The 53,225-nt window shown below is 72.3% G+C and carries 60 protein-coding genes, 2 tRNA genes, 1 other RNA gene and 1 pseudogene (2 of these 64 cut by a window edge); 44 read left to right on the top strand and 20 right to left on the bottom strand.

The window, feature by feature from the left end:
* Nucleotides 1-1,339, bottom strand: the start of a protein-coding gene (gene eccCa, locus ACVW2K_RS02045; protein WP_457201342.1) for a type VII secretion protein EccCa. Its footprint begins 2,636 nt before the window's first position; 1,339 of the gene's 3,975 nt are visible here — the first part of the coding sequence; its start codon is at nucleotides 1,337-1,339; its stop codon lies off the left edge, out of view.
* A gap of 61 nt (nucleotides 1,340-1,400) precedes the next feature.
* On the opposite strand from eccCa, the gene ACVW2K_RS02040 reads away from it, so the two are divergent.
* The 6 genes from ACVW2K_RS02040 to ACVW2K_RS02015 all read left to right on the top strand — a co-directional run bounded on the left by ACVW2K_RS02040 (nucleotide 1,401) and on the right by ACVW2K_RS02015 (nucleotide 7,627).
* Entirely contained in the window at nucleotides 1,401-2,777 is a 1,377-nt protein-coding gene (locus ACVW2K_RS02040; protein WP_457201341.1) for a hypothetical protein, read from the top strand.
* Between the two features lie 235 nt (nucleotides 2,778-3,012).
* Entirely contained in the window at nucleotides 3,013-3,225 is a 213-nt protein-coding gene (locus ACVW2K_RS02035; protein WP_457201340.1) for a hypothetical protein, read from the top strand.
* 42 nt (nucleotides 3,226-3,267) lie between these two features.
* On the top strand, nucleotides 3,268-3,564 hold the full coding sequence (locus ACVW2K_RS02030) for a WXG100 family type VII secretion target (RefSeq protein WP_028638665.1): 297 nt from the start codon (nucleotides 3,268-3,270) through the stop codon (nucleotides 3,562-3,564).
* Between the two features lie 81 nt (nucleotides 3,565-3,645).
* Nucleotides 3,646-4,995 carry a type VII secretion integral membrane protein EccD gene (gene eccD / locus ACVW2K_RS02025; protein WP_457201339.1) on the top strand — a complete coding sequence of 450 codons (1,350 nt, stop codon included), beginning with the start codon at nucleotides 3,646-3,648 and terminating at the stop codon, nucleotides 4,993-4,995.
* Nucleotides 4,996-5,000: 5 nt separating this feature from the next.
* Nucleotides 5,001-6,416 carry a type VII secretion protein EccB gene (locus ACVW2K_RS02020; protein ID WP_457201338.1) on the top strand — a complete coding sequence of 472 codons (1,416 nt, stop codon included), beginning with the start codon at nucleotides 5,001-5,003 and terminating at the stop codon, nucleotides 6,414-6,416.
* A complete protein-coding gene (locus ACVW2K_RS02015; protein WP_457201337.1) occupies nucleotides 6,407-7,627 on the top strand; it encodes a S8 family serine peptidase in 1,221 nt (406 codons plus the stop codon). Before ACVW2K_RS02020 ends, ACVW2K_RS02015 begins: the two co-directional genes overlap by 10 nt.
* Nucleotides 7,628-7,705: 78 nt before the next feature.
* On the opposite strand, the gene ACVW2K_RS02010 is transcribed toward ACVW2K_RS02015, so the two are convergent.
* Nucleotides 7,706-7,793: transfer RNA gene (locus tag ACVW2K_RS02010), tRNA-Ser, on the bottom strand.
* Between the two features lie 90 nt (nucleotides 7,794-7,883).
* Between ACVW2K_RS02010 and ffs the strand changes: the two genes are divergently transcribed.
* The 7 genes and pseudogenes from ffs (at nucleotide 7,884) to ACVW2K_RS01975 (ending at nucleotide 13,919) form a co-directional block, all read left to right on the top strand.
* An RNA gene (gene ffs, locus ACVW2K_RS02005) (signal recognition particle sRNA small type) lies at nucleotides 7,884-7,974 on the top strand.
* A gap of 68 nt (nucleotides 7,975-8,042) precedes the next feature.
* Nucleotides 8,043-9,983, top strand: coding sequence for a DNA polymerase III subunit gamma and tau (locus ACVW2K_RS02000; RefSeq protein ID WP_457201336.1), 1,941 nt, complete (start codon nucleotides 8,043-8,045; stop codon nucleotides 9,981-9,983).
* 16 nt (nucleotides 9,984-9,999) lie between these two features.
* Complete coding sequence (locus ACVW2K_RS01995) at nucleotides 10,000-10,374, top strand: YbaB/EbfC family nucleoid-associated protein (RefSeq protein ID WP_028638670.1); 375 nt, start codon at nucleotides 10,000-10,002, stop codon at nucleotides 10,372-10,374.
* Between the two features lie 7 nt (nucleotides 10,375-10,381).
* Nucleotides 10,382-10,981, top strand: a complete 600-nt coding sequence (gene recR / locus ACVW2K_RS01990; protein WP_028638671.1) for a recombination mediator RecR — start codon at nucleotides 10,382-10,384, stop codon at nucleotides 10,979-10,981.
* Entirely contained in the window at nucleotides 10,974-11,567 is a 594-nt protein-coding gene (locus tag ACVW2K_RS01985; RefSeq protein WP_457201335.1) for a DUF5063 domain-containing protein, read from the top strand. The genes recR and ACVW2K_RS01985 overlap by 8 nt, the downstream gene beginning before the upstream one ends.
* Before the next feature lie 42 nt (nucleotides 11,568-11,609).
* Nucleotides 11,610-12,884, top strand: a complete 1,275-nt coding sequence (locus ACVW2K_RS01980) for an aspartate kinase (protein WP_028638673.1) — start codon at nucleotides 11,610-11,612, stop codon at nucleotides 12,882-12,884.
* Nucleotides 12,881-13,919, top strand: a pseudogene (locus ACVW2K_RS01975) (aspartate-semialdehyde dehydrogenase). The gene ACVW2K_RS01980 and the pseudogene ACVW2K_RS01975 overlap by 4 nt, the downstream one beginning before the upstream one ends.
* Before the next feature lie 7 nt (nucleotides 13,920-13,926).
* Here ACVW2K_RS01975 and ACVW2K_RS01970 read toward each other — a convergent pair.
* From ACVW2K_RS01970 to ACVW2K_RS01960, 3 genes are all read right to left on the bottom strand, one after another.
* On the bottom strand, nucleotides 13,927-14,532 hold the full coding sequence (locus ACVW2K_RS01970) for a hypothetical protein (RefSeq protein ID WP_457201334.1): 606 nt from the start codon (nucleotides 14,530-14,532) through the stop codon (nucleotides 13,927-13,929).
* A 79-nt stretch (nucleotides 14,533-14,611) separates the two neighbouring features.
* A tRNA-Pro gene (locus ACVW2K_RS01965) sits at nucleotides 14,612-14,688 on the bottom strand.
* A gap of 64 nt (nucleotides 14,689-14,752) precedes the next feature.
* Nucleotides 14,753-15,679 (bottom strand): metallophosphoesterase, encoded by a 927-nt coding sequence (locus ACVW2K_RS01960; RefSeq protein ID WP_457201333.1) that lies wholly within the window; start codon nucleotides 15,677-15,679, stop codon nucleotides 14,753-14,755.
* Nucleotides 15,680-15,795: 116 nt separating this feature from the next.
* Between ACVW2K_RS01960 and ACVW2K_RS01955 the strand changes: the two genes are divergently transcribed.
* Nucleotides 15,796-16,254: a GatB/YqeY domain-containing protein gene (locus ACVW2K_RS01955; protein ID WP_028638677.1), complete on the top strand. Its 459-nt coding sequence runs from the start codon at nucleotides 15,796-15,798 to the stop codon at nucleotides 16,252-16,254.
* Here ACVW2K_RS01955 and ACVW2K_RS01950 read toward each other — a convergent pair whose 3' ends face one another.
* On the bottom strand, nucleotides 16,255-18,696 hold the full coding sequence (locus ACVW2K_RS01950) for a penicillin-binding protein (RefSeq protein WP_457201332.1): 2,442 nt from the start codon (nucleotides 18,694-18,696) through the stop codon (nucleotides 16,255-16,257).
* Nucleotides 18,697-18,892: 196 nt separating this feature from the next.
* Here ACVW2K_RS01950 and ACVW2K_RS01945 point away from each other — a divergent pair, with 196 nt between their 5' ends.
* Nucleotides 18,893-19,186: a WhiB family transcriptional regulator gene (locus tag ACVW2K_RS01945; protein ID WP_028638679.1), complete on the top strand. Its 294-nt coding sequence runs from the start codon at nucleotides 18,893-18,895 to the stop codon at nucleotides 19,184-19,186.
* Between the two features lie 6 nt (nucleotides 19,187-19,192).
* On the opposite strand, the gene ACVW2K_RS01940 is transcribed toward ACVW2K_RS01945, so the two are convergent.
* Both ACVW2K_RS01940 and ACVW2K_RS01935 read right to left on the bottom strand, forming a co-directional pair.
* Complete coding sequence (locus tag ACVW2K_RS01940; protein WP_028638680.1) at nucleotides 19,193-20,395, bottom strand: ArsA family ATPase; 1,203 nt, start codon at nucleotides 20,393-20,395, stop codon at nucleotides 19,193-19,195.
* The gene (locus ACVW2K_RS01935) at nucleotides 20,392-21,408 is read right to left on the bottom strand and encodes an ArsA family ATPase (RefSeq protein WP_051549453.1); all 1,017 of its coding nucleotides are present in this window, start codon (nucleotides 21,406-21,408) and stop codon (nucleotides 20,392-20,394) included. The genes ACVW2K_RS01940 and ACVW2K_RS01935 overlap by 4 nt, the downstream gene beginning before the upstream one ends.
* A 43-nt stretch (nucleotides 21,409-21,451) precedes the next feature.
* Here ACVW2K_RS01935 and ACVW2K_RS01930 point away from each other — a divergent pair, with 43 nt between their 5' ends.
* From ACVW2K_RS01930 to ACVW2K_RS01915, 4 genes are read left to right on the top strand one after another with little or no spacing between them, the layout of a single operon-like run.
* Entirely contained in the window at nucleotides 21,452-22,225 is a 774-nt protein-coding gene (locus tag ACVW2K_RS01930) for a CoA transferase subunit A (RefSeq protein WP_457201331.1), read from the top strand.
* Nucleotides 22,222-22,848, top strand: a complete 627-nt coding sequence (locus ACVW2K_RS01925) for a CoA transferase subunit B (protein WP_457201330.1) — start codon at nucleotides 22,222-22,224, stop codon at nucleotides 22,846-22,848. The genes ACVW2K_RS01930 and ACVW2K_RS01925 overlap by 4 nt, the downstream gene beginning before the upstream one ends.
* Nucleotides 22,848-23,582 carry an SDR family oxidoreductase gene (locus ACVW2K_RS01920; protein ID WP_457201329.1) on the top strand — a complete coding sequence of 245 codons (735 nt, stop codon included), beginning with the start codon at nucleotides 22,848-22,850 and terminating at the stop codon, nucleotides 23,580-23,582. The genes ACVW2K_RS01925 and ACVW2K_RS01920 overlap by 1 nt, the downstream gene beginning before the upstream one ends.
* Before the next feature lie 37 nt (nucleotides 23,583-23,619).
* Nucleotides 23,620-24,228, top strand: coding sequence for a dihydrofolate reductase family protein (locus tag ACVW2K_RS01915; RefSeq protein ID WP_457201328.1), 609 nt, complete (start codon nucleotides 23,620-23,622; stop codon nucleotides 24,226-24,228).
* Here the strand turns inward: ACVW2K_RS01915 and ACVW2K_RS01910 are convergent.
* Nucleotides 24,198-25,538 (bottom strand): MFS transporter, encoded by a 1,341-nt coding sequence (locus ACVW2K_RS01910; protein WP_457201327.1) that lies wholly within the window; start codon nucleotides 25,536-25,538, stop codon nucleotides 24,198-24,200. The two genes, ACVW2K_RS01915 and ACVW2K_RS01910, sit on opposite strands and share 31 nt — an antisense overlap.
* A gap of 100 nt (nucleotides 25,539-25,638) precedes the next feature.
* On the opposite strand from ACVW2K_RS01910, the gene ACVW2K_RS01905 reads away from it, so the two are divergent.
* The 4 genes from ACVW2K_RS01905 to ACVW2K_RS01890 are packed head-to-tail and all read left to right on the top strand — an operon-like array spanning nucleotide 25,639 to nucleotide 27,930.
* Nucleotides 25,639-25,797, top strand: coding sequence for a DUF4177 domain-containing protein (locus tag ACVW2K_RS01905; RefSeq protein WP_155992272.1), 159 nt, complete (start codon nucleotides 25,639-25,641; stop codon nucleotides 25,795-25,797).
* A complete protein-coding gene (locus tag ACVW2K_RS01900) occupies nucleotides 25,794-26,258 on the top strand; it encodes a RidA family protein (RefSeq protein WP_457201326.1) in 465 nt (154 codons plus the stop codon). The genes ACVW2K_RS01905 and ACVW2K_RS01900 overlap by 4 nt, the downstream gene beginning before the upstream one ends.
* Entirely contained in the window at nucleotides 26,255-27,124 is an 870-nt protein-coding gene (locus ACVW2K_RS01895) for an NUDIX hydrolase (RefSeq protein ID WP_051549454.1), read from the top strand. The genes ACVW2K_RS01900 and ACVW2K_RS01895 overlap by 4 nt, the downstream gene beginning before the upstream one ends.
* On the top strand, nucleotides 27,121-27,930 hold the full coding sequence (locus tag ACVW2K_RS01890) for an MBL fold metallo-hydrolase (protein ID WP_457201325.1): 810 nt from the start codon (nucleotides 27,121-27,123) through the stop codon (nucleotides 27,928-27,930). The genes ACVW2K_RS01895 and ACVW2K_RS01890 overlap by 4 nt, the downstream gene beginning before the upstream one ends.
* Before the next feature lie 43 nt (nucleotides 27,931-27,973).
* Here ACVW2K_RS01890 and ACVW2K_RS01885 read toward each other — a convergent pair whose 3' ends face one another.
* A complete protein-coding gene (locus tag ACVW2K_RS01885; protein WP_028638688.1) occupies nucleotides 27,974-28,651 on the bottom strand; it encodes a Crp/Fnr family transcriptional regulator in 678 nt (225 codons plus the stop codon).
* Nucleotides 28,652-28,796: 145 nt separating this feature from the next.
* On the opposite strand from ACVW2K_RS01885, the gene nth reads away from it, so the two are divergent.
* From nth to ACVW2K_RS01865, 4 genes are read left to right on the top strand one after another with little or no spacing between them, the layout of a single operon-like run.
* The gene (nth, locus tag ACVW2K_RS01880; protein WP_028638689.1) at nucleotides 28,797-29,510 is read left to right on the top strand and encodes an endonuclease III; all 714 of its coding nucleotides are present in this window, start codon (nucleotides 28,797-28,799) and stop codon (nucleotides 29,508-29,510) included.
* Nucleotides 29,507-30,112, top strand: coding sequence for a TlpA disulfide reductase family protein (locus tag ACVW2K_RS01875; protein WP_051549456.1), 606 nt, complete (start codon nucleotides 29,507-29,509; stop codon nucleotides 30,110-30,112). The genes nth and ACVW2K_RS01875 overlap by 4 nt, the downstream gene beginning before the upstream one ends.
* Nucleotides 30,109-30,831: an NUDIX hydrolase gene (locus ACVW2K_RS01870; RefSeq protein ID WP_036571336.1), complete on the top strand. Its 723-nt coding sequence runs from the start codon at nucleotides 30,109-30,111 to the stop codon at nucleotides 30,829-30,831. Before ACVW2K_RS01875 ends, ACVW2K_RS01870 begins: the two co-directional genes overlap by 4 nt.
* Nucleotides 30,828-32,003: a MarP family serine protease gene (locus ACVW2K_RS01865; RefSeq protein ID WP_457201324.1), complete on the top strand. Its 1,176-nt coding sequence runs from the start codon at nucleotides 30,828-30,830 to the stop codon at nucleotides 32,001-32,003. Before ACVW2K_RS01870 ends, ACVW2K_RS01865 begins: the two co-directional genes overlap by 4 nt.
* A gap of 33 nt (nucleotides 32,004-32,036) precedes the next feature.
* Here the strand turns inward: ACVW2K_RS01865 and ACVW2K_RS01860 are convergent, their stop codons facing one another.
* The 5 genes from ACVW2K_RS01860 to ACVW2K_RS01840 form a co-directional block, all read right to left on the bottom strand.
* Nucleotides 32,037-32,441: a phage holin family protein gene (locus ACVW2K_RS01860; protein ID WP_028638691.1), complete on the bottom strand. Its 405-nt coding sequence runs from the start codon at nucleotides 32,439-32,441 to the stop codon at nucleotides 32,037-32,039.
* Between the two features lie 21 nt (nucleotides 32,442-32,462).
* Nucleotides 32,463-33,731 carry a Na+/H+ antiporter NhaA gene (gene nhaA / locus ACVW2K_RS01855; RefSeq protein ID WP_028638692.1) on the bottom strand — a complete coding sequence of 423 codons (1,269 nt, stop codon included), beginning with the start codon at nucleotides 33,729-33,731 and terminating at the stop codon, nucleotides 32,463-32,465.
* A 72-nt stretch (nucleotides 33,732-33,803) separates the two neighbouring features.
* Nucleotides 33,804-35,783, bottom strand: a complete 1,980-nt coding sequence (acs, locus tag ACVW2K_RS01850; RefSeq protein WP_457201323.1) for an acetate--CoA ligase — start codon at nucleotides 35,781-35,783, stop codon at nucleotides 33,804-33,806.
* A gap of 47 nt (nucleotides 35,784-35,830) precedes the next feature.
* The gene (locus ACVW2K_RS01845) at nucleotides 35,831-36,442 is read right to left on the bottom strand and encodes an acetate uptake transporter (RefSeq protein WP_036571337.1); all 612 of its coding nucleotides are present in this window, start codon (nucleotides 36,440-36,442) and stop codon (nucleotides 35,831-35,833) included.
* Nucleotides 36,443-36,634: 192 nt separating this feature from the next.
* The gene (locus tag ACVW2K_RS01840) at nucleotides 36,635-37,441 is read right to left on the bottom strand and encodes a class I SAM-dependent methyltransferase (protein WP_028638694.1); all 807 of its coding nucleotides are present in this window, start codon (nucleotides 37,439-37,441) and stop codon (nucleotides 36,635-36,637) included.
* Nucleotides 37,442-37,476: 35 nt separating this feature from the next.
* Here ACVW2K_RS01840 and ACVW2K_RS01835 point away from each other — a divergent pair, with 35 nt between their 5' ends.
* Entirely contained in the window at nucleotides 37,477-38,202 is a 726-nt protein-coding gene (locus ACVW2K_RS01835; RefSeq protein ID WP_457201322.1) for an oxidoreductase, read from the top strand.
* A gap of 434 nt (nucleotides 38,203-38,636) precedes the next feature.
* Here the strand turns inward: ACVW2K_RS01835 and ACVW2K_RS01830 are convergent, their stop codons facing one another.
* On the bottom strand, nucleotides 38,637-39,437 hold the full coding sequence (locus tag ACVW2K_RS01830) for an HAD family hydrolase (protein WP_457201321.1): 801 nt from the start codon (nucleotides 39,435-39,437) through the stop codon (nucleotides 38,637-38,639).
* 120 nt (nucleotides 39,438-39,557) lie between these two features.
* Between ACVW2K_RS01830 and ssd the strand changes: the two genes are divergently transcribed.
* From ssd to ACVW2K_RS01815, 3 genes are read left to right on the top strand one after another with little or no spacing between them, the layout of a single operon-like run.
* Nucleotides 39,558-40,517 (top strand): septum site-determining protein Ssd, encoded by a 960-nt coding sequence (ssd, locus tag ACVW2K_RS01825; RefSeq protein WP_457201320.1) that lies wholly within the window; start codon nucleotides 39,558-39,560, stop codon nucleotides 40,515-40,517.
* 9 nt (nucleotides 40,518-40,526) lie between these two features.
* On the top strand, nucleotides 40,527-40,943 hold the full coding sequence (locus ACVW2K_RS01820; RefSeq protein WP_457201319.1) for a hypothetical protein: 417 nt from the start codon (nucleotides 40,527-40,529) through the stop codon (nucleotides 40,941-40,943).
* Complete coding sequence (locus ACVW2K_RS01815; protein WP_457201318.1) at nucleotides 40,936-42,360, top strand: recombinase family protein; 1,425 nt, start codon at nucleotides 40,936-40,938, stop codon at nucleotides 42,358-42,360. Before ACVW2K_RS01820 ends, ACVW2K_RS01815 begins: the two co-directional genes overlap by 8 nt.
* 61 nt (nucleotides 42,361-42,421) lie before the next feature.
* Here ACVW2K_RS01815 and ACVW2K_RS01810 read toward each other — a convergent pair whose 3' ends face one another.
* The 3 genes from ACVW2K_RS01810 to ACVW2K_RS01800 form a co-directional block, all read right to left on the bottom strand.
* Nucleotides 42,422-42,826: a hypothetical protein gene (locus tag ACVW2K_RS01810; protein WP_457201317.1), complete on the bottom strand. Its 405-nt coding sequence runs from the start codon at nucleotides 42,824-42,826 to the stop codon at nucleotides 42,422-42,424.
* Between the two features lie 28 nt (nucleotides 42,827-42,854).
* Nucleotides 42,855-43,577, bottom strand: coding sequence for a DUF4145 domain-containing protein (locus ACVW2K_RS01805; RefSeq protein ID WP_457201316.1), 723 nt, complete (start codon nucleotides 43,575-43,577; stop codon nucleotides 42,855-42,857).
* Nucleotides 43,578-43,712: 135 nt separating this feature from the next.
* The gene (locus tag ACVW2K_RS01800; RefSeq protein WP_457201315.1) at nucleotides 43,713-44,534 is read right to left on the bottom strand and encodes a hypothetical protein; all 822 of its coding nucleotides are present in this window, start codon (nucleotides 44,532-44,534) and stop codon (nucleotides 43,713-43,715) included.
* Nucleotides 44,535-45,076: 542 nt separating this feature from the next.
* On the opposite strand from ACVW2K_RS01800, the gene ACVW2K_RS01795 reads away from it, so the two are divergent.
* The 3 genes from ACVW2K_RS01795 (at nucleotide 45,077) to ACVW2K_RS01785 (ending at nucleotide 47,124) form a co-directional block, all read left to right on the top strand.
* Complete coding sequence (locus ACVW2K_RS01795; RefSeq protein ID WP_457201314.1) at nucleotides 45,077-45,328, top strand: hypothetical protein; 252 nt, start codon at nucleotides 45,077-45,079, stop codon at nucleotides 45,326-45,328.
* Between the two features lie 333 nt (nucleotides 45,329-45,661).
* A complete protein-coding gene (locus tag ACVW2K_RS01790) occupies nucleotides 45,662-45,868 on the top strand; it encodes a hypothetical protein (protein WP_457201313.1) in 207 nt (68 codons plus the stop codon).
* Nucleotides 45,865-47,124 (top strand): hypothetical protein, encoded by a 1,260-nt coding sequence (locus tag ACVW2K_RS01785; RefSeq protein WP_457201312.1) that lies wholly within the window; start codon nucleotides 45,865-45,867, stop codon nucleotides 47,122-47,124. Before ACVW2K_RS01790 ends, ACVW2K_RS01785 begins: the two co-directional genes overlap by 4 nt.
* 100 nt (nucleotides 47,125-47,224) lie before the next feature.
* Here the strand turns inward: ACVW2K_RS01785 and ACVW2K_RS01780 are convergent, their stop codons facing one another.
* Nucleotides 47,225-47,407 carry a hypothetical protein gene (locus ACVW2K_RS01780; protein WP_457201311.1) on the bottom strand — a complete coding sequence of 61 codons (183 nt, stop codon included), beginning with the start codon at nucleotides 47,405-47,407 and terminating at the stop codon, nucleotides 47,225-47,227.
* 579 nt (nucleotides 47,408-47,986) lie between these two features.
* Here ACVW2K_RS01780 and ACVW2K_RS01775 point away from each other — a divergent pair.
* From ACVW2K_RS01775 to ACVW2K_RS01730, 10 genes are all read left to right on the top strand, one after another.
* The gene (locus tag ACVW2K_RS01775) at nucleotides 47,987-48,151 is read left to right on the top strand and encodes a hypothetical protein (RefSeq protein WP_457201310.1); all 165 of its coding nucleotides are present in this window, start codon (nucleotides 47,987-47,989) and stop codon (nucleotides 48,149-48,151) included.
* Nucleotides 48,148-48,465: a hypothetical protein gene (locus ACVW2K_RS01770; RefSeq protein ID WP_457201309.1), complete on the top strand. Its 318-nt coding sequence runs from the start codon at nucleotides 48,148-48,150 to the stop codon at nucleotides 48,463-48,465. The genes ACVW2K_RS01775 and ACVW2K_RS01770 overlap by 4 nt, the downstream gene beginning before the upstream one ends.
* 109 nt (nucleotides 48,466-48,574) lie before the next feature.
* Entirely contained in the window at nucleotides 48,575-49,534 is a 960-nt protein-coding gene (locus tag ACVW2K_RS01765) for a hypothetical protein (RefSeq protein WP_457201308.1), read from the top strand.
* 160 nt (nucleotides 49,535-49,694) lie between these two features.
* The gene (locus ACVW2K_RS01760) at nucleotides 49,695-49,817 is read left to right on the top strand and encodes a hypothetical protein (RefSeq protein WP_457201307.1); all 123 of its coding nucleotides are present in this window, start codon (nucleotides 49,695-49,697) and stop codon (nucleotides 49,815-49,817) included.
* Entirely contained in the window at nucleotides 49,814-50,968 is a 1,155-nt protein-coding gene (locus tag ACVW2K_RS01755; RefSeq protein WP_457201306.1) for a TadA family conjugal transfer-associated ATPase, read from the top strand. Before ACVW2K_RS01760 ends, ACVW2K_RS01755 begins: the two co-directional genes overlap by 4 nt.
* Entirely contained in the window at nucleotides 50,965-51,726 is a 762-nt protein-coding gene (locus ACVW2K_RS01750; protein WP_457201305.1) for a type II secretion system F family protein, read from the top strand. Before ACVW2K_RS01755 ends, ACVW2K_RS01750 begins: the two co-directional genes overlap by 4 nt.
* Entirely contained in the window at nucleotides 51,723-52,439 is a 717-nt protein-coding gene (locus tag ACVW2K_RS01745; protein ID WP_457201304.1) for a type II secretion system F family protein, read from the top strand. The genes ACVW2K_RS01750 and ACVW2K_RS01745 overlap by 4 nt, the downstream gene beginning before the upstream one ends.
* A 135-nt stretch (nucleotides 52,440-52,574) precedes the next feature.
* A complete protein-coding gene (locus ACVW2K_RS01740; protein WP_457201303.1) occupies nucleotides 52,575-52,778 on the top strand; it encodes a DUF4244 domain-containing protein in 204 nt (67 codons plus the stop codon).
* Nucleotides 52,775-53,146 carry a TadE family type IV pilus minor pilin gene (locus tag ACVW2K_RS01735; RefSeq protein WP_457201302.1) on the top strand — a complete coding sequence of 124 codons (372 nt, stop codon included), beginning with the start codon at nucleotides 52,775-52,777 and terminating at the stop codon, nucleotides 53,144-53,146. The genes ACVW2K_RS01740 and ACVW2K_RS01735 overlap by 4 nt, the downstream gene beginning before the upstream one ends.
* Nucleotides 53,143-53,225, top strand: partial view of an Rv3654c family TadE-like protein gene (locus ACVW2K_RS01730; protein ID WP_457201301.1) — the 5' end (the start) only. 256 nt of this gene lie beyond the right edge of the window; only the first 83 of its 339 coding nucleotides appear in the window; it begins with the start codon at nucleotides 53,143-53,145; its stop codon lies off the right edge, out of view. Before ACVW2K_RS01735 ends, ACVW2K_RS01730 begins: the two co-directional genes overlap by 4 nt.

The following is a 53,225-nucleotide window of genomic DNA, read 5'->3' as shown; positions in this document are numbered from 1 at the left end:
CGGGGCGCGGGCGCCACGCCGTGCCCGGGTCGAAGGAGTGCACGTCGCCGAGCGCCAGCAGCTCCATGAAGTCGGCCGGGCCGGCGATCTCGCCGGTGCCCTGGTCGACGACGCCGGTCGACCTCGTGTGCAACGGCGTGAGCCGGCGGGCGAACGCCTCCGCGGTCGGCAGCGAGCACTGGTCGGCGGTGGCCCGGATCGGGTCCTCGCGCAGCCGGAGCGCGAGCACCGGGCAGCGGCCGTGCTCGTCCGGCTCGCCCTCGATCTGGATGCGCAGCCGGCTCGCGTCGTCGAGCTCGTCCCAGCGCGACGGGAGGTCGAGCAAGGTGACGCCGTGCAGTCCGTCGGGGGGTACGACGTGGTTGCCGGGCGGCAGCTCGCCGCCGTCGATCACCAGCAGCACGTGCGGGGTCGCGGGCCGCTCGTCGGCGCCGAACCGGGGCCGCTCGCCGAGGTCGGCGGGCAGCAGGTTGGCGAGGTCGGCCAGCGACGTCGAGACCATCCGCATCGGCCCGACCGCGTCGGACTGGCGGGTCGACTGGGCGTGCGGCAGCCACTTCACCCAGTCCCAGTGGGCCAGGTGGCGCTCCGAGGTGAGCACGGCGACCACGAGGTGGTCAGGGGAGTGGAACGCGGTCGCCGAGCAGATGAGCGAGCGGGCGAGCGACCGGGCGGGCTCCTCGGGACCGCACACCTCGACCCGGTCGAACGCGCGCAGGTCCACCGACGCGGGCAGGTCCGGCTGGAGGCGGTGCACGACGAGCAGCCGGTGCAGCGCCGAGGCGGACGCCGGGTCGACCTGGTCGATCGGCGTGCTCTCCGGCGGGACCAGCTCCAGCGACAGCGGCTGCGCACACAGGCCGTAGCGGACGTGGAGGAAGTGCGGGTCGGACGTCCCGTGCTCCCACACCCGCGACCGCTCGTCGGCGAGCGCGGGCAGCGAGGACGGGTCGGGGTGGTGCCAGGTGAGCGCCTGGCGCTGCTGGTCGGCGGCGTCCCGGGCGACCTTCCGCACGTTGGCCAGGTAGCGCAGGTACTCCGTGCGCGACCCGGTCACCTGCTGGGTGCGCTGCTTCCGCTGCCGGTCGAGCTGCACGACGATGAAGCCGAGGGTGGCGAACAGGAACATGCCGGCCGCGATGAAGCCCCGGCCACCTGTCGACCGCCCCATGGTCGCCACGAGCACGATCGAGCCGAGGCTGCCGAGCATCGGGATCGCGTTCATGAGCACGCCGCTCGCGCCCTCGTTGGGCTCGAGCTGGGGCGGCGGCTGCAGCACGATCTGCCCGGTCGGCACCTCGGGTGCCTCCAGGCGGGTGCCGCGGAGCGTCGTACTCACGTGCTGTGCCTACCCCTCGGAAGCGGGGTTGACGCCTCTGAAATGGGGGGAGGGTGACGGCGTGGCCGACACCGTCGCGAACTCCGCCCTGCTCGCGGTGACGGTGCACGGCCCGGCGGGCGTCGTGGACCTCGTGGTGCCGGCGGGCGCCGTCGCGGCCGACGTGGCGGCGGAGTACGCCCAGCAGACCCACGCCGGCGTCGTCCCCGACCTGCACACGCGCATCGGTACGCCGCTGGCAGGCGACGTGCCGCTGTCCCGAGCGGGTGTCACGACCGGGGACCTGCTGGTGGCGACGACGGGAGCGCCGCGGCCGGCGAGCCGGCGCGCGGCGACACACCGCTCCGCGGCCGGCACCGATCCGGCCGTGGGCCTGGCCGGCCTCTGGTTCCTGGTCGCCGCGCTGGCCGCCGGCCTCGCCGGCTGGTGTGCGACGGTGTCCGACGGCGGGCTGCGTACAGCGGCGCTGCTGACCCTGGTCGCGGGGGCGGTGATCGGCGTGCTGCCGGTGGGCCGGCTCGTGGAGCTCCGCGCGGTCGCGGCCCCTGCCTTCGGCGCGGCCGCGGCGTTCGCGCTGCTGTGGGACCCGCAGCCCGTGCGGCTGCCGATGCTGCTCGGCGTCGCCGGCCTCGCGGCCGCCCTGGTGGCGGCCGTCGGCCGCGCCCTGGACGAGCGGTCGGAGGAGGCGCTCCGCGTCTGGATCGTCGGCGGCGCCGGGCTGTTCCTCCTCGCCGGCCTCTGCACACTGGCCGGTGCCCCGCCCCGACTCGCCTGGGCCCTGGTGCTGATGGCCGCGGTGCTGGCCGCCCGGTTCGTGCCCGGGCTGGCGGTCGACGTCCCGGACCAGTACCTCATCGACCTCGAGCGGCTCGCGGTCACCGCGTGGTCCGCACGCGCGCAGCCGCCGGGCAAGCGGGGACGCTCGGTCGTCCCGCTCGGGGCCGTCGCGGTCGTCGCGGGCCGGGCCACGCGGGTCGTCACCGCGGCGGCCGCCGCCGTGCTGGTGCTGGCCCTGGGCGCCGCGCCGCTGCTGCTGACGACCGCGACGTTGCCCGTGGACCGGGTCGGCGCGCGGCTGATGGTCTTCTTCGCCGGTGCCGCGCTGCTGCTCGCGGGACGGAGCTATCGCCACCGCGCGGCCCGCGCCGAGCTGCGGGCCGCGGGCATCGGCTGCTGGGTCGCGCTGGCCGTCCTGCTGGTGCGGCTGCTGGAGCCGAACGCCCTGCTGTGGATGGCGATCGGGTCGATCGCGCTGGCGATCCTGATGGTGGTCGTGGCGGTCGCGGTGGGTCGCGGCTGGCGGTCGGCGTGGTGGTCGCGGAGGGCCGAGGTGGCCGAAGGGCTGGCGGGTGCGTTCGCCCTCGCGTCGCTGGTCGTCGCGACCGGATGGTTCCGCCAGCTGTGGGAGATCGCGAGCCTGTGGGAACTGAGCTCTTGAGGTTTAGGTCACAGGGCCCCGGGTAATCGCAGGTGGTCCGGCTCGGAGGACACCTTGCCGGATCGCCATACAGCACACGAGATTCTCGAGCGGCGACAGGCCGCCACGGGGGAAGGAGTTGGCGACATGTCGCAAGGCGCACCGGAGATGGGACAGGGCGAACGCACACTCACCCGAGCCGCAGGGCTCGTGGCGGATGCCAAGTCCGACTTCGACTCGATGAGCCGCACCCTCGATGGCCAGATCCAGGGCCTCCAGGGCAAGTGGGCCGGAGCCGGCGGGAGCGCGGTTCTTCGCGCTGCACCAGGCCTGGACCGAGAAGCAGACCGTGATCACGAACGCGCTCAACGAGTTCGAGGCGTCGCTGACGTCCACCGAGCGGGACAACATGAGCACCGACGAGACCCAGTCCTCGTCCTACAACCGCTTCGCCGGCCGGCTCGGCTGACGCGAAGCGTCACGACCTACTCGGGAATAAGGAGTGACAGAGATGAGCCTCGACGGACTTCGCGTCAACCACGCGGGCCTGGACACGGCGGCCGAGGACCTCGGCCGCACCGTCAAGCAGATCGACGACCGCCTCAACCGTCTGGAGTCCGAGCTGGCGCCGCTGCGCAGCGACTGGACCGGTAACGCCCAGCAGGCGTACCAGACCGCGAAGGCGAAGTGGGACGCCGCGATGCAGGAGATGAAGACGCTCCTCGCGGAGACGGGCACCACGGTCTCGCAGTCGAACCAGGAGTACATGGCCGCCGACCAGCGCGGCGCCGCGTCGTTCGACATCTGACGCAGCCAGGCATCCGGGGGGTCGGCGCGCGGGCGCCGGCCCCTTTCGTGATCGGTGGAGCGCGACCTGAAGGGGGACGGCATGACCCAGGCGCCGGTGCAGTCGGGGCTGATCCGGGTGACCGTGGCATCCGGCACCCGCCGGGTCGACCTGGTCCTGCCCGGAGCCGTGCCCGTCGCCGAGCTCGTGCCCGAGCTGGCTCGCAGCGTCGGGCTCCTGGACCCGGGCACGGTGTACGGCGGCTACCGGCTCGTCACCGCCGAGGGCCGCCAGCTCGCGACCGATGCCGGCCTGATCCTCCAGGGAGTCGAGGACGGCAGCCTGATCACCGTCGCCGCCCGCGTCGACGACCGGCCGCCGCGCGTGTACGACGACGTCGTCGAGGCGATGACCGACGTGGTCGAGCACGACCTCACGCCGTGGCAGCCGGCCAGCGGTCGCCGTACCGCCCTCACCGCCGCGGGCCTGCTGATGGCGCTCGGCGCCGTCGCCCTGCTCATCCAGCGCGGCTCGCTGCTCGCCGGGGTGGCCGCCGCGGTGGTCGCCGCGGCCCTCGTCACCGGCGCGATCGTGCTGTCCCGCGCGCAGCGCGACGCCGAGGCGGCGGTCGCCGTCGCGTGGATGGCGTCGTTGTACGCCGCGGTCGCCGGGCTGATGCTGGTGACCGACGAGCCGTTCTTCGGGGCGCCGGTCGCCGTCGCGGGCGGCGGTGCCATGGTGGCCGGGTTCGCGTGCCTCCTCGGGCTCGGCGAGGGTCGCGCCCTGGTCATCCCGCCGGTCGTCGTGGGCGCTATCTTCCTCGCCACCGGACTCGTCATGCAGGCCGCGGAGTTCGACCCGGCCGTGGTCCTCACCATCGTGCTGGTGCTCGTGGTGATCGCGGGGAGCCTGCTGCCGTGGCTGGCACTCGGCGCGACCAGCACGTCGGTCGACCAGCTCTACAGCACCGCCGACATCACCGCCGAGCCCCGGCCGGTCGACCCGGACCGGGTGAGTGCCGACGCGAAGGTGGCCCACGAGATCCTGGTCTCGGTCTCGGGGACCGTCGGCCTCCTGCTCGCGCTGATCGCCCCGCTCGCCGTCTCGCTCGGCCTCGCCGGCGCCGTCCTGGGCGTCCTCTGCTGCCTGGTGGTGATGCTGCGGACCCGCCAGTACCGCACCCGCTCCGAGGTCCTCGTCGGCCTGGTCTCCGGCATCGTCGGGCTGCTCTCGGTCGGCGTCTCGACCCTCTGGCTGCACCCGGACTGGCGACCGACCGTGGCGGTCGTGCTCGCCGCGAGCGGCGCCGTGCTGCTCGCCGTGACCATGCTCCCGAGCGCACCGTCCGTGCGTCGCGGCCGGCTCGGCGACGTCGCCGAGTCCCTGGCACTGCTGCTCCTGCTGCCGACCCTGGTCATCGCGGTCGGCGTGTTCGCCGCCATCCGGGGCTGAGGTCCGTGGCCACGAAGAAGGACCTGGTCGAGGCGTACTCGTTCAGCCGGCGCCGGCTGGTCACCGCCTTCGTCTCCGGCGCTCCCGGCGGCCGGGAGGTCGAGCCCGCGCGACCCGGCCGGACCATCGTCGGCGGCATCGCGCTCGCCGTCCTGCTCGCCGCCGGCGCCGCCATCGCCGGCGTCTTCGCGCCCCGCACCCCCGACGACTGGAACCAGCCGGGGCTGGTCATCTCCAAGGAGACCGGCGCGGCGTACGTCATCCTCGAGTCCGACCCGGACGAGCTGCGGCCCGTCATCAACACCACCTCCGCGAAGCTGATCCTCGGCGAGGACTCGGAGCCGACGCTGATCTCCCAGGACACCATCGACGACCAGCGGATCGGCGACGACATCGGCATCTTCGGGGCGCCGGCGAGCGTGCCGACCGCCTCGCTCCTCATCAACAGCGGCTGGACCGCCTGCACCGGTGACGACCGCGGCATCGCCGTACGCGTCGCCGACCAGCCCGACGTCACCGCGGCCACCGGGCAGGGGGTCACGGTCACCAGCCACGGACAGCTGTTCGTCGTCGCGACCGGGGCGGACGGCAGCGGCCACCTCTTCCCGGTCCCGCGGCAGAGGGCGCCGGGCATCGACCAGACCGACGTGCTGCTGTCGCAGGTGCAGATGCCCGACCACACGAACGCCGTGCACGTGCCGCGCCAGTGGCTGACCCTCTTCCCGGTCGCTGCGCCGCTGGACTGGAGCTCGTTCGACCTCGACCGCTTCGGCGAGGCCCCGGAGGAGCGGCTGCCCGGTGACGCGGCGGCCGCGAACGTCGGCGACCTGCTGGAGACCGGCGACGGCGACCGCCTCCTCGTCGCCTACGACGGGCCGGTCCCGCTCACCGACTTCGCGGCCTACGTCTACGCCAACATCGTGCTCCCCGACCAGCGGCTCGCGAAGGTGGTCGACGTCGACCGGGCGCCCAGCGTCGGGTTCGGCGACGACGGGTTCCTGCGCGACACGGGCTGGCCCGCCGAGCCCCCCGAGCCGCTCAGCACCGACCCCTGCGTGCAGCTGACCGCGGCCCACGGCCAGGCACCGGTCGCGCAGCTGGTCGACCCCGGCGAGGACTCGGCCGTGTCCGCCGACGTCCCCGAGGGAGTGCCCGACCCGCTCGTCGACCCGGGCCGCGGCGCCTACGTGCTCTCGGGTGGCTGGTCCGGCCAGGCCGCCGGCGCGACGCCGTACCTCATCGACGCGAAGGGCCGCGCCGACCCGCTGGTCGGGACCGGTGCCGCCACGCAGCTGGGGTACGCCGGCGTCGAGGCCCCGGTCGTGCCGGACAGCTGGGTCGAGCTGTTCCGGTGCGGCGTGCAGCTCTCGCAGGAGCGGGCGCTCCAGGAGCCGAGCGACAAGGACTCGACGTGCGCCTGACCGTCGTCGTACTCGGCGCGGCCACCGGCCTCAGCCTGCTGGTGGCGGCACCCGCGGTCGCCGACGACAACCCGCTCTGCTCCTCGGTGCAGGCCACCAGCCCGCCCGGCACCGTCACCCTGGAGAACGCGCCGTTCGGGCAGCTGGAGATCCACCGGACGCAGGTGCTCGTGGCCCACGACGCGCCGAAGGACCGGCCGGTCCGGGTCGCGGTGCTCGACTCGGGCGTCGACGACGCGAGGATCCCGGTGGCGGAGCGCCACACGGTCACCGGGCGGACCGCGGTCACCTACTACCACGGCACCGCCGTGGCCGGGCTGATCGCGGGGCCGCTGGGCATCGCGCCGGACGCGGACGTCGTGGACGTGCGGGTCTACGACGACGAGGACGGGGACCGGGGCGCGCAGGTCGAGCCCGATGCGCTCGCGGACGGCCTGGACTGGGTCGCGGCGAACGCCGGCCGCCTGAACATCAAGGTCGCGAACGTCTCGCTCGCGGTCGACCCCTCGGACCGACTGGAGCGCGCGGTCCGCAGGGTCCGCGCCGCCGGGGTGGTGCTGGTCGCGGCCTCGGGCAACCGGCCGCAGCAGGGCGACGCCTTCGACGACCGGTTCTCCGACGACCAGGCCTCGCCGGACGAGGACGCGGCCGGCGTCCTGTACCCGACCAGCTACCCGGGCGTCGTCAGCGCCTCCTCGACGGCCGACGGCGCGGACGGGACCGACGTGACGCAGTACGTCCTGCAGAACAGCCACACGACGGTCGCCGTACCGACGTACGACGCGGTGTCCGTGGGCCTCGACCACCGGCCGTGCGTCCTCGAGCCGCCGGCGACGTCCTGGGCCGCCGCCGAGGTGAGCGGCGTGCTGGCGCTGGTGGCGCAGCTCTACCCGGACGACACCGCCCAGCAGCTCGTCGCCCGGCTGGTCGAGACCGCGAACGGCACCCCCGACGACCCCACGCCGCTGATCGGCGCCGGCGTGGTGCAGCCCTACGAGGCGCTCACGCGTCCGCTCGACCCGTCGCGGTCGGGGAAGGTCGAGCGGCCGCTCGCCGAGGAGCCGGAGTCCGCCCCGGCCGCGGCGCCCCAGCCGGCGACGGACCTGCTCGCGGACACCCGCGACGACGCGGTCTGGTGGGGGCTGATCGGCGGCGGCGTGCTGGTGGTGGCGCTGCTGCTGCGCCCGGTCATCGCGCGTAGGCGCCCGTAGCCCAGGTCCGCCGGCAGCGTGGCCGAGCTCCGCCCGGCGGTCGCCGGGCGCCGCACGACACGTGCGGCGCCGGGTGAGTGGCGGAGGTAGGGGGATTCGAACCCCCGAGGGCGTTAACCCAACCCGCTTTCCAAGCGAGCGCCATAGGCCACTAGGCGATACCTCCGCGGAGGAGGCTACCGGTCCGGCTTCGGGGCCGCGAAATCGGCCGGCGCCGCTTTGGAGCGTGGAACGCGCCTCACCTACACTCGTCCGCAACCCCCCGTGTGGCGGCACCTCGCCCAACTCCCCCAGGGCCGGAAGGCAGCAAGGGCAAGCGAGCTCTGTCGGGTGCGCGGGGGGCCTTTTCATGTCCGGCCCACGCCCACCCGCTGCCGCGCTACCGGCTGTCGGAGCAGGTGGTTAGGGTTCATGCGTGGAGTCACCCCTCGCGCTGTACCGCCGCTACCGGCCGGAGACGTTCGCCGAGGTCATCGGCCAGGACCACGTCACCTCGCCGCTGCGCGCCGCGCTCGCGAACAACCGGGTCAACCACGCCTACCTCTTCTCGGGGCCGCGCGGCTGCGGCAAGACCACCAGTGCCCGGATCCTGGCCCGCGCGCTGAACTGCGAGCAGGCGCCGATCGCGGACCCCTGCGGCGAGTGCGACAGCTGCCACGACCTGGCCCGCGGCGGGCCGGGCTCGATCGACGTGATCGAGATCGACGCGGCCTCGCACGGTGGCGTCGACGACGCGCGGGACCTGCGCGAGAAGGCGTTCTTCGCGCCGGTGCGCAGCAAGTACAAGGTCTACATCATCGACGAGGCCCACATGGTCACCACGCAGGGCTTCAACGCCCTGCTCAAGCTCGTCGAGGAGCCGCCCCCGCACCTGCGGTTCATCTTCGCCACCACCGAGCCCGACAAGGTGCTGCCGACCATCCGGTCCCGCACGCACCACTACCCGTTCCGGCTGATCCCGCCGCGGCTGCTGTCGTCGTACCTCTCCGAGCTGTGCGAGAAGGAGGGCGTCGCGATCGAGCCGGCCGCGGTGCCGCTGGTCGTGCGCGCCGGCGCCGGCTCGGCCCGCGACACCCTCTCCGTGCTCGACCAGCTGCTCGGCGGCGCCGGTCCCGACGGGGTGACGCACGAGCTGGCGACGGGCCTGCTCGGCTACACGCCGGACACCCTCCTGGACGAGGTCGTGGACGCGTTCGCGGCCGGTGACGGCGCGGCCGTCTTCGGGGTCGTCGACAAGGTGATCGAGACCGGCCAGGACCCGCGGCGCTTCACCGAGGACCTGCTGCGCCGGCTGCGCGACCTGGTCATCGTCGCCGCCGTCCCCGACGCGCCCGCCACCGGGCTGATCGACGTGTCCGAGGACCAGGGCGAGCGGCTCGTCGCCCAGGCCGCCCGGTTCGGTGCCGCCGAGCTCAGCCGCGCCGCCGACATCGCCGCCACCGGCCTGACCGAGATGCGCGGTGCCACCGCACCCCGCATGCTGCTCGAGCTGCTGTGCGCACGGATCCTGCTGCCGGGAGCGGACCACGCCACCGACGGCGTGCTCGCTCGGCTGGACCGGCTCGAGAAGCGGCTGACGATCACTGGTACGCCGACCCCCGCAGCCGCCACGCCGCCGGCGCCGCCCGCGCAGGACCGACCGGCCCCGCCGCCGGCCCGGCCGCCCGCACCGGAGCCGGAGCCCGAGCCCGTGGTGCCGGCGCAGGCAGCCGTCCCGGCGCCCGACCCCGAGCCTGAGCCCGCCCCGGAGCCCACACCCGCCCCCGAACCGGAGCCCGCCGCGCCGGCGGGCAGCCTCAGTCTGGTCGACGTACGCCGGCTCTGGCCCGACATCGTCGACGCGACCAAGATGCGCCGCCGGCTGGCCTGGATGCACCTCACCCAGAACTGCCAGGTCGTCGCGGTCGACGCCACCACGCTCACGCTCGGCTTCGCGAACGCCGGCGCCCGCGACTCGTTCGTGAGCGGCGGCTGCGACGAGGTGCTGCACCAGGCCGCGATCGACGTGGTCGGCGCCGCCTGGAAGATCGAGACGATCGTCGACCCGGGCGCCCAGCCCGAGGGCACGCCGACGGTCACCCGGTCCGCCGTGCCCGAGCCGGAGGCGGAGTCCGCCGCGCAGCCCGCACCCGTGAAGGAGCAGCCGTCGCCCGACGCGAGCGCGGCCGCCCGCGACGCGATCCAGCAGACCCGGACGGCCGACGAGCAGAAGGCCGAGGCCGGCCCCGACTGGGCGGCGGCGGACGCCGACGCCCACCCCGACGACCTCGACGCCGAGCACCAGGGCATGAGCACGGCGGAGCTCCTCCAACGCGAGCTCGGCGCCCAGGTGATCGAGGAGATCCGCAACCCGTGAAAGGTGTGACCACCCCATGAGCCAGAACCCCTTCGAGGCCCTCGGCGGCGGAGGCTTCGACATGAACGCCCTGCTCCAGCAGGCCCAGCAGATGCAGGAGCAGCTCCAGGCCGCGCAGGAGCGGCTGGCGGACACGGTCGTCGACGGCACCGTCGCGGGTGGCGCGGTCACCGTGAAGGTCAGCGGCGTCGGCGAGCTGGTCGGCGTCGAGATCAGGGCGGGCGGCTTCGACGGCAGCGACCCCGACGACCTCGCGGACCTCGGCGACATGATCGTGGCGGCGTACCGCGACGCGAAGGCCCAGGCCGACGCACTCGCCGGTGAGGCGCTCGGCCCGCTGGCCGGTGGCGCAGAGGGGCTGCCCGGCATGCCCGGCCAGCTGGGCTTCTAGGACCGCCTTGTACGAAGGAATCGTCCAGGACCTCATCGACGAGCTCGGCAGGCTGCCGGGCGTCGGTCCCAAGAGCGCGCAGCGGATCGCGTTCCACCTGCTGCAGTCCGACCCGGTCGACGTACGCCGGCTCGCGGACGTGCTGCTCGAGGTCAAGGCCAAGGTCAAGTTCTGCAGCATCTGCTTCAACGTCTCCGAGGACGAGCAGTGCCGCATCTGCCGCGACCCGCGACGCGACCCGTCGGTGCTGTGCGTCGTCGAGGAGTACAAGGACGTCGTCGCGATCGAGCGGACCCGGGAGTTCCGGGGTCGCTACCACGTGCTCGGCGGCGCGATCTCGCCGATCGACGGCATCGGGCCGGACCAGCTGCGGATCCGCGAGCTGATGGTCCGGCTGTCCGACGGCACCATCACCGAGACCATCCTGGCCACCGACCCGAACCTCGAGGGCGAGGCCACCGCGACGTACCTCACGCGGATGTTGAAGCCACTCGGGTTGCGCGTGACGCGTCTGGCGAGTGGACTGCCGGTAGGTGGCGACCTGGAGTACGCCGACGAGGTGACGCTGGGCCGCGCGTTCGCAGGGAGGCGATCCGCAGATGACTGAGACCACGATCGACAACGAGACCGAGGACTTCGCGCAGCAGATCGCCGACCAGGTCGCGAGCTTCCTGGTCGCGCTGCGGGAGATCGCGCGCGAGAACGACGGCGGGCGGGCCATCTCGCTGCTGCTGCTCGAGATCAGCCAGGTGCTGCTCGCGGGCGCCCGGCTGGGGGCGCAGCGCGACTTCACGCCGATCGGTGACTACCAGCCGGACGTCGGCCCGGAGGCCGACCTGGACGCGATGCGGCTCCGGCTGGCCGACATGCTCGGCGCGGTCGACCCCTACGCCTACGTGTTCGACCCCTACGTCCCGGAGCTCGTCGTCGGCCGGCTCTCCGACGACCTCACCAGCATCGCCACGGACCTCGAGAACGGCCTGCGCCACTACCGGCTCGGCAACGTCGAGGAGGCGCTGTGGTGGTGGCAGTTCTCCTACGTCTCCTCGTGGGGCAACCTGGCCGGCGTCGCGCTCAACGCGCTGCTGTCCGTCGTCGCCCACGACCGCCTCGACACCGAGGTCGCGGACGAGGACGAGCTCCTCGAGGTCGTCGATGAGATGCTCGACGGAGACGCCGCGCCCCCTCGGTAGACTCGACGACTGGCAGGAGCGTCGATCCAGTAGGGACCAACCGTGGGCATTGTCGTCCAGAAGTACGGCGGATCGTCGGTCGCCGACCCCAGCGCGATCAAGCGGGTCGCCCGCCGGATCGTGGACGCCAAGAAGGCCGGCCACGACGTGGTCGTCGCGGTATCGGCGATGGGCGACACGACCGATGAGCTCATCGACAAGGCGCAGGCGGTCAGCCCGGCGCCGCCCGCCCGCGAGCTCGACATGCTGCTCACCGCGGGCGAGCGGATCTCGATGGCGCTGGTCGCGATGGCGATCTCCGACCTGGGCTACAGCGCCCGATCGTTCACCGGCTCCCAGGCCGGCGTGATCACCGACTCGGTGCACGGCAGGGCCAAGATCATCGACGTGACGCCCGGCCGGATCGAGTCGGCGATCGCCGAGGGACACATCGTGATCGTCGCCGGCTTCCAGGGCGTCTCCCAGGACACCAAGGAGATCACCACGCTCGGCCGCGGCGGCACGGACACGACCGCGGTCGCGCTGGCCGCGGCCCTCGGCGCCGAGGTCTGCGAGATCTACACCGACGTCGACGGCGTCTTCACCGCCGACCCGCGGATCGTGCCGGCGGCGCGCAAGCTCGACCGCGTGGCGACCGAGGAGATGCTGGAGATGGCGGCCTCCGGCGCGAAGATCCTGCACCTGCGGTGCGTCGAGTACGCCCGCCGTTACGACATCCCGATCCACGTGCGGTCCTCGTTCTCCCACAAGGAGGGGACCTGGGTCATCCCGGACAGCCAGGCAGGAGAGGTCCAGATGGAGCAGGCGATCATCGCCGGCGTCGCCCACGACCGGAGCGAGGCCAAGATCACCGTCGTCGGGGTGCCCGACAAGGTGGGTGAGGCGGCCCGCATCTTCGAGGCGCTCGCCGCGACCGAGGTCAACATCGACATGGTCGTCCAGAACGTGTCGGCCGCTGCCACCGGGCTGACCGACATCTCGTTCACGCTGCCGCGTGCCGACGGTCAGGCAGCCATGGGCGCACTGGCGCGGATCCAGGACGAGGTCGGCTACGACAAGCTCCTGTACGACGACCAGATCGGGAAGGTGTCGCTGATCGGCGCCGGCATGAGGTCGCACCCGGGCATCACCGCGAAGTTCTTCGCCTCCCTGGCGTCCGCGGGCGTGAACATCGAGATGATCTCTACCTCCGAGATCCGGATCTCGGTCATCGTCGACGAGGCGCAGGTCGACGACGCGGTCCGCGCGACGCACACGGCCTTCGACCTGGATGCCGCCGAGGTCGAGGCGGTCGTGTACGGCGGGACCGGGCGATGAGCGGCCGGACCCTCGACGTCGGCGTCGTCGGCGCCACCGGCCAGGTCGGCGTCGCGATGCGCCAGATCCTCGAGGAGCGTGGATTCCCGGTCGGCCAGGTGCGCTTCTTCGCCTCCGCCAGGTCTGCCGGCACCGTCCTGCCGTTCGCGGGCCGGGAGATCACCGTCGAGGACGCGTCGACCGCCGACCCGAGCGGGCTGGACGTCGCGCTGTTCTCCGCCGGCGCCAGCACCTCCAGGGCCCTGGTGCCGAGGTTCGTCGACGCCGGCGTGGTCGTGGTGGACAACTCCAGCGCGTTCCGCAAGGACCCCGCGATCCCGCTGGTGGTCGCCGAGGTCAACCCGGAGGCCGCGCGGGCCGTGCTCGATGCCGGCCGGGGCATCATCGCCAACCCGAACTGCACCACGATGGCCGCGATGCCGGTGCTCAAGCCGCTGCACGACGAGGCGGGCCTGGTCCGCCTGATCGCCTCGACCTACCAGGCCGTGTCGGGCTCCGGGGTCGCCGGCGTCGAGGAGCTGGCCACCCAGGTCGCTGCGGCCGGCGACAAGGCGCGGGAGCTCGCCTACGACGGCGAGGCGGTCGCCTTCCCCGAGCCGGTCATCTACGCGCGGAACATCGCCTACAACGTGCTCCCGTTCGCGGGCTCGATCGTCGACGACGGCCAGTTCGAGACCGACGAAGGAGCAGAAGCTCCGCAACGAGTCCCGCAAGATCCTCGGCATCCCCGACCTGCGGGTCTCCGGCACCTGTGTCCGGGTCCCCGTGTTCACCGGCCACTCGCTGTCGCTGAACGTCGAGTTCGCGCGCCCGCTCTCGGTGGCGCGCGCGCTCGAGCTGCTCGGAGACGCCCCGGGGGTGGAGGTCACCGACATCCCGAACCCGCTGCTCGCCGCGGGCAAGGACCCGTCGTACGTCGGTCGGGTCCGCCAGGACGGCGATCGCGGGCTCGCGCTGTTCGTCTCGAACGACAACCTGCGCAAGGGCGCCGCTCTCAACACCGTGCAGATCGCGGAGCTGCTGGCCGGGCGGTAGGCGCCCGTCAGTCCCGGGGTGGCTCGACGAAGGTGCGCGTCACCCAGTGCGCGACGCCGAAGGTGAGCGCGCAGATCAGCGGCACGACCACGACCATGGAGCGGTCCAGCAGGTGGTCGACGAGCACGAGCAGGGCGATCACGACCGCGAGGCCGAGGCCGAGGAAGCTGGTGCTCGCCGGATCGGGCACGCGCAGCAGCCTCAGCAGCAGCCAGCCCACCAGCACCAGGACGACGAGGATCAGGCCGAGCATGGGGTAGCCGACGTCCCCGCACGACGAGGTGCCCTGGACGCGCTCGCAGGAGCGCAGCGAGGCCCAGGTCAGGCCGACGATGCCCAGGCCGACCACGAGGCCGGTGAGCACGGCGGCGGCCATACCACCGGGCTTGCGCTCCCGTCGTGCCTTGCGGCGGGGCTCGGGCTCCGGGGCGGGCTCGATCCCCGGGTACGGCTCCGGCCTCGGATCGTCGACGACGACCGGCCGGGTCTCCTCGACGGGCGGCACCGGGACCGGCTCCGGCGCGGGTGCTGGTTCCGCGGGTGGACGCTTGCGCCGCCGCAGGCTGAGCTTCGGCAGCTCCAGCGACGGCTGGTCCTTATCGGGGTCCGCCATGTCCGGCAGTCTCCCACGGAGGACGCCTCCGGAAACGGGACAGGGCCCGGGTCCGCGATGCGGATCCGGGCCCTGCACATGGTCGGGCTGACAGGATTTGAACCTGCGGCCTCCTCGTCCCGAACGAGGCGCGCTACCAAGCTGCGCCACAGCCCGATCGGCTCACCGGAGCGAGCCGGGGGCAACCATACCCGAGCACGTCCGGCCTCCTGAAATCGGTTCAGCCCGTGGCGTCGACGAGTGTCAGGAGGGTCGCCTCGGGGCGACACGCGACGCGGATCCGGGCGTACGGGCTGGTGCCGAGCCCGGCCGACACGTGCAGCCACGAGGAGCCGGCGTCGCCGGGCCGCGACGCCGCCGGGTGCCGGTGCAGGCCCTTCGCGCGCGCCGGCTCGAGGTCGCAGTTCGTGGTCAGCGCGCCGATGCGCGGCAGGCACACCTGGCCGCCGTGGGTGTGCCCGGCCAGCACCGCGTCGTACCCGTCGGCGGCGAACCGGTCCAGCACCCGCAGGTACGGCGCGTGCGCGATCCCGAGGCGGACGTCGGCGTCCGGGTCGGCCGGTCCCGCGACGTCCTCGAGGCGGTCGTAGCCGAGGTGCGGGTCGTCCACGCCCGCGAACGCGATCCGCAGGCCGCGGACCTCGAGCGTCGTGCGGGTGTTGGTGAGGTCGGTCCAGCCGGCGTCGGTGAAGGCGCTGCGCAGCTCGCGCCAGGGGAGCTGGGGGACGTCGGTGTGCCGCCTGCCGTCGTCGGGCAGCAGGTACCGCGCCGGGTTGCGCAACGTCGGGGAGTAGTAGTCGTTCGAGCCGAGGACGAAGGCGCCGGGTGCCTGGAGCAGCTCGCCGAGCGACTCCAGCACCACCGGCACCGCGTCCCGGTGGGCGAGGTTGTCGCCGGTGTCCACGACCAGGTCCGGGCGCAGCCCGGCCAGGTCCCGGAGCCATGCCTGCTTGCGCCGCTGCCCGGGGGTCATGTGCACGTCGCTGAGGTGCAGCACCCGCAGCGACGGACTGCCCGCCGGCAGCACCGGCACGGTCACCCGGCGCAGCGTGTAGGCGCGTGACTCGGCCGCGGCGTACGCCGTCAGACCGGCACCGGCGACGAGGCCGCCGAGGGCGATGCGACGGGCGACGGCCAGGGAGCTCACCCGGGCAAGGCTAGGTCACCGGGCACAATGGCGGTCATGAGCGAGCGAAGCGAGCGAGTCATCCAGCAGGGCGGGACCTGTGCCTCAGGCGCGCACGGAGCGAAGCGAGTACGCGCATGAGTGCGCTCAAGGACCGACTCCGCGCCGACCTCACTGCCGCCATCAAGTCCCGCGACGAGGTCCGCTCCTCGACGATCCGGATGGTGCTCACCGCGATCACGAACGCCGAGGTCGCGGGCAAGGAGGCTCGCGAGCTCACCGACGACGACATCATCGGCGTGCTCTCGACCGAGGCGAAGAAGCGCCGGGAGGCGGCGACCGCGTTCGCCGACGGCGGCCGCGCCGAGATGGCCGAGAAGGAGACCGCCGAGGCCGGGGTGATCGCCGACTACCTGCCCGCGCAGCTGAGCGAGCAGGAGATCGCCGACCTCGTCACCTCCGCGATCGCCCAGACCGGCGCTGCTGGTGAGGGCATGAAGGCGATGGGCAAGGTGATGGGGATGATCCAGCCCCAGACCAAGGGCCGGGCCGACGGTGGCGCGGTCGCCGCGGAGGTACGCCGCCAGCTGGGCTGATCAGTGGCGGTGGCCGCCGCCGTTCCCGCCGCCGTTCCCGTGGCCGTGACCGCCCCCGTTGCCGCCCCCGTTGCCGCCGCCGTTGCCGCCGCCCTGGTCACCGCCACCACCGCCACCGCCGCTGTGCGTGGGCGGCGGCGGGACTCCGGTCGACTCGTAGACGGTGACGACCGAGCCGGACGGTGCCGATGAGCCGCCGGCCGGTGAGGTGTAGGCGACGGTGCCGGCCGGGCTGCTGGAGGCGGCGGTGCCCGCGTCGATCGGCGTGAAGCCGGCGTTCTTGAGGGTGCTCAGGGCCTCGGACATGGTCATCCCGGAGACCGACGGCACCGTGGTCGGCACGCCCTGGACCGCGGTGAGGTCCGGCGGCGTGAAGTCCTCGTAGTCGAGGTTGTCGTCGACGACGTGCATCGCCTGGGCCCACATCGGGCCCGCGAAGCCGGAGCCGGACACCTCGTAGATGTAGTTGCCGTGGATGGTCTGGCCGGCCAGCTCGATCGGCTTCTGGCCGTCCTTGCTGGCGCCGGCGATCATCGCGGCGGTCGCGATCTGGGGCGTGTAGCCGACGAACCACACGGACTTGCCGTCCTGGGTCGTGCCGGTCTTGCCGGCGGACGGGACGGAGAGGTTCGTGCCACCGAGGTCGTAGCCGAAGCCACCCGGCTCCTGGACGCCGCGCAGCACGTCGTTGACCGCGTCGGCGGTCGCCGGCGGCAGCGCCTGGGTGCAGTGGCCGTCGTACGTCTGGAGCTCGGTGCCGGCCGAGTCGTCGATCGAGGTGACCGGGTGGGAGTCGCAGTGCAGGCCGCGGGCGGCGAACGTCGCGTACGCCTCGGCCATCTCCAGCGGGCTGGCGTTGGCGATGCCGAGGGTGAACGTCGGCACGCGCTCGGCGCCGTACCCGTGCGAGTCGCCCTTCGGGTCGGTCAGCTCGACGCCGAGCTTCTTGGCGATCTCGAACGGCTTGCACACGCCGGTGACCCGCTCGAGCATCGCGTAGAACGTGTTCACCGACTCGCGGGTGCCGCGGTAGATGTCCATCGGGCCCGAGGAGGTCGACGTCGACACGTGCCACTCGCCGGCGAACGCAGGCTGGCCGGGACAGTTCTGGAACTCGTCCTGCGGGATGGTCATCGTGATCGGCGCGTTGAAGGTGGTGCTCAGCGGCACGCCCTGGTTCACCGCGGCCGCGAGCACGAACGGCTTGAACGTCGACCCCGCCTGGAAGCCCGCGGAGTCGCCGTACTTCGTGGGGACGGTGTAGTTCAGGAACGTCTCGCCGGCCTTCTCGTCGCGACCCATCGGGCGGGACTGGGCGAGCGCCTCGACCTTGCCGGTGCCGGGCTCGACCATCGCCATCGCGCCGACGGCCTGGTCCTCCTTGGCGACGTGGTCCCGCACGGCGTTGTCCGCCGCGACCTGGTCGTCCATGTTCAACGTGGTGTGGACGACGAGGCCGCCGGACTTGAGCAGCTTCTTGCGCTCCTCGACGGTCTTCCCCAGGGTCGGGTCGGCGAGCAGCCAGTTCACGGCGTAGTCGCAGAAGAACGGCGCCCGGGAGTTGAGGCACCCGTTCTTGGCCGGCTGCACGTGGAGCCCGAGGTCCATCTTCTTGGTCTTCTCGGCCTTGGCGTGGCTGATGACGTTCAGCTCCGCCATCCGGTCCAGGACGACGTTGCGGCGCTCGAGCGCGGCGTCCGGCGAGTTCGTCGGGTCGTAGCCGGTGGGGTTCTTCACCAAGCCGGCGAGCATCGCCGACTGGCGCAGGTCGAGGTTCTTCGCGTTGACGTTGAAGTAGTGGCGCGCCGCCGACTGGACGCCGTACGTGCCGTCGCCGAAGTAGGCGATGTTGAGGTAGCGCTCCAGGATCCAGTCCTTGGAGTAGTGCTGCTCGAACGCGATCGCGTAGCGGAGCTCGCGGAGCTTGCGGGCGTAGGTGTCGTCGGTCGCGGCCTTCTGCTCGGCCTTGGTGTTGGCCTGCGTCAGCAGCGTCATCTTCACCATCTGCTGGGTGATCGAGGAGCCACCCTGGACGACCCCGCTGTTGGCCTGGTTGGTGATCAGCGCGCGCAGCGTGCCCTTCAGGTCCAAGGCACCGTGCTGGTAGAAGCGGTAGTCCTCGATCGCGACGATCGACTTGACCATGGTCCGCGAGATCTGGTCCAGCGAGACGTTGACCCGGTTCTCGTCGTACAGCGTCGCAATGGTGTCGCCGTCCGCGTCCAGGATCTTGGTCTTCTGCGGCAGCGGGTCGGTCTCGAGCGACGCGGGCAGGTTGTCCATGGTGTCGGCCACCTGCCGGGCACCGATGCCCAGCACCCCGGCGAACGGGATGGCCAGACCGGCGACGACGACGCCCATGACGGCGGCGACGGCGACCATCACCCCGAGATGGGAGGCGATACGGCCGGCGGTCAGACGGTCGCTGGACGGCTCGGACATGGCGCCAAGGGTACGGGAGCGCCCACACCCCTACCTATTCCTAGCACAAGGTAACTAGTCAATTCGGACTATGCGGATTGGGCCGGATGTGTCTGCCCCGATGCTGAACAATTCCTTAACTTCTTTACCGAGGGGATTCATCCCGGGTAGACGTCATGGGGACGCCGCCTATCTCGGACTGATGTGGGGACATCACATGTGGGTTGAAGATTGGGCGCCTGCGGCCGCGTGCCGCGAGTCGCAGCCGGACCAGCTGTTCGTGCGTGGAGCCGAGCAGAACAAGGCCAAGCAGCTGTGCTCGGGTTGTCCCGTGCGCACCGAGTGCCTGGCCGAGGCTCTCGACAACCAGATCGAGTGGGGGGTGTGGGGCGGCATGACGGAGCGGGAGCGGCGTGCGCTCCTGCGCCGCCGCCCGGGCGCCTCCTGGCGCACGGTGCTCGAGACGGCGCGCGAGCAGGGCGCGGTCAGCGGCAAGACCGTCGCCGTCTGACCGCTCTCACGCCCCGGCGAGGAGCTGACCGATCCGGCGCAGGCCGGCCAGGTCGTGCACGTCGCCGGCCAGCGCGGGAACGACCGCCGTGGGCACCTCCGGGTGCGCCGCGGCGAACCGCTCGCGCAGGAGGGCCTCGCGCTCGACCATGCGGGTCTGGTCGGCGTGCAGCCGGAGCAGGCCGGCGGTCAGCGACCCCGGCTCGCGCTTGCGCAGCCGGGCCGACGCGGCCATCGCCTCGTCGGCCGAGAGCGTGCCCTGGGGGATCGGGCTGGCCCGGTTGACGATGAGTCCGGCGAGCGGCATCCGGTCCTCGCCGAGCCGCTCCACGAAGTACGCCGCCTCGCGGAGCGCGTCCGGCTCGGGCGCGGCCACGACGAGGAACGCCGTGCCGTCGGCCTGGAGCAGCTCGAAGGTCTTCTGCGCACGCTGCCGGAACCCGCCGAACAGCGTGTCGAACGCCGCGACGAACGTCTGCATGTCCCGGAGCACCTGGGCGCCGAGCACCTTGTTGAGCGCACCGGTGATCAGCCCGAAGCCCGCCGACATCATCCGCGCCGGCCCCTTCGCGGGCGCCAGCAGCAGCCGGATGAACCGCCCGTCGAGGAAGCTCGAGAGCCGCTCCGGTGCGTCCAGGAAGTCCAGGGCCGACCGCGACGGCGGCGTGTCCACCACGATCAGGTCGTAGCTCCCGTCGGCCTGCGCGTCGGCGTGGATCTGGCCGAGCTTCTCCATCGCCATGTACTCCTGCGTGCCCGCGAACGAGCTCGACAACGCGATGTAGAAGGGGTTCTCGAGGATCTGCTTCGCCTTCTCCGGGGTGGCCTGGCTCTCGACCACCTCGTCGAAGGTGCGCTTCATGTCGAGCATCATCGCGTCGAGGCCGCCACCCTGGCGGTTGCCCTTCGCGTTCGTGCGCAGCCCGTCGACCGGACGGGGGGTGTTGTCGAGGCGCTCGATGCCCATCGACTGCGCGAGCCGGCGTGCCGGGTCGATCGTGAGCACGACGACCTTGCGGCCGCGCTCGGCGGCGCGCAGCGCCAGCGCGGCGGACGTGGTGGTCTTGCCGACGCCGCCCGAGCCGCAGCACACGATGATCCCGGTGCCGCGGTCGTCGAGGAGCGCATCGACGTCGAGATCGGGGACGGGACCGGGGCTGGTCGCGAGCGGGCCGAAGCGGGGGCGGGACCTCTTCTGCTGGGTGCTCATGCGAGTCCCTGCTTCTTCAGGTCGGCCGCCAGCTCGTAGAGCCCGCCGAGGTCGACGCCGCCGGCCAGCCGGGGCAGCTCGTACGTCGGTCGGCCGAGCTGGGCCACGACGGCGCGCTGGGCGTCCTCGAGCGCCCGCCGCTCGGCGTGGTCGTGGGCCTCGGCGAGCAGCCCGTCGACGAGCCCGTCGGCGACGTCCACGCCGGCCTCCTCGAGGTCCGTCGCGACCCGGCTCGCGTCCAGCGTGCCGTCGCGGGCGGCCTCGAGGTCGGCAGGCGAGATGTCACGCGGACGCACCAGGTTGACGATGACGGCGCCGACCGGCAGCCCGGCCCGGGTGAGCTCGGCGATGCCGTCGGCGGTCTCCTGCACGGGCATCTCCTCGAGCACGGTCACCAGGTGCACGACGGTGCGCGGGGACCGGAACAGCGTCATGACGGTGTCCGCCTGGCTGCGGATCGGGCCGACCTTGGCGAGCCCGGCGAGCTCGTCGTTCACGTTGAGGAAGCGGGTGATCCGGCCGGTGGGAGGTGCGTCCAGCACCACGGCGTCGTAGCTGATGGCGCCCTTGTTGCGGCTGTTGCGCCGGACCGCCTCGAACACCTTGCCGGTCAGCAGCACGTCGCGTACGCCGGGGGCGATCGTGGTCGCGAACTCGATCACGCCGAACCGGTCCAGCGCCCGCCCGGCGCGACCGAGCTTGTAGTACATCGAGAGGTACTCCAGCAGGGCGGACTCCGGGTCGATGTGCAGCGCGTGCACGACCCCGGGAGGCGTCCCGTTGTGGCGGAGGCCGGTGGCGATCCGGCGCTCGGCGTACGGGAGCGGGTCGACGTCGAACATCCGCGCGATGCCCTGCCGTCCCTCCACCTCGCAGAGCAGCACCTGCTGGCCCTGGGAGGCCAGGCCCAGCGCGAGCGAGGCGGCGACCGTCGACTTGCCGGTCCCGCCCTTCCCGGTGACGACGTGCAGGCGCACGCGCGACCAGTCGGCGTCGGACGTCGGCGCAGCCATGCCCCGAGCCTAGGCGACGGCCGTGCGTCCTAGGATCACCCGCATGGACAAGGTGGTGACCTCGGCCACAGAGGCAGTGGCGGACATCCCGGACGGCGCGACGCTGTCGGTGGGCGGCTTCGGGCTCTGCGGCATCCCGTCGGTGTTGATCGACGCGCTGCTGCAGGCGGGTACGACGGGCCTGGAGGCGGTGTCGAACAACTGCGGTGTCGACGACTGGGGGCTGGGCCGGCTGCTGGGGGAGCGCCGGATCCGGCGGATGATCTCCTCCTACGTGGGGGAGAACAAGGAGTTCGCGCGGCAGTACCTCTCCGGCGAGCTGGAGGTGGAGCTGACCCCGCAGGGCACGCTGGCGGAGCGGATGCGCGCCGGCGGGTCGGGCATCCCGGCGTTCTTCACCGCGACCGGCGTCGGCACCCAGGTCGCCGACGGCGGGCTGCCGTGGCGGTACGACGACGCCGGCAACGTGGTCGTGTCGTCGCCGCCGAAGCAGACGCAGACCTTCGACACGGCCGAGGGTCCGAAGGAGTTCGTGCTCGAGCACGCGATCGTCGCGGACTTCGGGCTGGTGCGGGCGTGGAAGGGCGACCGGCACGGCAACCTCGTGTACCGGGACTCGGCGCGGAACTTCAACCCGCTGGCCGCGATGTGCGGGCGGGTCACGATCGCGGAGGTCGAGGAGCTGGTCGAGCCCGGTGAGCTGGACCCGAACCAGGTCCACACCCCGGGGGTGTTCGTGCAGCGCGTCGTGCCCCTGACCCCGGAGCAGGCCGCGGACAAGCGGATCGAGAAGAGGACTGTGAGGACCCGCGCATGAGCTGGTCGCGTGAGGAGATGGCCGCGCGGGCGGCCTCGGAGCTGTCGGACGGGTCGTACGTCAACCTGGGGATCGGACTGCCGACGCTGGTGCCGAACTACGTCGGTGACGACGTGGAGCTGGTGCTGCAGTCGGAGAACGGGATCCTGGGCGTGGGTGCCTACCCCTGGGAGGGGGAGGAGGACCCGGACCTGATCAATGCCGGCAAGGAGACCGTCACGCTGCGGCGTGGGGCGTCGTTCTTCGACTCCGCCACCAGCTTCGGGATGATCCGCGGCGGCAAGATCGACGCCGCGATCCTCGGCGCGATGCAGGTGAGCAGGGCCGGTGACATCGCGAACTGGATGATCCCCGGGAAGATGGTCAAGGGCATGGGCGGCGCGATGGACCTGGTCCACGGCGCCAAGCGGGTGATCGTGCTGATGGAGCACGTCGCCAAGGACGGCTCGTACAAGATCGTCGAGGAGTGCTCGCTGCCCTACACCGGCCGCGGCGTGGTGCAGCGGATCATCACCGACCTCTGCGTCATCGACGTCACCTCCGAGGGGTTGCGCCTCGTCGAGCTCGCGCCCGGGGTCACTGAGGACGAGGTCCGCGAGAAGACCGAGCCCGAGCTGGCCTGATGCGGATCGCGGTCGCGGGCGGCACCGGCGTCGTGGGGCACCACGCCGTCGAGGTGGCGCGCGAGCGCGGCCACGAGGTCGTCGTCCTGACCCGGTCGGCGGGAGCGGACCTGACCACCGGCGAGGGGGTCGCCGATCGGTTCGCCGGGGTCACCGCGGTCATCGACGCGACCAACGTCCGCTCGCAGCGGCGGGCCGCCGCCGAGGCGTTCTTCGCCGGCGTGACGCGCACCCTCCTCACGGCCGGACGGGACGCAGGAGTCGGCCACCACGTCGTGCTCTCGATCGTCGGGATCGACGACGTGGACAGTGGCTACTACGCCGGCAAGCGGCTCCAGGAGCGGGTCGCCGCCGAGGGCGGGGTGCCGTGGAGCGTGCTGCGGGCGACGCAGTTCCACGAGTTCGCCCAGCAGGCGCTCAGCTTCGCGCGGCTCGGCCGCTTCTCGCTGGTACCGCGGATGCTCAGCCAGCCCGTGGCGGCCCGCGAGGTGGGCGCGGCACTGGTCGACCTGGCGACGGGGGACGCTGTCGGCCGGGCGCCGGACCTCGCCGGGCCGGAGGTGCACCAGATGGTCGACCTCGCGCGCCGGGTGGCGGAGCGGGACGGGCGGCGCGTCGTACCCGTGCGGCTGCCCGGGAGGGCCGGCGCCGCGATGCGGTCCGGCGCACTGCTGCCACGCGGGGACGGCCCGCGCGGCCGGATCACGTTCGACGAGTGGCTGGCATCGCGATGAGCGATGAGTTCGGCCGGGAGAAGGGGTCGGTGGGGACATGAGCATCATCGCGAGCATCACGGTCTCGGTTGACGGCTACGTGACCGGGCCGGACGACGGTCCCGAGCTCGGCCTCGGGCGTGGCGGGGAGCGCCTGCACTACTGGGTGATGGGTGGCCCCTGGACCTACGGCGGCGAGCACGACTTCGCCATGAGCGACGCCGACAAGGCGTACTACGAGCCGCTGGTCGCGCGACTCGGCGCGGGCATCGTGGGACGCGGGATGTACGACGCGGCCGGCGTCTGGGGCGGCGCGAACCCGTTCCCCGGGACCCTCGTCGTGCTGACCCACCGCATCGAGGACCAGCCTGACCCGGCCAACGGCTTCCACTTCGTCAACGGCCTCGACCACGCGCTGGAGGTCGCGCGGACCGACGCGGGCGACCGCGACGTGGCGATCGGCGGTGGCGCGGACCTCATCCGGCAGGCCCTGAGGGCGGGGGCCGTCGACGAGCTGGTGATCTCGACGGCGCCGGTGATCCTGGGCGCGGGCAAGCGGCTGTTCGACGGCTTCGAGGAGGACGTCGACCTGCGCATCCGCAGCGTGCACCCGTCGGAGTGGGCGGTGCACACGACCTACGACGTGCTCCGTCGACCGGACGGCTGACCCGTCCGGGCCGCCGTGACCACGGCGAGGACCGCGACCGCCGCAGCGAGCACGTAGACGGAGGCGAACGGGTCGATCCCGGCGGCCTTCGTGGTGGCGAAGACGACGCCCGACACCGAGAGCGCCAGCGCCCCGCCGAGCGAGTCCGCAATGGACAGGGCGGAGGAGTTGAAGCCCCGGTCCGAGTCCGACGACGCGGCGAGCATCGCCACGCCGGTGCGGGGATAGCCCAGCCCCATGCCGGCGCCGGCCACGACGTACGCCGCCATCGCGAGCGCCCAGGGAACGTGGATCCGGACGGCGAGCGCGAGGGCGACCGTGCCGACCAGCAGCAGCGCGCAGCCCCAGCGCATCACCGCGACGTCGGACACCCGGCTGCCGAGGCGGGACTGGACCTGGCTGGCCGCGGCCCAGGTGAGCCCGACCGCGGTGAGGGCGAGGCCGGCGATGCCCGGGGTGAGGCCCCACTGCTCCTGGAGGACGAAGACGATGTAGGCCTCGGCGGCGAAGAACGATGCGCTCATCAGGCCGCGGGTGCCGATCACCGAAGGCAGTCCGCGACGGGCCAGGAGCGAGCCGGCGGGCAGCAGCTTGCGCAGGGCCAGCAGCACGACGACCGCCGCGGGCGGGAAGACGCCGAGGGTGAGGACGGCGACGGCTCCCACGAGCGCCCACGCGAGACGGGACCGGGGCGCCGGCTCGCCGGTGGGCGGCGTGCCGACGCTGCGGAGGGCAGGTGCGACGAGCGCGGCGGCGCAGGCGGCCAGGGCGACGGCGCCGAGGAACACCCAGCGCCAGCCGGCGGTGTGGGCGACGAACGCCGCGAGCGCAGGGCCGAACAGCGACGGCAGCACCCAGGCCGCGGCGAAGCTCGCGAAGATCGCCGGCTGGAGGACCCGCGGGAAGACCAGGCCCACCAGCACGTACAGGCCGACGGTCAGCGCGCCGCCGCCCAGGCCCTGGAGCACCCGGCCGGCGACCAGCACCTCCATCGACGGCGCGAGGCCGCAGACGACCAGCCCGAGGGCGAACAGCGCGAGCGACGCGACCAGCGGGACGGCGGGGCCGCGCCGGTCGCTCCAGGCGCCGGCCGTGACCATGCCGACCACACCGCTGGCCAGCGGTGCCGCGAACGACAGCGCGTACAGGCCGACCCCGTCCAGGTCGGCCGCGACGGTCGGCATCACCGTCGTCACGGCCGTCGCCTCGAACGCCACGAGTGCGCAGAGCGCGAACATGCCGACCGTCGTGACGGCGTACGCCGGCGAGAGCAGCCGCGGCCGGGCCGCGGCTGCTTCGGTGAGGGTCACGCATGGACGGTAGGACCTCAACCGCGGTCGAGGTCAACCGGGATTCGCCCGCGTCCGACCGTGGGTGGACCCCGGATGGTCCACGAGTAGGGTGCCGAACATGACCAAGTGGGAGTACCTGACGGCGCCGATCCTGACGCACGCGGCCAAGCAGATCCTGGACAACTTCGGGGCGGACGGGTGGGAGCTGGTGCAGATCGCGCCGGGCATGAACCCGGAGAACCTGGTCGGCTACTTCAAGCGGCCGGTGCAGGCATGAGCGCCGTCGAGGACCGGCTCGCCGAGCTCGGGCTGATCGTGCCGGAGGTGCCCGCCCCGGTGGCGGCGTACGTCCCGGCCGTGGTGTCCGCCGACCTCGTGTTCACCTCGGGCCAGCTCCCGATGAAGAACGGCGAGCTGATGGTCACCGGGAAGGTCGGCGGCGAGGTCAGCGTGGAGGAGGCCGTCGCGTGCGCCGAGCAGTGCGCGCTGAACGCCATCGCCGCGGTGAAGTCGATGATCGGCGACCTCGACCGGGTCGCGCAGGTCGTGAAGGTCGTCGCGTTCGTGGCGTCCACGCCGGACTTCACCGGGCAGCCCGGGGTCGCCAACGGCGCGTCCGAGCTGTTCGGCAAGGTCTTCGGCGATGCCGGCGTGCACGCGCGGTCGGCCGTCGGCGTACCCGTGCTGCCGCTGGACGCACCGGTCGAGGTCGAGATCGTCGTCCGCGTCGCCTCATGAGGATCCCGCTCCCGCCGGTCCAGCTGCCGGACCGGCTGGTCGCGGTCGCCCGTGAGTTCGAGGACGGGCGGCAGACGCCGGCGGAGCCGCGGAACGCCGCCACGGTGATCCTGATGCGGCCCTCGCCGGACGGGCCGGAGGTGTACTACCTGCGCCGCCAGGTCTCGATGGAGTTCGCCGGCGGCATGTGCGTCTACCCCGGCGGCGGTGTCGACCCGCGCGACTTCGACTCCACCGTGGCCTGGGCCGGTCCCGCTCCGGCCGAGTGGGCCGCAAGACTCGGGTGCGACGAGGAGACCGCGCGGGCGCTCGTGTGCGCCGCCGTACGCGAGACGTTCGAGGAGTCCGGCGTGTTGCTGGCCGGTACGTCGCCCACCGACGTCGTCGCCGACACGACCGGTGACGACTGGGAGGCGGACCGGGTCGCGCTGGAGTCGAGAGCCCTGTCGCTGACGGAGTTCCTGAACACGCGAGGCCTGGTGCTCCGCACCGACCTGCTGGGGGTGTGGGCCGCGTGGCTGACCCCGATCTTCGAGCCGAAGCGCTACCGCACCTGGTTCTTCGTCGCCTCGCTGCCCGTCGGGCAGGTGACGCGCGACGTGTCGACCGAGTCGTCGTCCGTGGCGTGGATCCCGGCGCGGGTCGCGGCCGACCAGGCCGACGCTGGCGACCTCGCGCTGATGCCCCCGACGTACCTGACGTCGATGGAGGTCGGTTCGCTCGGGTCGCCGGAGGAGGTGCTCGAGGTGGCGGCGTCGAGGTCGGTGGAGATGTTCACGCCGTCGGTCGAGCCGCTCGGCCCGGGCTGGACGCTGTCGATGCCGGACCGGCTGCGGCCGCTGGTCAGCGCGCGGCGCCGCGCATGACACCCTGGGGGGGCGGGGCGTTCGGGTCCCGCGGGCGCTGCCTGCTCGCGCCGAACCCCGGCGTGATGACCCTGGACGGCACCAACACCTGGGTGCTGCAGGAGCCCGGCTCCTCGGCGTCCGTCGTGGTCGACCCGGGGCCGCTGGCGGACGGGCACCTCGACCGGCTCACTGCCGAGCTCGGTGACGTGGCGCTGGTGCTGCTGACGCACCACCACTTCGACCACGCCGAGGTGGCTGCGGAGTTCGCCCGCCGCAAGGGCTGCGCGGTGCGCGCGCTGGACCCGGGGTTGTGCGTGGACGCGCCGCCGCTCGTCGACGGCGAGGACCTGCTCGTCGACGGGCTGTCGCTGCGGGTGCTCACGACCCCTGGTCACACCGCCGACTCGGTCTCGCTGGTGCTGCCCGCCGACGGCGCGCTGCTGACCGGCGACATGGTGCTCGGCCGCGGGACGACCGTGGTCGCCCACCCCGACGGGCAGCTCGGCCCGTACTTCAGCTCGATCTCGCGGATGCGATCGCTGGTCCTCTCCGGGGAGGTGCGCACCCTCTGGCCCGCGCACGGCCCGGTCCTCGACGACGCCCTCGGGGTGCTCGACTTCTACCTCGCGCACCGTCGCGAGCGGCTCGCCCAGGTCGAGCGCGCGCTCGCCGAGCTGTCCGTCCCTCTCTCGCCCGGGCTCGCGGCGGACCCGACCCTGCCCCGGCGCGTGGTCGAGGTCGTGTACGCCGACGTCGACGAGTCGCTCTGGGGCGCCGCGGAGCTCTCCGTCCGCGCCCAGCTCGCCTACCTCGCCTCCCCTTGAGCCGGGGGTTCTGACGGTCGACTCGACCGTCAGAGGTCCCGACTCAACGGGCGCGACGGGCCAGGCGCTCGACGTCCATGATCACGACCGAGCGGGGCTCGAGGCGGAGCCAGCCGCGCGAGGCGAAGTCGGCGAGGGCCTTGTTCACGGTCTCGCGGGAGGCGCCGACCAGCTGGGCGAGCTCTTCCTGGGTGAGGTCGTGGTGCACGTGCACGCCGTCGTCCGCGGTGCGGCCGAACCGGTCGGCGAGGTCGAGCAGCGCCTTGGCGACCCGGCCGGGGACGTCGGAGAACACCAGGTCGGCGACCACGTCGTTGGCCTTGCGGAGCCGGCCGGCGAGCTGGGCGAGGAGACCGCGGGCCACGACCGGGCGGCCCTCGAGCCAGCGCAGCAGGTCCTCGTGGGAGAGCGACGCGAACGAGGCGTCCGTGACGGCCGTGACGGTCGCCGAGCGCGGGCCCGGGTCGAAGAGCGAGAGCTCGCCGAACATCTGGCCGGGGCCGAGGATGGCGAGCAGGTTCTCCCGGCCGTCGGAGGACGTGCGGCCGAGCTTCACCTTGCCGTCGAGCACGATGTAGAGCTTGTCGCCCGAGTCACCCTCGTGGAACAGCACCTCGCCGCGGCGCAGCTTCGTCTCCGCCATCGACGCGCGCAGCGCGGTCGCGGCCTCGTCGTCGAGCGCGCTGAACAGCGGGGCCTGGCGCAGTACGTCGTTGTCCACGAATCCTCCTGGTGCGTCGACCCGCGGCACACGGGTACGCCGCGAATCCTATCCAGTGGGAAACTTCACAGGAACCAGCCGGTCGGGCGGGTCGCCATCCGGCACCGAATCGGTCGTGTCGGCGCCTCGCCGTACGCTGGGGCGCGTGCCCGCCCCCGTCGCCGCCGAGACCCGTACCGGCCTCGTGCGTCGTGCCCGGAAGATCAACCGGATCCTGGGCGAGACCTACCCCGACGCCACGACCGAGCTGGACTTCGACGACCCCTTCCAGCTGCTCGTCGTCACCGTGCTGAGCGCGCAGACCACGGACAAGCGGGTGAACGCCGTGCGGCCGACGCTGTTCGCCGCCTACCCGGACGCGAAGGCGATGGCCGCGGCCGACCGCGCGACCCTCGAGGGCATCGTCGGGCCGCTCGGGTTCTTCCGCGCGAAGACCGAGTCGCTGCTCAAGCTGAGTGCCGCCCTCGTCGAGGACCACGACGGCCAGGTGCCCCCGCGCCTGGTGGACCTGGTCAAGCTCCCCGGCGTCGGCCGCAAGACCGCGAACGTCGTCCTCGGCAATGCCTTCGGCATCCCCGGCATCACCGTCGACACCCACTTCGGCCGGCTCGCCCGCCGGTTCGGCTGGACCGCGGAGACCGACCCGGTCAAGCTCGAGCACGCGGTCGGCGAGCTGTTCCCGAAGAAGGACTGGACGATGCTCAGCCACCACCTGGTCTGGCACGGCCGCCGCGTCTGCCACTCGCAGAAGCCCGCCTGCGGGGCGTGCCCGGTGGCCAGGCTCTGCCCCTCGTACGGCGAGGGCCCCACCGATCCCGTCGTCGCGGCCAAGCTGGTGAAGACCGAGGGCAGGGCATGAGGCGTCTCCTGCCGGCCGCGCTCGTCGCGGCCGTGCTGGTGCTGGCCGGATGCACCTCGGACGACGTCCCCGCGCCGGGGGCCGCGAAGATCGACGTCGACACCCCGCAGCTGCGCCAGCTGAAGGCCGACGCCGGGATCGAGCCGTGCACGCCCGGCACGGGCGACCCGGTCGACGGCGGGCTCCCCGAGGTCACGCTCCCGTGCCTCGGCGGTGGCGACGACGTCGAGTTGGCGACCCTTCGCGGGCCGCTGATCCTCAACATCTGGGGCGAGTGGTGCGGCCCCTGCCGCAAGGAGATGCCTGCGGTCGCGGACTTCTACCGGCGGTACGGCGACCAGGTGCCGGTCATCGGCATCGACTACCAGGACCGGCAGACCGGGCCGGCCATCGAGTTCGCGCAGCACGCCGGGGCCACCTACCCGCAGCTCGCCGACACCCAGGGTGCACTCCGCGCGCAACCACCCGTGCCGGCGCGCGTACCCGTTCCCGCGTTCCTGTTCGTGGACGCCGACGGGACCGCATCGCTGGTGACCGGCGGCATCGGCTCCGCCGACGAGCTGGTCGAGCTGGCGAACCAGCACCTCGGGACCGACCTGTGATCCCCGACTGGCTCGAGCCGGTCCGCGCGGGCGCGGCGGCGATCTCGGCCGACGACCTGACCCGGTTCACGCCGCCACCGGGGGGAGATGCCCGCGAGGGCGCCGTCCTCATGCTCTTCGGCCAGGGCCCGCGCGGTGGCGAGCTGCTGCTCACCGAGCGCGCGCACGACATGCGGTCGCACCCGGGGCAGGTCTCGTTCCCCGGCGGTTCGGTCGACCCGGGCGAGTCCGCGGTCGAGGCCGCGCTGCGCGAGGCGCAGGAGGAGATCGGGGTGGAACCCGTTTCGGTGGAGGTGTTCGGGCAGCTGCCCGAGCTGTGGCTGCCGCCGAGCAACTTCGCGGTGACCCCGGTCCTCGGCTGGTGGGCCGAGCCGGCGGCGGTGAGCATCGTGAGCCCCGCCGAGGTGCACGCGATCCACCACGTGCCGATCGAGGAGCTCCTCGACCCCGAGCACCGGGTGATGGTGCAACACCCGCGGATCGGCTACACGAGCCCCGGGTTCCTCATCGGCCCGGCCAACGACGTCATCCTGTGGGGGTTCACCGCGGGGATCATCGCCCGGTTGTTCGACTTCCTCGGGTGGACGCGCCCGTGGGACGAGACCCGGGTCCGCGATCTTCCGGCGTACATGCTGCAGGCTGACCCCCGACGGTCGCGCCTCCTGGACATCGAGGACGAGCCCGAGGACGACCCGGACCACGAGGAGGACGACGGGTGAACCTGCTCGACTGGCTCCTCATCGTGCTCGTCCTGGCGTACGCGCTCTCCGGCTACTGGCAGGGCTTCATCACCGGTGCGTTCGCGACGGGCGGCCTCCTGCTCGGTGGCCTGTTCGGCGTCTGGCTGGCGCCGGTCGCGCTCGGTGACGCGAACCCGTCGCTGATGGTGTCCCTCGGCGCCCTGTTCATCGTGATCCTGTCCGCCTCCCTGGGCCAGGCGACGCTGCAGTTCGCCGGCACCCGGATCCGCGACCGGATCACCTGGCAGCCCGCGCGCGCCCTCGACGCGATCGGCGGCGCCGCGTTGAGCGCGGTGGCGGTGCTGATCGTCGCCTGGGCGCTGGGTGTCGCGATCTCGGGCTCGCGGATCACCGGGATCACGCCGCTGGTGCGGAGCTCGGCGGTCCTCGGGGAGGTCGACGAGGTCCTGCCGGCCTCTGCGGGCAACGCGTTGCAGGCGTTCAACGACGTGGTCGGCACCAGCTTCTTCCCGCGCTACCTCGAGCCGTTCGCCCCGGAGCGGATCGTCGACGTCGGCCCCGGCCCGAGGCGACTGCTGAGCGACCCGGACGTCCAGCGCGCCGAGACCAGCGTGCTCAAGGTGCGCGGCACCAACGAGTGCGGCAGGGGCGTCGAGGGCTCCGGCTTCGTGTACGCCGCCAACCGGCTGATGACCAACGCACACGTGGTCGCCGGCATCGATGATCCCGAGGTGGTCGTCGGCGACAGCACGGTCGACGCGGAGGTCGTCTACTACAACCCCGACATCGACGTCGCGGTGCTCGCCTTCGACAGCGGTGACATCCCGCCCCTCGACCTGGACCACCACGCCAAGGCGCAGGACGGGGTGGCCATCCTCGGTTACCCCCAGGACGGCCCGTACCGCGTCGAGCCGGCCCGGATCCGGTCCGAGCAGCGGCTCCGCTCGCCGAACATCTACGGCGACGGCGCGGTGATCCGCGAGGTCTTCTCGCTGCGTGGCCGGATCCTGCCCGGCAACTCCGGCGGGCCGATCATCACGTCGGCCGGCGACGTCGCGGGCGTCGTGTTCGCCGCGTCGGTCACCGACCACGACACCGGCTACGCCCTCACGACCTCCCAGGTCGCCCAGGCGGCCGCGACCGGGCAGAGCAGCTCGGCCCAGGTCTCCACGGGCGACTGCGCCGGCTAGCGACCCGCGCGGCGAGGCCGGGTCAGCTCTCGCCTACGACTGGCCCTTGAGAGCCCTCGGGATCTCGCGGCCCTGGCCGATCGCGCGCTCGGGCGCCCTGACCTGCTTGACCTTCCGCACCCCGATGTAGCCCAGCAGCGCGGCGACCAGCATGTAGAAGCCGAACACGATCAGGAACGCCCAGTGCAGGTCGAGACCCTCGCCGTTCCAGTTGATGAAGTAGGCGATCGACACCGACAGCATGATGATCGCGAGGACGATCAGGAAGGCCGCGCCGGCGAAGAGGCCGATGCCCGTGCCGCCGGCCCGGACGCTGACCTTGAGCTCGGACTTCGCGAGCTGGATCTCCTTCTGGACCAGGGAGGAGATGTCCCTGGTGGCGTCGTGGACCAGCCGGCCGATGGTCGGATCGGGCTCCTGGACCTGGTTGCTCGCCATGCGCGTCACCCTATCGAACCCTCAGCCCGCGTCGTCGTCGTGCTCGTAGACGTCGGGTACCCCGTCCCCGTCGCTGTCACGCTCCTCCTGCTCGCAGATCCGCCGGTACACCCGGTTCCGCGTGCGCAGCACCACGCTCGCGACGAGCACGGCGACCAGCGAGCCGACCAGGACGCCGACCTTCGTGGTGTCGTCCTCCGACGTGCCGTGCCCGAACGCGAGCTCGCCGATCAGCAGCGACACCGTGAACCCGACGCCCGCGAGGATCGCCATGCCGGTCACGTCGACCCAGCTCAGCTCGTCGTCGAGGTCGGCGCGGGTGAACGTCGACAGCAGCCAGGTGGATCCGGTGATGCCGATCGTCTTGCCCAGGACGAGGCCGCAGACGATGCCCAGCGCGAGCGGGTCCGTCAGCGCGTCGCGGAGCCCGGACAGGCCGCCGACGTCGACCCCGGCCGCGAAGAACGCGAAGACGGGTACGGCGATCCCCGCCGACACGGGGCGGACGACGTGCTCGATCCGGTCGGCCCGGCGCACCGGGACCGTGAAGCCGAGCAGCACACCGGCGACGGTCGCGTGCACGCCGGACTCGTGCACGAACGCCCATGCCAGCACCGCGAGCGGAACGAGCGCCCAGGCGCCGTACCCGCGCCGGACCAGCACGCCGAACGCGGCCAGCGGCAGGGCAGCCGCGAGCAGCCAGAGCAGGTGCAGCTGGTCGGTGTAGAAGAGCGCGATCACCGTGATCGCGAGCAGGTCGTCGACGACGGCGAGCGTGAGCAGGAAGGTGCGCAGCCCCGTCGGCAGGTGCGTGCTGATCACCGCGAGGACCGCCAGGGCGAACGCGATGTCGGTCGCGGTGGGGATGGCCCAGCCGACCAGGTTGTCGGTGCCGAGGTTCCAGAGCACGAAGACCAACGCGGGGACGACCATCCCACCCACCGCGGCGATCACCGGCAGTGCGGCACGCCGTGGATCGCGCAGGTCGCCGGCGACGAACTCGCGCTTGAGCTCGAGGCCGGCCACGAAGAAGAAGATCGCGAGCAGCCCGTCGGCCGCCCAGCCGCCGACGGTGAGGTCGAGGTGGAGGGCGTCCGGCCCCACCACGGTGTCGCGGATCCGGAAGTACGCGTCCTGCCACGCGCTGTTCGCCCACACGAGGGCGACGGCGGCTGCCGCGATCAGCAGCACGCCGCCGGTGGTCTCGGCGCGCAGCACCTCCGCGGTGCGCGAGCTCTCGAGGAACGAGCCACGCGTGAACAACCGGCGCTGCGGCGTGGACTGGCTCATGGTGCTCCTCGGGGTCGGCGAAGGACTGCCGACCAGACTTCCCGGCGCACCGGGAGCCACCCTACAAGCGCATCAGTCCTCGGCCTTGCCGGAGTCGATGCCCTCCGAGATCATGTCCATCACCGACGAGTCGGCCAGCGTGGTCACGTCACCGACCTCGCGGTGCTCGGCGACGTCCTTCAGCAGGCGGCGCATGATCTTGCCCGAGCGGGTCTTGGGGAGCTCGGGGACGATCATGATCTGGCGCGGGGTCGCGATCGGGCCGATCTCCTGGCGGACGTGCTTGCGGAGCTCGGCGACGATGTCCTCGCCGCCGTCGCCGGCCTCCTCGCGCAGGATCACGAAGGCGCACACGGCCTGGCCGGTGTCCTCGTCCTTGGCGCCGACGACCGCAGCCTCGGCGACCTTGGGGTGGGAGACGAGCGCGGACTCGATCTCGGTGGTCGAGAGCCGGTGGCCGGACACGTTCATCACGTCGTCCACGCGGCCCAGCACCCAGATGTCGCCGTCGTCGTCCTTCTTCGCTCCGTCCCCGGCGAAGTAGTAGCCCTGGTCCCTGAAGCGGGCCCAGTAGGTGTCGATGAAGCGCTCGTCGTCCCCCCAGATGGTGCGCAGCATCGAGGGCCACGGGGCGGTGAGCACGAGGTAGCCGCCCGACCCGTTGGGTACGGCGTCGCCGGCCTCGTTGACCACCTCGGCCGAGACGCCCGGGATGGGGGTCATCGCCGAGCCCGGCTTGCCGCGCGTGACGCCCGGCAGCGGGCTGATCATGATCATCCCGGTCTCGGTCTGCCACCAGGTGTCGACCACGGGGGTGCGGTCGCCGCCGATCACCTGCCGGTACCAGATGTAGGCCTCGGGGTTGATCGGCTCACCGACCGACCCGAGGATCCGCAGCGAGGACATGTCGTACCGGTCCGGGATCTCGCGGCCCTGCTTCATGAACGAGCGGATCGCGGTCGGCGCGGTGTAGAAGATCGTCACGCCGTAGTCCTGGATGATCTTCCACCAGCGGCCCCGCTCCGGACTGTCCGGCGTGCCCTCGTACATCACCTGCGTCGCGCCGTTCGCGAGCGGCCCGTAGACCATGTAGCTGTGGCCGGTGACCCAGCCGATGTCGGCGGAGCACCAGTACACGTCGGTCTCGGGCTTCAGGTCGAAGACCGCCCAGTGCGTGTACGACGTGCCGGTCAGGTAGCCGCCGGTGGTGTGCAGGATGCCCTTGGGCTTCCCGGTCGTGCCGGAGGTGTACATGACGTAGAGCGGGTGCTCGGCGTCGAACGCCTCCGGCGTGTGCTCGGTAGAGGCCGCGTCGACCGCGTCGTGCCACCAGACGTCCACGTCGTCGTTCCACTCGACGTCCTGCCCGGTGCGCCGGACGACGAGCACCTTCTCGACGGTGTGGCCCTGCGCGGAGGACTTGGCGCGCGCCTCGTCGACCGCCGGCTTCAGCGCGGCCGCCGCGCCGCGGCGGTAGCCGCCGTCGGAGGTGATGACCACCTTGGCCTGGCAGTCGACCAGCCGCGAGGAGAGCGCCTCGGAGGAGAACCCACCGAACACGACCGTGTGCGGGGCGCCGATCCGCGCGCAGGCCAGCATCGCGATCACGGCCTCGGGGATCATCGGCAGGTAGATCGCCACCCGGTCACCGGTGCCGACGCCGAGCTCGGTCAGCGCGTTGGCAGCCTTGCTGACCTCGTCCTTGAGCTCGGCGTAGGTCAGGTCGCGGGTGTCGTCCTCCGGCTCCCCGATCCAGTGCAGCGCCACCTTGTCGCCGCGGCCCGCCTCGACGTGCCGGTCCACGCAGTTGTACGACGCGTTGAGCCGGCCGCCGACGAACCACTTCGCGAACGGCCGGTCGTCCCAGTCCAGCACCCGGTCCCACTTCTCGTCCCAGGACAGGCGCTCGGCCTGCTCGGCCCAGAACGCCTCGGGGTCCTGAGCGGCCCGGTCGTAGGCCTCGGCCCGGAGGTTCGCGTGCTCGGCGATCTCCGCCGGCGGCTCGAACCGGCGGTCCTCCTTGAGCAGGTTGGAGAGGGTCTCTTCGCTCACGATCACTCCTCGATCGGGTAGGGACGAGGTGGCACCCGCCACACTAGTCAGCGAGTGGCGACGGGGAACACCTGACGCTTGTGGGTGAACGCGGTGACCCCGGCCAGCGAGGCGTACCAGGCGGCCAGGGCCGTGGCCACGCCGCACCAGCCGCCGATCTTGCTGATCGTCTCCGAGGTGGCGAAGTCGCCGATCGCGAGCAGGAGGAACGTGATCGTCAGCAGCACGAAGACCGCGAGCACCGCGCCGCTGACCCGGGTCGCCGCGATCGTCATGTACGCCGTGAAGATGCCCCACGCCAGCAGGTAGAGCCCGACGGTGTTGCTCACGTCGCCCTCCGGCGAGCCGGTGAGATCGGTGTGCCCGGTCAGCCACCAGAACGACACCCAGAAGGCGCCGTACGACGCGAACGCCGTCGCCCCGAAGGTGTTGCCCTTCGCGAACTCCCACATGCCGGCGGCGAACTGGGCGATCCCGCCGTAGGCGAGCGCGAGCCCGAACACCACCGGCTCGACCTTGAACAGGCCGGTGTTGACGAAGCTCAGGACGAACGTCGTGAGTGCGAACGCGGCGAGCCCGAGAGGCGCGGGGTCCGCGATGTAGGGGCCGCGGACGGGGACCGGGCTGGCTTCCTGGCTGGCTTCCTGGGTGGTCGTCATGGAGATCTCCTCACGCGTGGTTGCGGAGGATCGCCCGGTCGGCTCGCCCGAGGGTGGCCGCCCGAGGCGGTCCACGGCCGCCCGTACCCGATGGACCGGATCGACAAACTCGTGAGGCCGTGAGCGCGTGAGACCGAGCTGCCCTCGCGCCGGTCGGGCCCGGCGATCGAGCTGGCCGGCACCAGCTGGCGGTCAGCGGAAGTCGATGAGCAGCACGTCGGAGTCCGAGCCGTCGTCGGCGATGGGCTCCTCCGCGGTCTGCGGGGCCGGCTCCTGCCCGCGGTCGAGTGCGGTGGCGCGGAAGCAGCGGGTCTCGTACGGCAGCTGCATGCCGTCCATGCCGCGACCGTAGTCGTCGTAGAAGGCCACGATCTCGGCCAGCCGGTCCGCGCGCGCGTCCTCGTCGAGCACCGCGAGGGTCGAGCGCGACAGCGCGAGGTCCTGGATGGAGTCGCGGTCGACGACCTGCCAGTGCCGGAACGTCGTCTCCTCGACGGAGCCGAAGAATTCGTTCGTGGCCAGCACCTGGTCGCTGCGGTGGGTGTCCTGGTTGCCCAGCAGCACGCCGAGCCGGCGCACCCACGGGATCCGCTCGTCGCGCAGGTTCCACGTGACGGCCAGCCGGCCGCCCGGCCTGAGGACCCGGGCGATCTCCGGGAACGCCCGGTCGTGGTCGAACCAGTGGAATGCCTGGGCGACCACCACGACGTCGTACGACGCGTCCGGAGCGGGGATCTCCTCCGCCCCGGCCACCGAGGTGGGAACGTCGGGCAGCCGCTCGCGGAGCCGCTCCAGCATCTGCTCGTCGGGATCGGTCGCGTGCACGTCGTGGCCGAGCCCCACCAGCACCTCGGTGAGCTTGCCGGTGCCGGCGCCGAGCTCGAGGACCGTGGTCGGCTGCTCGCCGACCAGCCAGGCGGCCGCCTCGCGCGGGTAGGACGGGCGGGCGCGGTCGTAGGCGTCCGCCACGGAGCCGAAGGAGCGGGAGGGATCGGTCATCGGACTCACCGTACCCGCCGATACGGTGGGATCTCGTGAGCACAGACCCGCTGTCCCGCCTGGCCTCCCTCGAGGGCGTGCCGTCGGCGTACGCCGCCGTTCGCGACGGGATCGACGTGATGCTGCGCGACCGCGGCCTGCGGCGTACCTCGCCCGAGACGACGATCGAGTCGCTGCTGCGCGGCGCCCACGCGAGCGGCGTGCTCGAGGGGTCGGCCGCCACGCTCGCCGAGGTGCGCGCGGGCGCGGGGGACGAGGTGGCGCTCGACGCGGTGCGGGTCTCGACGGAGCTGCTGTCCCTGTCCCCGTCCCTGTCCCGGTCCCCGCTCCAGGCGCTGGCGCGGATCCATGCGCTGGCGGCCGCGGGGCTGCCCGAGGAGACGCGCGGCCGACCGCGCGACGGCGACGCCGCCGACCGGCTCCGCGGCGTCGGCGAGCTGCTGGTCCGGCCGACCGGGGCGCCGTCGCTGCTGGTGGCCGCGGTCGTGCACGCCGAGCTCGCGACCGCCGCGCCGTTCGGCTCGCACAACGGCATCGTCGCCCGCGCCGCCGAGCGGCTGGTGCTGGTCGCGCGCGGCGTCGACGAGAAGTCCCTGGTCGTCCCGGAGGCGGGGCACCTGGCGCTCCGGGCGGCGTACGAGTCCAACCTGCGGGGGTACGCCGAGGGCGGTCCGGCCGGCGTGCACTCCTGGCTGCTCTACGCCGCGGAGGCGTACGCGGCCGGCGCGGAGGCGAGCCCGCTGCGACGGGCAGCCGAGTAGCCGAGGTCTTCGGCTCGGTCGGTCTCGCGCGACGCGATGCGCGCCTTCGGCGCGGCTCGCTGCGCGCGGACATGCGAACGGCACCCGGCGTTCGAGTTCGTTGGTCCGGGTGCCGCCGCTGACACGTGAATCCGTGGGCTACCAGGCGTGCATCATCAACTACTGCCCCGGGAGTATCCCGGTCCGGCAAGCGCCCTGTAGGAAGGGTAGATCGCCGCGTGGGTACCCGGCTCACGTGCTGCACTGTTGAGTTCTGCCACCCTGTCTACGCCTCTTCACCCAGACCTTCAAGGGGCCTCGAGGGCTTGACAGCCGGGCCACGTCTCTGCCCGTCGGCAGGTCGCGGTGTCGGCCAAGGTGACCGTCCCGCTCCGCGCTCGCGCCGTCGACGGCTGGGGTCACGGCCGCCTCGGACGAGCGGCGCCGGGTGGTGGCTACACGTCGAGCCGGCGGCGGCGGGCGCTCGCCCAGAGGACGCCGCCCACGGCGACCATGCCGCCGACGGCGAGCGCGGCCAGGGTCGGGCCCGCCGGCGGCAGCGGGACCCGGGAGCGCAACGTGACCGGCTTGGTAAACACCAGCACCGGCCAGCCCTTCTCCGCGGCGATCCGGCGCAGCTCCTTGTCGGGGTTCACCGCGTGCGCGTGACCGACCGCCTCGAGCATCGGGACGTCGGTGACCGAGTCGCTGTAGGCGTAGCTGTTCTCGAGGTCGTAGCCCTGCTGCCCGGCGAGCTCCTCGATCGCGCGCGCCTTCTCCGCGGCGTAGGCGTAGTACTCGATGCCGCCGGTGTACCGGCCGTCCTGGATCTCCATCCGGGTCGCGACCACGCGGTCGGCGCCGAGCATCGCGGCGATCGGCTCCACCACCTCCGCGCCCGACGCCGAGACGATGACGACGTCGCGGCCGGCGAGGTGGTGCTCCTCGATCAGCGACACCGCCTCGTCGTACACGAGCGGGTCGACGACGTTGTGCAGCGTGTCCGCGACGATCTCGCGGACGGTGGCGACGTCCCAGCCGGCGCACAGCTGGGACATGAACTGCCGCATCTTCTCCATCTGGTCGTGGTCCGCGCCGCCGACGAGGTAGACGAACTGCGCGTACGCCGAGCGCAGCACCGCGCGGCGCGAGATCAGCCCACCGGCCTGGAAGGGCTTGCTGAACGCGAGCGTGCTCGACTTCGCGATGACCGTCTTGTCGAGGTCGAAGAAGGCCGCGGTCGGGCGGAACGCCATGCGGCCATCGTAGGCGGTGGCGACCCACCTACTGTTCACAGGATCCGTCTGGAACGCCCTTGTCCACAAGGGCTCTCGGCTTCGGTGCGCCCGGTCGGCGTTCGCGGGAAGCATCGACGCATGACCGCACCCCTCGTTGTCACCCGTGACCAGGCCCTCCTCGACGAGCTGCTCCGCCTGGCCGCCGCGGCCGGCGTCACCCCCGACGTCGCCGCCGACGGCGGTGCCGCGCTGCGCGGCTGGACGGCCGCGCCGCTCGTGCTCGTCGGCTCGGACGTGGCCGAGGACCTGGCCCGCATCTGCCCGACCAGGCGGCCGCGCGTGTACGTCGTCGCGTGGGGCGTGGTGCCCGACGAGATGTTCCGCACCGCGCTCGCGGTGGGCGCCGAGAGCATCGCCCAGCTGCCGCGCTCGGAGGCGTGGCTGACCGAGCTGCTCACCGATCTCGGGGACCCGGGCGGCCCGTCGGCCGAGGGCCTGCTGGTCGGCGTGGTGGGCGGGAGCGGTGGTTCCGGGGCGACCACGTTCGCCTGCGCCCTCGGGCAGGTCGGCGCCCGCCGCGGGCGCGCGCTCGTCGTCGACGCGGACCCGCTCGGCCCCGGCCTCGACCGGGTGCTCGGGCTCGAGGACCGGGACGGCGTGCGGTGGGACGGGCTCTGCGACACCACCGGGAGGCTCAGTGCCCGGGCGTTGCGCGAGGCGTTGCCCCGGCGCGACGACCTGGGCGCGCTGACCTGGCGGGCCGGTGGTCCCGGCACCCTCCAGGCGTTCGCGGCGCGCGAGGTCCTCTCGGCGGCGCGGCGCGGCCACGACCTCGTGGTGGTCGACCTGCCGCGGACGCCCGACCCGCTGGTCGACGAGATCGCCGCCCGCTGCGACCGGCTGCTGGTCGTCGTGGTCCCCACGGTCGTCGGCGTGGCGTCGGCGGTCCGCACGTGCGCCCGGCACCGCGACCCGACCACCGTGCGGCTGGTCCTGCGGGGGACCGGCATCGACCCGCTGCAGGTGGCCCGCGCGACCGGCGTACCCGTGCTGGCGACGATGCCCGAGCAGCGCGGCCTCGACGAGTCAAAGCCGTAGAATTGACATATGGAAATGAGCGCAAGCGAACTGGCTAGACCGGCCGCTGAGGCCGACCTGCGCTGGTGGTTCGATTTCGCCCCGACGTTGCAGTGGACCTGGGCCAAGACCTACGCCGAATTCGCCCCGCACTGGTACGTGATGCCGGGTCGGACGAAGGGGTTCGAGGTCACCGATGCGTGGCGCGTGGGACGGGTCGTTCGGACCTTCGGCGAGCCTGGCAAGTTCTGGCGACGCACGCAGTTGTACCTGTACACGCCGGACCGGGCGCGCAAGTTCTGGATGATGTGGGAGGTCCCGCTCAACCCGGAGATCCATCAACTGGTCAACCTCGCGACCACCGAGCGGACCTACGGGCCTCAGGCGGACTTCGACGAGGACTGGCTCCGGCAGATCCGCCTCACGAGAGGGGATGACCGTGGCTGACGCTCTGCCCGCTGCGATCTACTGCCGGATCAGCCGGGACCGCGAGGGCGCTGGGCTCGGCGTGGAGCGGCAGGAGGCGGACTGCCGGGCGCTGGCGAAACGTCTCGGCTGGGAGGTTGTCGCGGTCTACGTCGACAACGACATCAGCGCCTACTCCGGCAAGCCTCGGCCTCAGTACCGGGCGATGCTTGACGCGGTGCGGGCCCGGCAGGTGCAGGGCATCGTCGCGTGGCACTCCGACCGGCTGCACCGCCGCCCGACCGAGTTGGAGGAGTTCATCACCCTGGCGGAGGAGCGGGACCTACAGGTCCAGACGGTGCGGGCGGGCACCCTCGACCTGTCCACGCCTTCTGGCCGGATGGTGGCTCGGATGCTCGGTGCTGCGGCGCGGCACGAGGTAGACAGCACCCGCGACCGGGTGCGCCGGAAGAAGCAGGAGTTGGCCGAGGCGGGGAAGTACCGAGGAGGGCCACGCCCATACGGCTTCGACTCCGACGGCGTGACCGTACGGAAGAAGGAGGCCGAGGTCATTCGCCACGCGACGAAGGCCGTTCTGTCGGGGCGGACCTTGGCGGCTGTCGTGCGGGAGTTGAACGAGCGGGGCTCTCGGTCGTCGACTGGTGCCGAGTGGACGCGTCACTCGCTACGGGACGTCCTTCTGCGGCACCGCAACGCCGGTCTGGTCGCCACGGGCCGGCGCGGGGAGGCCGAGCAGATCACGGAGGCCGTGTGGCCTGCGATCGTGGAGCGGGAGGAGTTCGAGGCGGTGCGTCGGCTCCTGCTCGACTCGACCCGGCGCACCAGCACCGGCACCGAGCCGAAGTGGCTGGGCGCGGGCATCTACCTGTGCGGGCGCTGCGGCTCGGTGATGCGGTCGTTCACCGTGCCTCGCGCCCGGATCGACAAGAAGACCGGCAAGCCGGTGCGGCTCCCGGCCTACCGCTGTCAGGAGAACGACCACCTGACGATCATGGCCGTCAAGACGGACGAGTACGTGCGCGAGGTCGTGGCAGAGCTCGTCCGCGACCCGCGCGTGGTCGAGGCGATGACGGCGGGCACGGCGGACCCGCTGCAGGGGGACCGGGAGCGGCGTGCGCTGCTCGTGACGCGGCTGCAGCAGACCGAGGCGGACTACGACGAGGACCTGATCGACGCCCGGCGGTACAAGGCCAAGACCGAGCGCCTGACCGCCGAACTGGTCGAGGTCGAGGCCCGGCTGGCGGACGCCGCCCAGCAGGCGGTCATCTCGCCCGTGTTCTCGGCGGTCGATCCCGGCGCGGCGTTCCTGGCTGCCCCGCTCGACGTGCAGCGCGGCGTGCTCCGCTCGGTGCTACGGGTCGAGGTACAGCCCTACACCGGACCACGCGGTGGGGCGTGGTCCTCGGAGCGACTGGAGATCACGTCGGCGGTGGTTTAGTCGAGCCTGCATTTCCCACGCGATGACCCGTGGTCCCGACGCTCAGGCAATCTTGTCGGGCCTAGTTCCTGTACGCCCACTGTTCGGCGCAGTCCCATCCCGAGCACGTGTCCGGCGCGGCGGTCATGCTCGGGCGGGCACCCGGCTGCTGCCAGCCGCTGAGCCGCGACTGGGCTTGCGCCACCTCGGTCTTCGAGAAGCACTCGGGAGAGTTCACGATCAGGTGCAGGGCAGTGAGTACGTCTTGCCGTGCCGTCTCCCCGAGGTTCTGGCCCTCGGACGTTCCCGCCCCGAAGCCAGCCCCCTCGGTGAACTCGTTGTAGGCGTCGATGGAGTCCTGCGCCTTCTGGGCCGCGACATGCGTCTGCTCCTTCACGGACTCGCACGAGTTCGTGTGGGCCTGGTCGGCGCTGGCCCCGCCACAACCCGAGAGAGTGACGGTCGCCGCGATGAGTGCGATGACCACCGCCAGCGCTCTCGCGCTCCATTCCCCGCTAGGCATCCTTCGTCGCCTCCCGGCGAGCCTTGCGGGCGTCCCGCATCGCGCGCTTCTGCTCGGGCTGGACGTACAGCACGAGCACAGCCTCCTCGATGAGGCCCGCCACGTCGGCCACCTCCTCCTCGGAGTAGGTGAGCCCGGCATGGATGCTGTCGTTCCCGAGGAGTCGTGCCTCGTGCAAGTCCTCGACTAACTCATTGGACAACCTGCCCTTGAGGCTCTCGATCTTGTGCCAGAGCGTGCCGCCTGTCGCTTGCTGGTCCTTCACCAACTCCTCGACTGCGGCCCGATACATCACGCCAGCGGCCCGGAACGCCTTCGCCTTCTCGCACCGGCTGGCCTCCTCGAACAGGCCGCGCACCGCAGCCGGTGCCGACTCGTGGAGCGACCTCGGGGACGGGTGCGGCGAGACCATGCTGCGCCAGACCTTCTCCTCCTCGCCGCCGTCGACGCCTGGCAGCCGGGCGTGCATCTCCAGGAGGATCATCGACTTCTGGCAGTGCAAGCACTCCAAGACCACGATGCCCGTGTAGGTCGGATCGTCGGGCATCGAGCGGTTCGGAGAGCCGCCGCCGAACCCGAGCGAGTAGTAGTGCGGCGTCACATGCGACGTGGAGAAGACGATCTTGAACGACGAGTCCTTCTTGTGCCACGGGCAGTAGCCCGTCAGGTCCTCGAACAGCAACGCGTGCTCCTTCTCCCGGGTGTGCGGGGCCACCGAAGTGTCGCACTCCGGCCCGACATTCGCGCCGCTTCCACCACCTGGCCTGAGGCCAGCGGAGGCCCGCAGGTGGCCGCGAAATGTAGCGCGCAACCCTGTCGTGTTCCCGTACTCGACCCCAGAACGCTTGCGTCAGCAGGGTCCGGCTTCCTCGTCGGGGATCCTGATGGGAGTTCCGTCGAGAGTGGCGTGCCCGGTGGACCACGGGTTCTGGTGCAGGCAGCCGTTGCCGTGTCCGGGCACCCTGATCACCTCGCCGTCGTGAGGCTGCACGGTCACTGACGCCGCCTCCCACGTGGTGCCGTCATAGGTGTACTGCTGCGACTTGAAGACGACGGCCCGATCGGTCGGGTTGCTCACACACACCGAGACCGTGAAGTCGCTGTTGTTCGTCTCGTCGGTGTAGTCGCCGTCGGGGGACTGGTGACTCCCGCAGACGTCGACCCGGGGCGGCAAGTGGCAGTAGTGGTCGACTTCACGGAGGTACTGGGCCGTGGGCGGGCGGTAGCTGTCGTGGCGAACTGTTCCGTCCTCGGTGTGTGACGTGACCGTGACCACCGGGGCCAAGCCGGGATCATCACACTGCGGTGCCTCGACCATGACGTTGACCTGAAACCGAGTTTTGGCAGCCACGGGGAAGGGATCGGGCTTCGGGTCGTAGTCGTCGTACTTGACGGACCACAGTTCCGGATCGCCCTCGATCTTGAGCGGCATCTCGTCCACGCCGGTTACCCAGCGGTCGTCGGGGAAGGTGAGCCAGGTGCTGAGTGACAACCCGCCGTCGAAGGCACCCGCGTCCAGTACGGGATCGGCCTTCGCAAGAAGTCGGGCCTGGTCTGCGGTGGAGTTGCCACCGGAGCCCGGCCCCTGACTCAGGGCGCCGCCCAGCCACGCGCCGCCGACAGCGATCAGCGCTACGACCGCACCGATTAGAAGCACGCTCACTCGCCGCATGTCCTCAGCCTCGACTCTGCGAGAAGGCGAGCGTCGGAGACTTGTCGGGCATACCCGAATTTGGGGAGACGGCAGGCCCGCATTGTCTGCGTGGAGCACGACCTGAACGCTCCTGCGTCGAGGCCGCCAGAGGCGCGCAACGCGCCTCGAAATGTCATCGTGGGTAATTCCCCACTAATGCCGCACAAGGCCGGGAGAGTTGACGGGAGACCCTTAATTCGCGACGTATCTCCGCAGGTCAGAGGCACAAGCGAGGCCCGCATGAGGAATTGGTGGAATTGACGGGTCAAAGCCCATTGTTTGCTATTCCCCCCAGGCGTAAGATGAGAATTACAGCAGTGAAGTTTCGCCCCGCCCGAGGGCTGTGCCGCTAGGCCGCTCGGGATCACGGGAACACCGCCGCACCCGCAGCACCCGGGCAGAACGGCGAGAACTGGCGGATCGGGTTCACCCCCGGATGGGTGAAGCATCAGGTGCGAATCCAGAGGTTGCGGTGCCGTGGCACAGCGTCCCGGACCTCGTTCTCCGCAAGGAGAATTCTGATGCGTACCTTCATCAAGATTCCGCACGCTGCGGAACTCGCTGGATGCACTCCCGGCACGGTCTACAACCGCATCAAGAGCGGTGACCTCGCCGCGTACAAGTTGCCGAACCGCCGCGAGCATGTCGTCGAAAAGGAGGAGGCGCTCTCCGTCCTGACGAAGCGGCAGCGCTACGGGTCCTTCGGTCCTGATGCCGTGGTCCACGACCTCTCGAACGTGGTCGGCGTCGACTTCGTGGTGGAGGAGTCGTGACCACGGCGCAGGAGGCAGCCGCCCAGATCGGGCCGCTGACCGACGAGCAGGTCCAGAAGGTCGCCGCGCTGCTCGGCCTGGTCGAAGAGGGGGACCGGTGAGCGGCGGCGACCGGGCTCAGCACCCGGCCACCGCACGTAACTCCACCGCCGCCAAGCCTCTCACGATCGAAGCCGTCGTGGCGTTCGTGACGACGTACAGCGACTGGGGAAACCGCTGTATGGCCGCTCTCCACACGCCGCTGTGGGCCTCGCACATCCAGAACTGCCCTCGCTGCGCCGCTGTCCAGGCGGAGTGGGACCGGCAGGCCGAGGCAGAGCGGCGGGGCGTGGCATGACGGCCCGGCTGTGCATCCTGTCGGGCTGTGAGCGTCCGGTCCGGCTTCATGGGTTCTGCCCTCGCCACTGGCGTCGCTGGCGGCTCTACGGCGACCCACTGGCGTACGCGCCGTCCAAGGTCAAGCGCATCCCGACCGACGCCGAGATCGTCGCCGAGATGCAGGCCGCGCTCGACCGGCTCCGCGAGGCGGTGGGCGGATGAGCGACCTGATCGAAGACCTCCGCGAGGACGGCGAGGGTCAGTTCCCCTGTCCCTCGTGCGGTCAGACCGCCTCGGACACCTACCCCTATCCGTACTGCCTCCGGTGCACCGAGGCGCAGATGCTCGCGGCGATCGACTCCGAGCCTGAGGAGTGTGAGGAGGCCAAGCGCGAGCGCCACACCCACAACACGCGCCAGTGCCTCACGTGTGCGGTGCGTGAGGCGTGGGTCCGGGAGGAGGTCGTGCGCATCCGGACCGAGAGCCGGGCGTCTCCGCTCAACGAGGAGTGGTTCGGGACGACGGGAGAGGAGTTCGATCCCGACGAGCCTGAGCCGGTGCCCTGCGTGCTGGAGTTCGGGGATGGTCGGTTCGCGTTCACTCCCGGCATCCATGCGCTGTTCGGCTCCAGAGGGTCACTCAAGACCTGGCTGGGCTATAAAGCCGCTGTCCAGGAGGTCAAGCGCGGGAACTGGGCCCTCATCGTCGACTATGAGTTGTCGTACAAGACGACGATGCGCCGCTGCACCCTGCTGGGCGCGACGCGTTGGGACCGGCCCCAGATCGTCTACGTCCAGCCTTCGGGTCCGATCAGTGACAACGGGCGTGCTCGTCTGCTCGCTCGATTCGCCGACCATCCGCCCTCGGTCGTGGTCATCGACTCGGTAGGGATGGGCATGGCCGTGTCCGGGCTGGAGGAGAACTCCGGCACCGCCTCGGCACAGTGGATGATCGAGTTGCCCGCGTGGTTGAAGCGCCAGTGGCCCGGTGCCGTGATCCTGCCCATCGACCACCTCCCGAAGTCGGCGAACGGCCACGGCTCGGATCCGATCGGCTCCCAGCGCAAGGGAGCGATCGCGGACGGACTGTGGCTGGTCAAGAAGGTCTCCAACATCAGCCGGAGCACTCGGGGTCGGGGTCGGCTGGTCACCCAGAAGGACCGTGACGGCTGGGTCGATGAGGGCCAGGCCGTGCTCGACTTCGAGTTCGGAGGCGGTGGGCCGTTCGTGCTGACCCCTCCGGACCCACTGGTCGACGCGATTCAGCAGGTGGGGGAGGAGAAGTACCGGATCGCTGTGTACGTGAACGAGAACCCCGGCGTGACTGTCGAGGCGGCTCGGACCGCCCTCGACATCCACCCGAACTCGTTCACGGACTTGAAGGACGCCCTCGCGGCTGAGGGCGTGATCGACCATCAGAGAGGCCGTGGCCTGCGGCCCGGGCCGGAGATGGAGGCGTACCTGAACGAGGAGGAGTGAGGTGTACGGCGAGAGCCCGTACTCGTACCTGGCCGCACAGGTACGCCGCCGTGTGGGGCGAACCTGTGAGCCCACGGCGTCCGTACGGTACAGATCTTCTCTACGTACGTGTACGGCGTACGGCGCGGGCGGAGCGGAGCAACCGGGTGCTCTGCTTCACCTGCTCCGACCACGGCCCGACGACGACGCCGTTGCGGTCCTCGCGACGAGTGGGGTCGGTCCGCGCCTCCCAGGACTGGGTGCGGGCGGTCATCTGCCGCTGCTGCTTCGGCTGGGCACTCATCGGCCTCTCCTCTCGATACCCCGGCGGGGTATCCCTAGCGTAGTACGCTAGCGGCCTAGAAGACCTCAACCTCACGTTAACTTCAGGTCTGGACAGCCCGCCTCTCCGGACGTACTGTCGAAGCACTTCACCACTCGCCGCTGGCGCAAGGGCCGGGCGCTCCATCTGGAGGCTGCCCGCCGTGCCGTCGAACTCTTCGAAGCAGAAGCAGGACCAGCGTCGCCGCGCCGCACAGCGTCGTCAGGGCTGGACCGAGGAGAAGATCGTCGCGGTAGAGGCCCTGCGGTCCGGGGAGTCAGTCGCTGTCGTGCTGGAGCGCCTGGAGTCGGGGGCTGACCCGGCGGCGGCGCAGGCCCTGTTCGATCGGATGGACAAGTCGGCTCGGCTGGCGACGGAGCACCCTCCCGCTCCCGTCGTCCCCCAGGCCAGGGTTGTCTGGATTCCTCGACCGGGCCCGCGCCGCTGGCTGGGGCTGTGCTGGGGCTGCGAGCAGGAGCTGTGGGTCCAGTCGACCCGTCCCCGCGTGCCGCTGTGCGAGGAGTGCTGGGCGACCCGTCGCCGTCGCAAGGGGGCTGCGGCATGACCCGCTCCCGTCCCGTCGCAGCGACCTGCTCGCACTGCGGGCGGCGGTACCCCGCCAAGCGGCTGACCCGAGCGGGTGCCGCTGGGTGCCTGTGCCAGAAGTGCTTCGACCGGCTGCCGACGGGCCTGCGGCACACGCTGCTGCGGAAGGCCGGGCAATGAGCCGTCGCAGTGAGCCGCAGAGCGCCGCCAACCGCGTGTGGGAGACCCACGCCCGGACGGGTGAGGACACCGGGCCGCGCGTCGCACCGCCGACGAAGCCGCCTCCGCCGAAGCGCTACCGCATCCGCGTGGAGGGCTTGAAGCCTCGCCGGGAGTCGGTCGTGTCGAAGTGGAAGACGACGACCGAGGCCCTGACCGACGAGGAGCGCAGCATCGTGCGCGGCTACCGGCTCAGCGTCGGCGGCGAGGCGGCGGAGACGACCAGACGAGAGATCGAGGCGGAAGTCCGCCGAGAGAGAGGGCAGCAGTCATGACCGAGCCTGTGCCGGACCCCGAGCCCGTGGACACCCACGGCGTACCCGACCCCGGCCCCGTGCCGGAGGTCCCCGACCTGGTGGCCCCGACGAACCCGCCGAGCGACCGATGATCACCGACGAGGAGGCCGCACGGCTGCGCTCTCAGGTGCCGGACGACCCGATCCCGCGCCCTGCGGCCACAATCCCCTGCGAGTGCTGCGGCGTGGCCGTACCCGACCCCGACCCGCCGCTCAAGGACAACAATCAGCGCCTTGCGATGGGCCTCGGTGCCTACTGGGAGCACCCGTACCAAGGGCGCTACGGCCTGTGCGATTCCTGCAAGGCCCTCCGTGAGCAGGCCGAGGAGTACCTGCGGGAGCACCCGCTGCTGGTCCGGCAGGTCGGGCCGCACACGGCCCTCGACCGCATCGAGAGCGTGCTGTGGGCGCACGCGATCCTCGGGCGGAGCGTGGAGATGGACCTCGGGCTGCTCGTGCCTCGACTGGCATCCGCCGCGCACAGCCTCGGGTACCGAACCCCCACCGCCTCGAACAGCCAGGGCTGCAACGCTCGTCCTTGGGATCACGTCGGCATGAGCCAGCGCGCGAACCTCAGGGCTGCCTACGCTCAGGCGCTGGCCGATGCGGTCATGCCCAAGCCTCCTGCTCCTCCGGTGCCGATCCCGTGCCCGACGATCGCCTGCGGGTACTGCGGCGTGCCGTCCCTCCACGTCCCGGCTGCCGCTGTCGAGAAGTACGGCATGGATACAGTCGTGGGCCGGGTGTGGCGCTCGGTCGAAGCGCCGGAGGAGGCCCTCGGTGGTCCGGTGCGCCCGCACCCCATCCGGTGCCACGTCTGCCCCGCCTGCGCCGACGCGATCGATGGCGCGAGCATCGGGTGGACCTCACGCGGTCGGGCGGTGCTGGCCCACGTCGAGCGCATCTCGAAGGAGAGAGCCGACCGGCTTCGGGTGCTGCTGGCGCAGGACTACCCGCCCCCGCCGCCGCTGCCCGCGTGGCGGGCGCTGCCGCCGCCTCGCGTGCCGAACGACCAGCCGTGGGCGCACCTGCGGTTGGAGCGCCTCTAGTCTCCGCTCGGAGCCGGGCTTGGGTTCTTGCCATGGGACCCACAGGTTTCCCAGCCTGGGGCACCCGGCTCCGAGTGGACTCCAACCTCGTCCGGGGTCACCTCCCTTTCTCTCAGGCCCCGGACGAGACTGTGCCGCGACCCCGAAATCTGTATGTCAAATGTTAGGTTTTGACGAGGCGATCGACCTGGGGCTCGGCCCGATCCGCTCCCGCCGGGGCGCGCTCGGCCGGACGGCCACGGCGGTGCTCGACCAGCTGTGCCTGCTGCGGGCGGCGGCGTGAGCACGCTGCCGCTGGACGACCTCGAGGCGGTCCGCGACCGGCTCGCCCGGAGCCCCGGCGAGCTCACCCCGCACCGGGTCGCGGAGGCGCTCCGCGAGAGCGGCCGCCCGGTCGGCGACGCCACGGTGCTCGCGGTCTACGAGACGCTGCGCCGTGACGTGGTCGGCGCCGGGCCGCTCGAGCCGCTGCTCCGGATGCCGCACGTGACCGACGTGCTCGTGAACGGCCCCGACCACGTCTACCTCGACCGCGGTGCCGGACTCGAGCCGACCACGGTGCGGTTCCCGGACGAGGGGGCGGTGCGCCGCCTGGCCCAGCGGCTCGCCGCCCTCGGCGGCCGGAGGCTCGACGACGCCACGCCGTACGCCGACCTCAGGCTGCCGGACGGCACCCGCTTCCACGCCGTCCTGGCGCCGCTCGCGCGGCCCGGCACGCTGGTCTCGCTGCGCGTGCCCCGGTCCCGCACGTTCACGGTCGAGGAGCTCGTCGACGCCGGCACCCTCACCCCGGACACCGCCCGCCTGGTGCTCGCGGTCGTCGAGGCACGGCTCGCGTTCCTGGTCAGCGGAGGCACCGGGTCCGGCAAGACCACCCTGCTCGCCGCGCTGCTGTCCCGCGTAGCCGCTGACGAGCGGATCGTCGTGGTGGAGGACGCCAGCGAGCTGCGGCCGGACCACCCGCACGTCGTCGCCCTGGAGGGGCGACCCCCGAACATCGAGGGGGCCGGTGCCGTCGAGGTCCGCACCCTGGTCCGGCAGGCACTCCGGATGCGCCCGGACCGGCTGGTCGTCGGCGAGGTCCGCGGCGCCGAGGTCGTCGACCTCCTTGCCGCACTCAACACCGGGCACGAGGGTGGCTGCGGGACCTTGCACGCCAACTCCGCCGTCGACGTGCCCGCCCGCGTCGAGGCGCTCGCGCTCGCGGCCGGGCTCGGACGGGACGCCGCGCACAGCCAGCTCGCCTCCGCCGTTGACGTCGTGCTGCACCTCGGGCGTGGTGCCGACGGCGTCCGCAGGCTCCGTCAGGTCGCCGTCCCCGATCGGCGGCCTGACGGTCTCGTCTCGATGGTGCCCGCGCTCGAGATCGACGACCGCGGACTGGCGACCCCTGGACCGGCCGCCGCCGCACTCGCCGCCCGGGTCGACCGGTGACCGCCGTCGCCGCGACCAGCGCGGCGCTCGCCGTCCTCCTCCTGCTGCGACCGGTCCCTCGCACGGAGCAGCTCCGCGGACCGCGGCCGCTGCTGCTCGCCGTGCCGGCGCTCGTGCTCGTGGCCCTCGTCGTGCCCCGCCTCGGCGCCCTGGTCCTCGTGCTCACCGGCGCAGCGCTCGGTGGGCTGGGGCTGTGGCGGCGGCGCCGACGACGACGCGAGGCCTCCCTGGTCGCGGGCCACGTGCTGGAGACCTGCGAGCTGCTCGCGGGGGAGCTCGCCGCCGGACGACCGCCGGGCGCTGCTCTCGACCGTGCGGCGACGGCCTGGCCGCCGCTGGGGCCGGTCGCGGAGGCGTTCCGGGTCGGTGCCGACGTGCCGTCGGCGCTCCGGGCGCTCGGAGACGGGCTGGACGGCGCCCGCGACCTGCGAGTGGTCGCGGGCGCCTGGCAGGTCGCGCACCGCACCGGCCAGGGACTCGCCTCCGCCGTCGACCGGGTCGCCGACACCCTGCGCGCCGCCGCCGCGACCCGGCGGCTGGTCGAGGGAGAGCTCGCGTCGGCGCGGGCCACCGCGCGGCTGGTCGCGGGCCTACCCGTCCTCGCCCTGCTGATGGGCACCGGCGCCGGCGGGGACCCGTGGGGGTTCCTGCTGCGCAGCCCGGCAGGCCTCGCCTGCCTGGCCGGTGGTCTCGCCTTCGGCCTGGCCGGGCTGTGGTGGATCGAGGCGATCGCGGCCGAGGTCGAGGACCGGTCGTGACCACCTGGGTCCCGGTCGCCTGCGCGGCCGCGGCGGCGGCGCTGGCGCTCCCGGTCCGGCCGGTCCTCCGGCACCGGGTTGCAGCGGCACCGCCGTCCTCGGCGGTCGGGTGGTTGCACCGGCACCGGCTGGTCTGGAGCGCGCTCGCCGGCCTGGGTGCCTTCCTCTTCCTCCAGGGCCCGGCCGCGCCGGCGGTGGGAGTGGCCGCGGCGGTCGGCACCTGGGTCGCGGTCGGCCGGGCCGAGCCGGCCGACGTCCGCCGACGCCGGGCCGAGGTCCGGCGGGACCTGCCGCACGTGGTCGACCTGTTCGCCGCCACGCTGCGCGGCGGTGCCGCGCCCGGCGACGGCGTGGCCGTGGTGTCAGCGGCGTTGCCCGGCGCGGCGGCCGACCGACTGGGCACCGTGGCGGCCCGGCTGTCCCTCGGCCTGGACCCGGTCCAGGTCTGGGAAGGCCTCGCGGAGGACCCGGACCTCGGCCGGCTCGGTCGCGCGCTCGCCCGCGCCCAGGCCTCGGGGGCGCCGGTGGTCACGGCGGTGGAACGACTCGCCGACGACCTGGCGAGGTCGGCTCGTGCCGAGACCGAGGAACGCGCCCGCGCCGTCGGCGTGAAGGCGGCACTGCCGCTCGGGCTGTGCCTGCTGCCCGCGTTCCTGCTGGTCGGGATCGTGCCCCTCGTCGTCGCCCTCCTGAGCGCGCTCGACCTCGGATGACAGCCCACCTCCCGTCCACCGCGACCGCGGCGACGGCGGACTCCACAGCAGGGCCGGCAACCAGGGCGAACGGTCCCCGCGATCGCGGAGGGTCGACCCATCGGCCGCACCGAGCGGTCGGGATCGGAGAGCCAGATGACCCACCCCCTTCGCCACCACCGTCACGGCCGCCGAAGCCGTCGCGAGCAGCGCGGCATCACCACCGCGGAGTACGCCGTCGGCACCGCAGCCGGCGCCGGGCTCGCCGGCCTGCTCTACAAGCTGCTGACCGGCGGGTTCGGTGACCAGCTCCTCAAGACCCTGTTCGACCACGTGCTCGGGCTGCTGGGCATCGGATGACCCGGCCGGCCCGGCACTCCGACCGGGGCGCCGCGACCGCCGAGCTGGCGATGGTGCTGCCGCTGCTGATGGCGGTCACCCTCGGCCTGGTCTGGCTGCTCGCGGTCGGCGCCGCGCAGGTCCGCGCCGTCGACGCCGCCCGGGAGACCGCCCGCGCGGCCGCCCGGGGTGACGCGGTGGCCGAGGCCGTGGCGAGTGGCGAGCGGGTCGCCCCGCCGGGCAGCCGGGTCAGCGTCCACGACGACGGCGATCAGGTGACCGCCGTCGTCGTGGGCCGGGTCTCCGGCCCGGGCGGGCTGTTCGGACGGCTGCCCGGTGTCACGGTCAGCGCCCAAGCGGTGGCGGCCGTGGAGGACTCGTCGCCGTGAGGGGCGAGCGGGGATCGGCCACCCTGTTCGCGGTCGCGTGCCTGGCGGTGCTGATCCTGCTCGGCGCCGCGCTCGGCGT

Source organism: Nocardioides sp. HB32, assembly GCF_054058995.1.
Note: the sequence above shows the minus strand (reverse complement) of the source record. Positions and strands in the feature narration are given on the sequence as shown.

Bases quoted from the DNA above. Each gene is read 5' to 3' on its own strand.
- ACVW2K_RS02035 (WP_457201340.1), top strand. From the start codon at position 3,013: ATGGCCAGATCCAGGGCCTCCAGGGCAAGTGGGCCGGAGCCGGCGGGA.
- ACVW2K_RS02030 (WP_028638665.1), top strand. From the start codon at position 3,268: ATGAGCCTCGACGGACTTCGCGTCAACCACGCGGGCCTGGACACGGCG.
- eccD (WP_457201339.1), top strand. From the start codon at position 3,646: ATGACCCAGGCGCCGGTGCAGTCGGGGCTGATCCGGGTGACCGTGGCA.
- ACVW2K_RS01995 (WP_028638670.1), top strand. From the start codon at position 10,000: ATGAGCCAGAACCCCTTCGAGGCCCTCGGCGGCGGAGGCTTCGACATG.
- ACVW2K_RS01985 (WP_457201335.1), top strand. From the start codon at position 10,974: ATGACTGAGACCACGATCGACAACGAGACCGAGGACTTCGCGCAGCAG.
- ACVW2K_RS01970 (WP_457201334.1), bottom strand. From the start codon at position 14,532: ATGGCGGACCCCGATAAGGACCAGCCGTCGCTGGAGCTGCCGAAGCTC.
- ACVW2K_RS01955 (WP_028638677.1), top strand. From the start codon at position 15,796: ATGAGTGCGCTCAAGGACCGACTCCGCGCCGACCTCACTGCCGCCATC.
- ACVW2K_RS01950 (WP_457201332.1), bottom strand. From the start codon at position 18,696: ATGTCCGAGCCGTCCAGCGACCGTCTGACCGCCGGCCGTATCGCCTCC.
- ACVW2K_RS01945 (WP_028638679.1), top strand. From the start codon at position 18,893: ATGTGGGTTGAAGATTGGGCGCCTGCGGCCGCGTGCCGCGAGTCGCAG.
- ACVW2K_RS01940 (WP_028638680.1), bottom strand. From the start codon at position 20,395: ATGAGCACCCAGCAGAAGAGGTCCCGCCCCCGCTTCGGCCCGCTCGCG.
- ACVW2K_RS01935 (WP_051549453.1), bottom strand. From the start codon at position 21,408: ATGGCTGCGCCGACGTCCGACGCCGACTGGTCGCGCGTGCGCCTGCAC.
- ACVW2K_RS01930 (WP_457201331.1), top strand. From the start codon at position 21,452: ATGGACAAGGTGGTGACCTCGGCCACAGAGGCAGTGGCGGACATCCCG.
- ACVW2K_RS01925 (WP_457201330.1), top strand. From the start codon at position 22,222: ATGAGCTGGTCGCGTGAGGAGATGGCCGCGCGGGCGGCCTCGGAGCTG.
- ACVW2K_RS01920 (WP_457201329.1), top strand. From the start codon at position 22,848: ATGCGGATCGCGGTCGCGGGCGGCACCGGCGTCGTGGGGCACCACGCC.
- ACVW2K_RS01915 (WP_457201328.1), top strand. From the start codon at position 23,620: ATGAGCATCATCGCGAGCATCACGGTCTCGGTTGACGGCTACGTGACC.
- ACVW2K_RS01905 (WP_155992272.1), top strand. From the start codon at position 25,639: ATGACCAAGTGGGAGTACCTGACGGCGCCGATCCTGACGCACGCGGCC.
- ACVW2K_RS01900 (WP_457201326.1), top strand. From the start codon at position 25,794: ATGAGCGCCGTCGAGGACCGGCTCGCCGAGCTCGGGCTGATCGTGCCG.
- ACVW2K_RS01895 (WP_051549454.1), top strand. From the start codon at position 26,255: ATGAGGATCCCGCTCCCGCCGGTCCAGCTGCCGGACCGGCTGGTCGCG.
- ACVW2K_RS01890 (WP_457201325.1), top strand. From the start codon at position 27,121: ATGACACCCTGGGGGGGCGGGGCGTTCGGGTCCCGCGGGCGCTGCCTG.
- ACVW2K_RS01875 (WP_051549456.1), top strand. From the start codon at position 29,507: ATGAGGCGTCTCCTGCCGGCCGCGCTCGTCGCGGCCGTGCTGGTGCTG.
- ACVW2K_RS01860 (WP_028638691.1), bottom strand. From the start codon at position 32,441: ATGGCGAGCAACCAGGTCCAGGAGCCCGATCCGACCATCGGCCGGCTG.
- nhaA (WP_028638692.1), bottom strand. From the start codon at position 33,731: ATGAGCCAGTCCACGCCGCAGCGCCGGTTGTTCACGCGTGGCTCGTTC.
- ACVW2K_RS01845 (WP_036571337.1), bottom strand. From the start codon at position 36,442: ATGACGACCACCCAGGAAGCCAGCCAGGAAGCCAGCCCGGTCCCCGTC.
- ACVW2K_RS01840 (WP_028638694.1), bottom strand. From the start codon at position 37,441: ATGACCGATCCCTCCCGCTCCTTCGGCTCCGTGGCGGACGCCTACGAC.
- ACVW2K_RS01830 (WP_457201321.1), bottom strand. From the start codon at position 39,437: ATGGCGTTCCGCCCGACCGCGGCCTTCTTCGACCTCGACAAGACGGTC.
- ssd (WP_457201320.1), top strand. From the start codon at position 39,558: ATGACCGCACCCCTCGTTGTCACCCGTGACCAGGCCCTCCTCGACGAG.
- ACVW2K_RS01820 (WP_457201319.1), top strand. From the start codon at position 40,527: ATGGAAATGAGCGCAAGCGAACTGGCTAGACCGGCCGCTGAGGCCGAC.
- ACVW2K_RS01800 (WP_457201315.1), bottom strand. From the start codon at position 44,534: ATGCGGCGAGTGAGCGTGCTTCTAATCGGTGCGGTCGTAGCGCTGATC.
- ACVW2K_RS01795 (WP_457201314.1), top strand. From the start codon at position 45,077: ATGCGTACCTTCATCAAGATTCCGCACGCTGCGGAACTCGCTGGATGC.
- ACVW2K_RS01790 (WP_457201313.1), top strand. From the start codon at position 45,662: ATGACGGCCCGGCTGTGCATCCTGTCGGGCTGTGAGCGTCCGGTCCGG.
- ACVW2K_RS01785 (WP_457201312.1), top strand. From the start codon at position 45,865: ATGAGCGACCTGATCGAAGACCTCCGCGAGGACGGCGAGGGTCAGTTC.
- ACVW2K_RS01780 (WP_457201311.1), bottom strand. From the start codon at position 47,407: ATGAGTGCCCAGCCGAAGCAGCAGCGGCAGATGACCGCCCGCACCCAG.
- ACVW2K_RS01775 (WP_457201310.1), top strand. From the start codon at position 47,987: ATGACCCGCTCCCGTCCCGTCGCAGCGACCTGCTCGCACTGCGGGCGG.
- ACVW2K_RS01770 (WP_457201309.1), top strand. From the start codon at position 48,148: ATGAGCCGTCGCAGTGAGCCGCAGAGCGCCGCCAACCGCGTGTGGGAG.
- ACVW2K_RS01765 (WP_457201308.1), top strand. From the start codon at position 48,575: ATGATCACCGACGAGGAGGCCGCACGGCTGCGCTCTCAGGTGCCGGAC.
- ACVW2K_RS01760 (WP_457201307.1), top strand. From the start codon at position 49,695: ATGTTAGGTTTTGACGAGGCGATCGACCTGGGGCTCGGCCCGATCCGC.
- ACVW2K_RS01740 (WP_457201303.1), top strand. From the start codon at position 52,575: ATGACCCACCCCCTTCGCCACCACCGTCACGGCCGCCGAAGCCGTCGC.
- ACVW2K_RS01735 (WP_457201302.1), top strand. From the start codon at position 52,775: ATGACCCGGCCGGCCCGGCACTCCGACCGGGGCGCCGCGACCGCCGAG.